Source organism: Burkholderia plantarii (assembly GCF_001411805.1).
Taxonomy (GTDB): domain Bacteria; phylum Pseudomonadota; class Gammaproteobacteria; order Burkholderiales; family Burkholderiaceae; genus Burkholderia; species Burkholderia plantarii.
Genome location: NZ_CP007213.1, coordinates 3,150,499 through 3,205,559 on the forward strand (window position 1 = coordinate 3,150,499; position 55,061 = coordinate 3,205,559).

A 55,061-nucleotide genomic window follows, 5' to 3' on the forward strand; every position below is an offset into this window, starting at 1 on the left:
AGCCCCGACGAGATGTTGACGATGCGGCCGCCGTCGTTGATGAGCGGCAGCAACTTCTGCGTAAGGAAGAACACGCCCTTGAAATGCACGCGATAGAGCGCGTCGAGATCGCTTTCGGTCACGCTGTCGAACGGCGCGTGGTGCGAGGTGCCGGCGTTGTTGACGAGGTAGTCGAATCGCGCGGCGCCGAGCGTGGCGAGCGCGGTGCCGGTCTCGGCCACGAACGCGTCGAACGCGGCGGTGTCGCCGGTATCGAGCTGCAGCGCGACCGCGCGGCGGCCGGCGGCGGCGACCTGCGCGACCACCTCGTCGGCGGCGGCCCGGTTCGCGTGGTAGGTGAAGATCGAATCGACGCCGCGCCGGGCCAGGCTCAGCACGGTGTCGCGGCCCAGGCCGCGGCTGCCGCCGGTGACGATCGCAAGCTTGCCGGTCTGGCCGGCGGGGGAAATCGGGGTGGACATGCTGCAATACCTCATGGGGGAATGACGGTACCGATCGTAGGGCCGCGCCCCGCCCGCGGTGAATGTCCGAATTCGACAATTTCTTGCCCGATCCTGCCCGGCGCGGCGCATCGGCCGCGCTTGCCGTTATGCTGACGAACCGATGCCCACCCGCGGACCGGGCCGCCCCGCTCCGCTCATGCCATGACCCCGAATCCCCTGCTCGACGCGGTGCAGCGCTACACCGACCGCCGGCCCGGCGAAGACCTCCACCTGACCGGAATCGACGGCATCGCGATCGTGCGCGCGACGCGCGAGCGCCCGCAAAGCCACCTGATCCTGAGGCCGGCGCTCTGCCTGGTACTGCAGGGCGCCAAGCAGACGCGCTTCGGCGCGCGCGACTTCCTCTACCGCGCGGGCGAGATGCTGGTGGTGGGCGTGGAGATGCCGGCCATCGGCCGGATCGTGGAAGGCAGCAAGGCGGCGCCCTATTTCGGCCTGTCGATCGAACTCGACATGACGGTGATGGCGGCGGTGCTGGAGGCGTTCGACGCGCCGCCGCCGGCCGCCGGCCATACCGGGCCGGGCGTGTTCGTCGAGACGCTGCGCGCCGAGATCGCCGACTGCGCGCTACGCGCGATCCGGCTGCTCGACACGCCGCACGCGATCCCGGTGCTCTATCCCGGCATCATGCGCGAGCTTTGCTACTGGCTGCTGGCCGGCCCGCGCGGCGGCGAGATCGTCGGCATGATGCTCGCGAACGGCCAGGCCGAGCGCGTGGTGCGCGCGATCCACGCGCTGCGCGAGGGCTTCGCGGCGTCGATCCGCATCGACGACCTCGCGCGGCTCGCGCGCATGAGCCCGTCGGCGTTCCATCGCCAGTTCAAGGCGCTGACCTCGATGACGCCGCTGCAATACCAGAAGCAGCTGCGCCTGCTGGAAGCGCGCCGGCTGATCGCCAACGACGTGCTGAAGGTGGAGGAAGCCGCGTTCCGCGTCGGCTACGAAAGCCCCTCGCAGTTCAGCCGCGAATACTCGCGGATGTTCGGCATCTCGCCGAAACGCGACGCGAGCGGCCTGCTGGCCGCGATGCGCGACGGGCGCCGGCTTACGGCCAGCGGGGCGTAGGCACGCTCCGGTGGACGGCGCGGGCGGCCGGCGCGCGCCGGCCCCGCCAGCGCTCACAGATCCCGCACGTCGGTGATCGGCGGGTTGCCGAACGCGTCGTCGAGCAGGTGGTCGATCAGCTTGCGCGCCGCGTCGTCGGGCGTCGTCAGCGCGCCGCTCGCCTTCAGCCGCTCGAACCGATCGAGCTGCGGGAAGCGGCTCGCGTCGGTGGCGCGGATGACGGCCTGCATGTCGGTGTCGACCACGCCCGGCGCGACGCTGGCGATCCGCAGCGGGCCGTTGTGATCGAGCGCGACCGCGCGCGCGTGATGATCGAGCGCGGCCTTGGTCGCGCAATAGACGCTCCAGCCCGCATAGGCGTTGCGCGCGGCGCCGCTCGATACGTGCGCGATGCGCCGTTCGACCGCCCCGCCGCCGAGCTTCGCGACCGCGCTCGCGAACAGCAGCGGCGCCGTCACGTTCAGCGCCACCGCGCGCGCGATCGCGTCGGGTGCCTGCACCTCGAGCGGGCCGATCGGCTCGACCGTGCCCGCGTTGTTGATCAGCAGCACCGTGCGCGCGCCGGCCGCGAACCGTTCGAGTTCCCCGCCGGCCAGCCACGCGGCCACCCGCGCGGGATCGGAAAGATCGAGCGCGGCTTCGGTGAAGCGTTCGCCGTATGTCGCGGCGAGCGACGGATGCGCGCCGCGCGACACGCCAAGCACGGCGATGTCACGGCGCAGCAGCTGCGTGGCGAGCGCGGCGCCGAGGCCGCGCGTGTGGCCCGTGACGATCGCGCGGATCGCGGGGGGCGTGGAATGGGTCTGGGTCATGTCGGGTGAAATGGCGGTAAGAACATCATGAAAGGCAGCGCGCCGGCCCGCGGACGGGATACCCGGCGAAGCAGGTCGGGCTCGGGCCCGAATCGACCGCCATCGTAACGACGCCGGCGCGGGCCGGCAACGCGGCGCCGCGCGGCAGGCGCCCTCGGCGCGCCGTGCCGCATCCACCGTCAAGTGCCTGCCTCGTTTGATAGGTATGATGTCGGACATCGCCGGCCGCGGGCCGTTCGGCTCGCGCCGGCACCGGCCGTGCCACGCGGGCATCCGCCCGTTCGCGGCACGGCCGCCGCCCCATGCGCGCGTCACGCGTGCGAAAGCAATGCGTGACGCGCGATCCGCGCCGGCAGGCGCCAGTCGATTCGCCGATTCGCAGGAGACACATCGCATGAACCACGAAATCACAGGAAACATGTTGCTGGGCGCGGCCTCGGTCCGCGGCACGCAGGGCGTGCTGCGCGCGTTCGCGCCGGCCACCGGCGCCGAACTCGAACCGGAATTCGGCGCCGGCAGCCCGGCCGACGTCGATCGCGCCTGCCGCCTCGCGGGCGAGGCGTTCGACGCGTTCCGCGCCGCGCCGCTGGAAACGCGCGCGGCGCTGCTCGAAGCCATCGCCACCGGGATCGAGCAGCTCGGCTCGGCGCTGATCGAGCGCCTGCATCTGGAAACGGCGCTGCCGGTCGGCCGCCTCGAAGGCGAACGCGCCCGCACCTGCGGCCAGTTGCGCCTGTTCGCGCAACTGGTGCGCGACGGCCGCTGGAACGACGCCACGCTCGATTCGGCGCTGCCCGAACGCAAGCCGCTGCCGCGCGCCGACCTGCGCGCGCGCAAGATCCCGATCGGCCCGGTGGCCGTGTTCGGCGCCAGCAACTTCCCGCTCGCGTTCTCGGTGGCGGGCGGCGATACGGCCTCCGCGCTGGCGGCCGGCTGCCCGGTGGTGGTGAAGGCGCACGAGGCGCATCTGGGCGGCTCGGAACTGGTGGGCCGCGCGATCCAGCAGGCGGTGGCCGAGGTCGGCCTGCCCGAGGGCACGTTCTCGCTCGTGATCGGCAAGGGCAACGCGGTGGGCGAGGCGCTGGTCGCGCATCCGGCGATCAAGGCGGTCGGCTTCACCGGCTCGCGTCGCGGCGGCCTCGCGCTGTCGGCGATCGCCGCCGCGCGCGCCGAGCCGATCCCGGTCCACGCCGAAATGAGCAGCATCAACCCGGTGCTGTTGATGCCGGCCGCGCTGAAGGCGCGCGGCGCGCAGCTCGCGCAGGGCTTCGTGGAATCGCTGGTGCTGGGCGCCGGCCAGTTCTGCACGAACCCGGGCCTGCTGCTCGCGATCGACGGCCCGGAGCTCGACGCGTTCGTCGCCGCCGCCTCGGCCGCGCTCGCCGAGAAGCAGTCGCAGATCATGTTGACGGCCGGCATCGCCGCCACCTACCGCCGCCAGATCGACGAGCGCGCGCAGCAGCCGGACGTGGCGCGCGTGGCCGACGGCGTCGCCTCCGGGAACGCCTGCGGCGCACTGCCGGTGCTGTTCCGCGCCACGGCCGCCACCTTCACCGCGAACCACGGCCTCGCCGACGAGATCTTCGGCCCGGCGTCGATCGTGGTGGCCTGCCGCGACGAGCAGGAACTGCTGGGCGTGCTCGACGGCATCGAAGGCCAGCTCACGGCCACGCTGCTGCTGGACCCGGCCGATTACCCGGTCGCCAGGCGCGTGCTGCCGGTGCTCGAACGCAAGGTGGGCCGGATTCTCGCGAACGGCTATCCGACCGGCGTCGAAGTCTGTCACGCGATGGTCCACGGCGGCCCGTTCCCGGCCACCTCCGACTCGCGCACGACCTCGGTGGGCACCATGGCGATCGACCGCTTCCTGCGTCCGGTCTGCTATCAGGACCTGCCGGCCGAGTTGCTGCCCGAGGCGCTGCGGGACGAGAACCCCCTCGGCATCTGGCGCCTGCGCGACGGCGAACTCGTCAAGCGCTGAGCGACGCCGCCCGGTGGCGGCCAAAGCCGCGACCGGGATTGGCGGGCACCATGAAAAAGGCCGGCGCCATTTCGCGCCGGCCTTTCTCGTTTGGCGGCGGCAGTTCGTTGAAACGGCGGCCGCGCTTCGCGATCCCGGCTGACCGCTCTGCTTCGGTGCCTCGTTTCCACGCCCGCCCGGCGCTCAGTTCGCCAGATCGGACGGCAGCTTGCCGCCGTTGGCGGCCAGCGCCTGCATCACGGCCTTGTGCAGCCACACGTTCATGCTGGCCGAGTCGTTCGTGTCGCCGTCGTAATGCAGCTCCGCGGCGAGTTGCTTGCGATGCTCGAGGCTGCTGTCCACGCCGAGCGCCTTCATGGTGTCGACGATCGACACGCGCCAGTTCAGCGTCTGGCCGCTCTCGGCCACCAGCCGGTCCATCACCGCCGCGACGTCGACGTCGGACAGCGGGGCCTGCGCGGGCGCGGCCTCGGGCGCCACGTCCTGCACGGCGCCCGGGTCCGGGACGGGCGCGGCCGCGGGCGGCGGCTGGTCCGGTTTGGCCTTGCCGAACAGCTTGTTCACGATATCGCCAAAGATGCTCATGTCTGGGCTCCCAACGGTGGGTGAGATGAGTGAGGACGGCACCCGCGCGAGCGGGGCCGCCATGCGTGTCGCGCCTCATGTTACGCGGGTTGGCACCGTGAAAATGTCAAAAGTCGTAAGCGGCGCGACCGGTGGCCGTCAGAAATGAAGCCGGCACGAATCGGCGGGAATCGTGAGCCAGCCGATCGCCGGCGCGGCCACGTAGATCGCGACCAGCGCCACGCCATACTGCCGGCCGCTGATGCGAAGCGGCACGGCGCGCCGCACGACCGCGACGAGCCCGATCCAGGCGGCCAGCGCGGGGATCGCCACGATCAGGTTGTCGCCGGCCGCGCCAGGCCGACCACGGCGAACAGCAGCGTCCAGCCGGCCGCCAGGCCCGGATCGCGGCACTCGGCCGCCAGCGCGCCGAAGCCGCCCGCCGCCACCAGCGCGAGCACGGCGGCCAGCATCAGCAGGCCCTGGACCACGAGCGAGGCGCGCCGGCGGCGCGGCGCCGGGCCGGCGTCGACGGAAGCGAGAGGTCCGGAATGCGGGTCGGTCGGTGTGGTCATCGCGGCGGCGGGATCGATCGTGACGGAAGCGGAAACGACGTGTCGCGCCGGCGGGTCTCGCGCCGGCGCGCTTCGCTTCAGGATGCGACAACCATCGGGGCGCACGGCGCGGCGCCGTTTTCGCGCTTCATTGCGTCCGGGTGCAGGGCGCCGGCGCCGCCGCGTCGATCGGCGCGGCACTGGCCTGCTGCACGGCCTGCGTCGCGATCTGCTGCAGACGCACGGCAAGCGCCGCCGGCACGCCGAGCTGCTGCGCGGCCAGTTCGTTCGCGCCGAAGCGCTGCACGTCCACGCCGGTGATCCGCTCGAACAGCACGAGGCCGCTCAGGTACGCACCGGCCACGCCGGGATGCGCGTAATCGGGCGTGCCGATCTGCGGATCGTTGCTGGCCTCGATCCCGTACCAGAGCAGCGGCAGGCTCGACGCCGCGAACGGATCGGGATTCGCCACGCCTTGGCTCCAGGCCAGCCGCCACGCCTCGCCCACCGGCGCCACGGCGGCGATCGCGCCGTCGACGCCGGCCGCCGCGTAATAGGCATCGTGGTTCGCGTCGCTCAACGCCGTCAGCGCGGCCTGGTACTGCGCCGCGAAACCGGTGGCCGACGGATCGCCCGCCAGCGTCTGCGCGAGATCGGCGCGCGCCCACGGCTCGTACAGGTAGACGCCCGCGCGCGGCGCCACCGCATGCACGGCGGTCTCGATGGTCTTCACGCTCGAACAGAACGCCTGCGGATCGCTGAGGCTGCTGCCCGTCAGCGCCAGCGGCAGCGGCTTCGTGCTCAACTCCTGCAACACCACGGCGTTCCAGAGCGGCTGGGCGATCACGGCCGGCGCGGCCGCGAAGTTCTTCGCGAGGCTGGTCTGCGAGATCGCCTCGATGTGGACGTCGTACTGCAGGCCGGCCTCGGCGGCCAGCGCCGCGAAGATGCCGGGGATGCCGCCCCACGGGCCGGCCTCGAGTTCCTGGCGCGCGCCGGTCTGGCCGAAGTTCTCGTCGACCACCAGCGCGGACGCCGCCGTCGAGCCCGCCGCGCCGCCCGCGCGATAGCCGCGCACCGGCTGGTATCGCCCGTGCGTGAAGCTGTCGCCGACGAACAGGATGTGCTGCACGGCCGCCGCCGTGGTGCCCGATGTAGCAGTCTGGCCCGACGCCGCGCCCGGGTTGCCGGTGCCGCCTGCGCCGGTGTGGCTGCCCGCGCCGCCGCCGTCTCCGCCGCCGCCGCAGGCCGCGAGCGCGAACAACGTGCCGCATGCGCCGGCCAGCATGGTCGCGCGCGTTGAAAACCTTCTGTCGATCACATCTCCTCCGGGTGTCTGCGTTGGCGCACGCATGCGATGTGCCGTCCGCCGGCAACGGCAACGATGCATGAATCGTTGCATCCACAACGACATACGCATGCGCACCGACCGCAGCGTTTCAATCTCGCGCCGAGGCTACGGGATGCGCGTGAAGGCGTCCAATATGATTTGGCGCACCTGTCCATATCGGCCCGATATGCGAACCGCCGGCCCCGGCGCGGCCGCGACGCGGCAGGCGCGAAGCTTTCGAGCCGATTCGCGGGGCCGGGCCGCGCGCGCGGCGGGCAGGGATAACCCCGGCACGACCGGCCATGGCGGCCCGTCGTTGACAGTTAATAGATGACCGGTTATCTTGCTACGCATTCTCCACCGCCCGCCGAACCCGCGATGCCCCGTCCGCCCAACCCCGAAGTCCGCACCCGCCTCGTCAGCGCCGGGCGGCGCGTCGTCCACGAGCAGGGCTTCAACGGCTGCGCGGTGCAGGACATCGCCGAAGCGGCGAAGGTGCCGAAGGGCTCGTTCTATCACTACTTCGACAGCAAGGAGGCGTTCGCGGGCGAGATCCTCGACGACTACTGGCGCGCGATCGAGGCACGCCACGCGACGGTGCTGCGCGAGGGGCGCGGCAAGCCGCTCGCGCGCATCCGCAAGTTCTTCCGGCTGATCACCGACGATCACCGCGAACACGGCTTCGCGCTCGGCTGCCTGATCGGCAACCTCTCGCTCGAACTGTCGGCCGCCAACGACAGCGCGCGGCACACGGCGCGGCGCCTGCTGGACCGCTGGCAGACGCTGTTGGCCGATTGCCTGCGCGAGGCGCAGGCCGCCGGCGAACTCGATGCCGCTCACGACGCCGACGAACTCGCGGCAATCCTGGTCGAGGCCTACGAAGGCGCCGTGATGCGCAGCAAGATCGAGCGCAACGGCAACGCCTGCGCGCGATTCGAAAAGGTCGTGCTCGCCCGTTGGCTCGGGTGAATTTTTTTTGACCCAATAACAAGATGACTGGTCATTTATTTAAAGCCTCGCATGGCCGGCCGTGGTCCGCTTCATCCGCTTCGTTCCGTCGTCCCCTCCCCTGACCCATCGCAAGGAGTTTCGCATGAGCCACCCCGCATCCGGCACGGCCGCCTCGCACCCCTACGCCGATCCGGCCGAACCGGCACTGCCGGCCACCGGCTTTCGCCTCGATCGCGGCAAGGCCGCGCTGGTCGTGATCGATCCGCAGAACGATTTCCTGAGCCCGTCGGGCGCGACCTGGCCGCTGGTGGGCCAGAGCGTCACCGAGAACGGCACGGTCGGCCACCTCGCCACGCTGTTCCGCACGGCGAAGGAAGCCGGCATCGCGGTGGCCGTCTCGCCCCATTACTACTACCCGTGCGATCACGGCTGGCACTTCGGCGGCCCGCTCGAAAAGGTCATGCACGACATCGACATGTTCGCGCGCAAGGGGCCGAACACGCTGGAAGGCTTCGAGGGCTCGGGCGCCGACTTCCTCGACGAGTACAAGCCCTACATCCTCGACGGCAAGACCATCATCGCGTCGCCGCACAAGGTGTACGGCCCGCAGACCAACGATCTCGCGCTGCAGCTGCGCAAGCACGGCGTCTCGCAGGTGATCCTGGCCGGCATGGCCGCGAACCTCTGCATCGAGTCGCATCTGCGCGAGCTGATCGAACAGGGCTTCGAGGTGGTGGTGGTGCGCGACGCCACGGCCGGCCCGCGCGTGCCGGAAGGCGACGGCTATCTGGCCGCGCTGATCAACTTCCGCTTCCTCGCGCACGCGCTGTGGACCACGGAGCAGACCGTCGCCGCGCTCGCCGCGCAGGCGGCCGGCGCGACGGCGTGAGCGCCGCTGGCCATGCGCGAATCAGCATGAATCAGCGCACCGGCAGCGCGAGCCGCGCGAGTTCGGCGAAGTAGCGCGCGCCGAGCGGCAGGATCGCGTCGTTGAAGTCATACGAGGCGTTGTGCAGCGGGGTGCCGCCCGCCTCGGGCGTGTCGCCGTTGCCGATGAACACGAAGTTGCCAGGCACCACCTGCAGGAACGCGCCGAAATCCTCGGAGATCATCATCGGCTGCACGTTCGCGTCGACGGCGTTCGCGCCGGCGACGCGCGTGGCCGCCTCCACGGCGATCCCGACGCAGGCCTCGGTGTTCACGGTGGGCGCGAACTCGTGCGTGTACTCGAAGTGGCATTCGGCGCCGGCGGCACGGCAGATGCCCTCGCTGATCTCGCGCATGCGCGTGGCGAGCAGCGTCTGCACCTCGCGCGAATGGCTGCGCGTGTCGCCCTTGATCGTCACGTTCGACGGGATCACGTTGCGCAGCCCGTCGGTGATGAACTCGGTACACGACACCACCGCCTGCTGGCCGGGATCGAGGTTGCGCGAGACGATGGTCTGCAGCGCCAGCACGATCTGCGCGCCGATCACGATCGGATCGATGCCCATCTGCGGCCGCGCCGCGTGCGTGCCGCGTCCGCGCACGTGGATCACGAAGTTGTCCTCGCTCGCCATGATGCCGCCCGCGCGCGTGGCGAACGTGCCGGCGCGCATGCCCGGCATGTTGTGCGCGCCGAAGATCGCGTCCACCGGAAAGCGCTCGAACAGCCCGTCGGCCATCATCGCCCTGGCGCCGCGCCCGTGCTCCTCGGCGGGCTGGAAGATGAAGCGCACGGTGCCGTCGAAGTCGCGCCGCTCCGCCAGCAGCTGCGCCGCGCCGAGCACCATCGACATGTGGCCGTCGTGGCCGCAGGCGTGCATCCTGCCCGGCACGCACGACGCGTAGGCGCGGCCCGGCGCCTGCTCGACGATGGCCAGCGCGTCCATCTCGGCGCGAATCCCGATCACGCGCGGGCTGTCACCCACGCGCAGGTTCGCGACCAGCCCGGTGCCGCCGATGCCGCGCTGCACCTCGAGGCCGAGCGTGCCCAGGATGCGGGCCACGGTGTCCGAGGTCTCGACTTCCTCGAAGCCGGTCTCGGGATATTGGTGGAAGCGGCGGCGCCAGCCGGCCAGTTGCTCCTGAAGCGTGCTTTCCATGCGGATCTCCCTCTGTCCGGATACGTCGATCGTGGCGTGCGGCGGCGGCGTGGTCATGCCGCGCGCGCGAGCCAGGCGCGCTGCCGCGCCGCCACCGACTCGGCCGGCTCGCCGACGAAGCGCGCGTAGTCGGCCGGCGCCGTGGCGCCCTCGGTGTTGACGACCAGCACGCGCGCATCGGGGCCGAGCCCCGCGCGCGCGGCCAGCGCCGCGTCGCGCATCAGTACCGCGAGCCCGGCAAAACCGGCCGCGCCCGATTCGCCGGCCACGACCGGCACGTCGCCATGATCCGCGCCGTCGCCGGCCTGGCCCGCGAGCGCGCGCATCGCGGCCAGCGCGTCCTCGTCCTCGATCGTCATGAAGGTATCGACGGCGGGCTGCAGGAAGCGCCACGCGAGCGGCGAGGCTTCCCCGCAGGCGAGGCCCGCCATCACCGAATCGACGCTGCCGGACGCCTTCGCCGCCTGTCCGGCCAGCGCGCTCTGGTACAGGCAATCGGCCTGGCCCGGCTCGACCACGATGAAGCGCGGCCGGGCCGCGCCGTAGCGCTCCCAAAGATAGCTGACGATGCCGGCCGCGAGCCCGCCCACGCCGCCTTGCAGCAGCACGTGCGTGAACGCGGGGCGCCCGGCCTCGCCGCCCGCCTGGGCGACGACCTCGCCCGCGATCACGCCGTAGCCCTGCATCACGTCGCGCGGAATGCCTTCGTAGCCGTCATACGAGGTGTCGGACACCACGTGCCAGCCGTGCTCACCCGCGAGCCGCGCCGCGTGGAGGACCGATTCGTCGTAGTTGCCGGCGATCCGCACGATGCGTGCGCCCTGCGCGGCGATCGCCTGCTCGCGCTCGGCGCCGACGTTGGCGTGCAGCACGATCACGCAGGCGCACCCCACCGCGCGCGCGGCGGCCGCGAGCGCCTTGCCGTGATTGCCGTCGGTGGCGCTGATCACGGTCAGCGCGGCCAGCCGCTCGGCGTGGCGGCCGGTGATCAACGCGGCCGGATCGAAGCCGGCCGCCGGCATCAGGCGCTGGATCAGCCGCAGCAGCGCGACCGGCGCGCCGAGCGCCTTGAAGCTGCCGAGCGGCGAGCGCGCCGCCTCGTCCTTCACGGCGAGCCGCGCGAGGCCGAGCCGCGCGGCCGCGCCCGGCAGCTCGAACAGCGGCGTGGCGCTGCGGCGCATCAGCGGCCAGTGCGCGAGCCACGCGCCGCTTTCGTCGGCCGCGGCGATGTTGAGGATGCCGCGCAGCGCGTCGGGATACGGCGCGAGCGTGGCGTGCGGGTTCGCGGACAGCATGGAACGGACTCCGGAAAAGATCGTGCGCGCGCCGGGACGGTCGCGCCGGCGCGGCGCGGGGTGGCGTGGGATGACGCCGGTGAGGGCGTCGCGTGTTTGAAAAATAATATTTCCCACCGCGCTCAATTCGGTCTCATAGTTGCGTGGCGTGACGCAATTTTTTTCCGTTTTCTCCCGCCTTTCCGCACCGCCTCCACCGCTCCATCATGACGAGTCCCCTCGACACCTACGACCGCAAGCTGCTGGCCGAGATCCAGCGCGACGCGCAGATCCCCCAGAGCGAACTCGGCGCGCGCGTGAACCTGTCCACCGCCGCCGTCAACCGGCGCCTGCGCCGCCTCGCCGACGACGGCGTGATCGAACGCTACACGGCCGTGGTGGCCCCCGAGAAGGCCGATCATCCGCTCACGATCGTCGTCAACGTCGAGGTGGAGAGCGAGCAGATCGACCTGCTCGACGCGATGAAACGCACCTTCTCGCAGCACCCGTGGGTGCAGCAGTGCTACTACGTGGCGGGCGAATGGGATTTCGTGCTGATCGTCACGGTCCGGCACATGGAGCAGTACAACGAGCTGACGCGCCGGCTGTTCTTCTCGAACAACAACGTGAAGCGCTTCAAGACGCTGGTCTGCATGAACCGCGTGAAGGTGGGGCTGGAGGTGCCGATGGATGCCGAGGGCTGACGCGCGCGTGACGGAGGGATGACAGGCGCGGGCGTTGCTAGCCCGGACCGCCGAAGCGGCCGCGCCGGGGCGGCACGCGCGGCGCCCGGCATGGCTTGCCGGGCCGGATCGCGGCAGACGCGCGCCGGCGGCCGGCCGCATGCCGCGATGGACGGGACCGGCGCCGTCCGCTTACCATGGGCGCGCTTGCCAACTCGAACAGGAGCCATTCATGTCAGTTGATGCGAAGTACAAGACCACCGCCACCGCGACCGGCGGCGGCCGCGACGGCAAGACCGAACTGGCCGACGGCACGCTGTCGTTCCAGCTCACCGTGCCGAAGGAACTCGGCGGCCCGGGCGGCGACGGCGCGAACCCCGAGAAGCTGTTCGCGCTCGGCTACTCGGCCTGCTTCCTCGGCGCGCTGCGCGTGGCCGCGCAGCAGACCAGGATCAAGGTGCCGGAAGGCACCACCGTCACGGCGACGATCGGCATGGGGCCGCGCTCGGAAGGCGGCTACGGCATCACCGCCGCGCTCGACGTCTACCTGCCCGGCGTGCCCGAGGCGGACGCGTCCAAACTGGTCGAGACCACCCACGGCATCTGCCCGTACTCGAACGCGATCAAGGCCAGCGTCGACATCGAGACGACCACGCGCGGCTGACGCGCAACACGACAAGCGGGCCGCGCCGATCCACGCGACACACGCGATACGCGCGCGGCCCGGCACCGGGGCGGCAACGGCGAGGTTGCCGCCGCGCTCGTTTGCGCATGCCGGCGAACCACGCCGGCGCGGTCCTCCCCGCCTACAGCGACCGCTCGATCGCCTGCCCGAGCAGCGCGATGCCGAGATCGACCTCCTCGTCGCTGACGGTCAGCGGCGGCGCGATCCGGAACACCCCGCCCATCCCCGGCAGTTGCACGATGTTCATGCTGAGCCCGAGGTTCATGCACTCGCGCGTGATCTTCGCGCCGAGCCCGTCGGCGGGCGCCTTGGTGCGGCGGTCCTTGACGATCTCCATGCCGAGCAGCAGCCCGCGCCCGCGCACGTCGCCGATGCAGTCGAAGCGCTCCATCAGCCCCAGCAGCCCGTTGCGCAGCCGTTCGCCCATCCGGTTCGCGCGCGCCACCAGCCCGTCGCGCGCCACCACGTCGAGCACGCGCAGGCCGACCGCGGCCGGCAGCGGATCGGATACGTGGGTCGTGTAGAACAGGTAGCCGCGCTCGTGCGCGCGTTCCTCGATCCCGGCCGAGGTGACCACCGCCGCGAGCGGCAGCCCCGCGCCGAGCGTCTTCGACAGCGTCAGGATGTCGGGCGTGACGCCGTCGCGCTCGAACGCGAACATCGTGCCGGTACGGCCCACGCCGGTCTGCGCCTCGTCGAGGATCAGCAGCATGCCGCGCTCCTCGCACTTGCGCTTGAGCGCGGCCAGGTAACCGGGCGGCAGGTCGATGATGCCGCCCGAACTGAGGATCGGCTCGGCGATGAAGGCGGCCAGGTTGCCGCTCGACTGGCGGTCGATCAGGTCGAACGCGTAATCGAGTTCGGCCAGGCAGTCGTAGCCGCCGTTGCGCTCGAAGCGCGGCCGGTACGTGGACGGCGCCGGGATCGCGAACGAGCCCACCGCCGCCGGCCCGACGCCCTTGCGGCCGGCGCTGTAGGTGGCCGACGCGGCGTGGCCGGTCATGCCGTGCCACGACTGCGCGAAGCCCACCACCTCGTACTTGCCGGTCACGAGCTTGGCCATGCGGATCGCCGCCTCGTTCGATTCGGCGCCGGTGCTGAGCAGCAGCGCGCGGTCGAGCCCGGGCGGCGTGATCCCGGCGAGCCGCGCGGCCAGCTCGACCACCGGGCGCGACAGCATTCCGCTGAACAGATGGTCGAGCTTGCCCGCGTACTCGTTGATCACCGAGACGATGTCCGGGTGACTGTGGCCGAGCACGGCGCTCATCTGCCCCGAGGTGAAATCGAGGATCGCGCGGCCGTCGGCGTCGTAGACGAAACTGCCCTGCGCGCGCTCGATGATCATCGGCTCGAAGCTGCCGCCGTAGCGGATCAGGTGCTGGCGCGCCTGCCGCCAGAATTGCTCGTCTTGGTTGCGGGACACCACGGTTCTCCTGACTGGAAGGAAGGTTCACGTTCGAACCCATGCCGCCAGTCTAGAAGCGCGGCTTTTTTTATAGAATCTAATAGTTTTAATTCGAGATAGAAACGTGGCTAATACCAGGGAAGCGGCGCCATGAGCCTCACGCTCGACATCGATCTGTTGCGCACCTTCGTCGTGATCGCCGAGGTCCACACGCTGAGCCGCGCGGCCGAGCGCGTCGGGCGCACCCAGTCGGCGCTGAGCCAGCAGCTGAAGCGGCTGGAGGAGATCGTCGACGCGCCGCTGTTCCAGCGCACCGGGCGCGGGGTGGTGCTGACCAACCCCGGCGAGCGGCTGCTCGCGCATGCGCAGCGCCTGCTGCGGCTGCACGACGAGGCGATGGCCGATCTGTCCGGCAAGGGGCTGACCGGCACGATCCGCTTCGGCTGCCCCGACGACTACGCCACGGTGTTCCTGCCCGCGCTGCTGCGGCAGTTCTCGATCCGCCATCCGCATGCGCAGGTGGAGGTGGTGTGCGCGCCCACTCCGCGCCTGCGCGAGCGGCTGGGCACGCACGCGCTCGATCTCGCGCTGGTATCGGTGCCGGACGCGCCGGAAGCCGACGAATCGATCATCCGCCGCGAGGCGCTGGTCTGGGTCGGGTATCCCGGGCTCGATCCGGCCGATTTCGAGCCGCTGCCGCTCGCGCTGTCCGACGCCGACGCGCTCGACCATCTCGCCGCCTGCGAGGCGCTGCGGCGGGCCGGGCGCGCGTTCCGGATCACCTGCGCGAGCAGCAGCCTGGCCGGGCTCACCGCGCTGGTGCGCTCGGGACAGGCGTTCGCGGTGATCACGCAGACGGCCGTGCCGCCGGACCTGCAGATCCTCGGCGCCGACACGACGCTGCCGCCGCTGCCGGCCGTGGGCATCACGCTGAAGCTCGAACGCGAACAGCCCTCGCCGCTGATCGCGGCGTTCGCCGAGCATATTCGGGGGTCGTTGCCGCTGTTGTAGGAGGCCGACGGGCTCGGGATGCCGTCGCTGTCCGGTTCTGTCGCGGCAGGCGACCGATGCGGCAAGCAACGCTCTGATCCGGTTGCGCCGCACGGCAACGTCCCTGGTCTTGCCGCGGCGCGGTCCCCCGGTTCGCGTCCGGTCGGAGGGCGGTGCCGTCGAGGCAGGCAATCGACAGGGCGACGAGCGGCCTGGCCCGATTGCGCCGCGTCGCCGCGTTCCCGGCCTTGCCGCCGCGTCGTCGCCCGATTCGCGTCCGCGCGGCCTCGCTCAGTCTCGCCCGGCCGGCGCCACCGACGCGCCGGCGATGCCGTGCCGCGCGAGCGCCCCGGCGACGAAGCCCGACGCCTTGCGCGCCTCGACGAACGCGTTCAGGAATTCGGCCGCCGCCTCGCCACGGCTTTTCGGCAGACCCATCGCCTGACGGATCACCATGAAGCGTCCGTCGAGCAGCCGCAGCCCCGGCGTGCGCGCCGCGTCCGCCTCGAGCTGCTGCCGCACGCCGGCCGCCACGTCGTGACCGTCGGCCAGGAACGTCGCGACGACGGCCGGCGACGACGGCGCGCGCACGATCTGCGCGGCCTTCAGCTCGCGCGTCAGGAACAGGTCGTAGGCGCTGCCCTTGCCGACCGTCACGCGCGTGCCGGGCCGATCGACCTCGTCGTTGGCGCGGATCGGCGAGGCGTCGCGCACCAGATACGCGCCTTCGATCAGCACATAAGGCGCGGTGAACGCGATCGAGGCGCCGCGCAGCGGATCGATCGCGAAGAAGCCGACGTCGGCGCGTTCGTCGCCGACCGCGGCCACCGATTCGCCGGCGGTCGGGAACACCACGAGTTCGACCGGCACGCCGAGCGCCGCGCCCAGCGCGCGCGCCAGATCGATCGACACGCCGGCCGGCTGGCCGGTGGCCGGATCGTGGCCGGCGAGGATCGGGTTGCCGACGTTGATCGAGGCGCGCAGCACGCCGTGCGGCGCGAAGGCCGCGACGATCGCGGGATCGAGGGAGGAAGCGGGGGATGCGGTCATCGCGTGCCTTCGTCGTGGGGCCGCGGCTGGCGCAGCGTGTCGTGGGAGTGCGGTTTCCGCGCCGTGTCGCCGGAGCGCGGCGCGTCGCCGGACGGCGTCTCGCGCGGCGCGGATTCGAGGAAATCGCTGATGCGCGCGAGCGCGTCGAGCGTGTGCAGCAGGTGCTCGCGCAACGCGGCCGAGGCCTCGTCGTTGCGCTCGCGTTCGAGCAGGTCGAGCACGTGCAGATGCTGCCTGCAGTGCTCGACGTAGCGTTCGCGGCGGCGCGTCGAGCGGTACGACAGCAGGCGCCGCACGCGGTTCACGCGGCGGATCGTGTCGATGAAGAAGCGGTTGCCGGACGCCTCGACGAGCGACTCGTGGTATCGCACGCCGCGCTCGTGCAGCTGATCGGCGCTGGCGGTCTCGATGCCGCCCGCGAGCAGCTGCCGCTCGACCTCTCGGCAGCGCTCGAGCGTGCGCGGATCGAGCCGGTAACCCGGTTCGAGCAGCGCGGCCGGCTCCAGCGCGAGCCGCAGCCGGTACGATTGCATCAGGCTGTCGGGCGTGGTCAGCATCGGCGAGAAGTGCCAGCCGTAGCCGGGCTTGCGCTCGGCCCAGCCCTCGCCGGCGATGCGCGCCAGCACGCCGTTCAGCTGCGCGGCCGTGAGGCCGTAGCGCTGGCGGATCAGTTGCCCGGAAAACGCGTCGGGCAGCTCGCCGCGCAGACGGTCGTCGGCGATCCGGAAATAGACGCTCGAAATCACGTCGGCCGCGTCGAGCCCGAGCGCACCGACCACCTCGTCGAGCGGCTCGACCACCGGCTTCGCGACGAAAAAGCCGCGATGCCGTTCGCGCGTGACGACGCCCTTCTCGTGCAGCAGCGCGAGCGCCTCGTTGACGGGCGAGCGCGACACGCGCAGCTGGTCCGCGAGCCGCTGCGCGGGCAGATGCGCGCCCGCCTCGAGCTGCTCGGCCTGGATCAGCTCGACGATGCGGGCCGCTATCGATCGATCGGTCATCGTGGTTCGCCTGCTTCGGTCATGGGTGGCTGGCTTGCCTGGGGGCGTGCCGTGGTCGGGTGATGCGGGCCGCGTTGCTTCGTACCGCGTCGTGCGCGGGTTCGTGCCCCGGATGCGAATGCCGGATGCGCGACACGGGCGGCGGCCTCACTGCGTGCCGCCGTTGCGCACGACCGGCGGCGGCTCGCGCGTTCGTCCCGCCATGCCGTTCATCCCGGCGCTCGTCCGTTCATTCGCTCATCCTCTCGGCGCCGAACACGCGACCCCTGCCGGCGCGCTCCGGGCCGCCAGATGCCGGCCAAGAATGAACGGCATCACGCCGCCCGCGCGCAGCAGCTCGCATTCGAGCCGCGTCTCGACGGCGGCCGTCGCCGCGATCGGCTCCACGCGGCCGTCCGCGCGCTCGATCGTCACGCGCACCGCGCAGCGCGGCGTCAGCGCGTGCGCGGGCGCGTCGATCGCGAGCCGGTCGCCGGGCCGCAGCGCGAGCCGCGCCGGATGCGCGCCCGCCGCGAAACGCAGCGGCAGGATGCCCATGCCGATCAGGTTCGAGCGATGGATGCGCTCGAAGCTCGCCGCGAGCACCGCGCGAATTCCGAGCAGCCGTTGGCCCTTCGCGGCCCAGTCGCGCGACGAGCCGGTGCCGTAGCGCTCGCCGGCCACCAGCACCACCGGCTCGCCGTCGTCGTGATAGCGCGCGGCCGCCTCGAACATCGGCAGCACCTGGCCGGACGGCGCGTGGACCGTGTGCGCGACCGGCAGGCCGTCGCGCAGCAGGTTCACGAGCGTGCGATTGTAGAACGCCGCGCGCAGCATCACCTCCCAGTTGCCGCGCCGCGACGCGAACACGTTCAGGTCGTCGCGGCGCTCGCCGCGCGCGACGAGGAAATCGGCCACCGGGCTGTCGGCGGGAATCGCGCTGGCCGGCGAGATATGGTCGGTCGTCACGTCGTCGCCGAACACCGCGAGCGGATGCGCGAGATAGCGGCCGAGCCGGCTGCCCGCCTCGATCGAGGCGAACGGCGGGCGGCGCAGCGCGTTCGACGCCGGCGCCCACGGGAAGCGCGCCGAGGCCGGCGCGTCGAGCGCATGCCAGGCCGGATTCGCACTCGCGATCATGAAGGCGCGCCGGTAGTCGCCGGCCTCGGTCGCGCGCGCGGCGAGCGCGGCGATCTCGTCGCGCGTCGGCCACAACTCGTGCAGCAACACCGGCGTGCCGTCCGGCGCGTGGCCGAGCGGCTCGCGGCCGAGATCGCGCGCGGCGTCGCCGGCCAGCGCGAACGCGATCACGAGCGGCGGCGACATGATGAAGCCGAGATCGAGATCGGGATGGATGCGGCCCGGGAAATTGCGGTTGCCGGACAGGATCGCGACCGGGTGCATGGCGCCGGCGGCGAGCGCGGCGCGAACCGGTTCGGTCAGCGCGCCCGAATTGCCGATGCAGGTGGTGCAGCCGTAGCCGACGATCCCGAAGCCGAGCGCGGCCAGATCGTCGATCAGGCCCGCGCGCTCGAGGTAGGCGGCCGCGGCCGGCGAGCCGGGCGCGAGCGAGGTCTTGACCCAAGCCGGCACGCTCAGGCCGCGCTCGCGCGCGCGGCGCGCGACGAGGCCGGCCGCGATCAGCAGGCCCGGATCGGAGGTGTTCGTGCAGCTCGTGATCGCGGCCAGCGCAACGGCGTGGCGCGGCAGCGCGGGGGGCACGGCCGGCTCGGGCGATGTGGGCGACGCCCCCGCCAGCGCCACCGCCGTATCCGTATAAGGCAGCCGGTCCTGCGGCCGCCGCGGCCCGGCCACCTGCATCGCCACCGCGTCGAGCGCGATCTCGACCACGCGCGTGTAGCGCGGCACGGCATCCGGCTCGTAGCCGATTCCGGCCCGCCGCGCATAGGCCTCGACCAGCGCGATCGCCGCCTCGTCGCGCCCGGTCTCGCGCAGATAGTCGAGCGTGCGCGCGTCGATCGGGAAATAGCCGGTGGTCGCGCCGTACTCGGGCGCCATGTTCGCGATCACGGCGCGCTCGCCGGCCGCGAGCGCCGCCACGCCCGGCCCGAAGAATTCCACGAACTCGCCCGACACGCCGATCCCGCGCAGCCGCTGCGTGACGGTCAGCGCGATGTCGGTGGCCAGCACGCCGGGCCGCGGCGCGCCCGTCAGGCACACGCCGATCACGTCGGGAATCCGCTGCATCACCGGCATGCCGAACATCACCGTCTGCGCCTCCAGCCCGCCCACGCCCCAGCCCAGCACGCCGATGCCGTTGATCATCGGCGTATGGCTGTCGGTGCCGATCAGCGTGTCGGGCACGGCCCAGCGCTCGCCGTCGCGCTCGACGACGGTCACCAAGGTGGCCAGCTGCTCCAGGTTGATCGTATGCATGATGCCGGTGCCGGGCGGGTGGATCCGCACGCCCGCGAGCGCGTTCGAGGCCCAGCGCAGGAAGCGGTAGCGCTCGGCGTTGCGGGCCAGCTCGGTGCGCAGGTTGCGCGGCGCGGCGTCCGGCTCGCCGTACACCTCGACGGCCAGCGAATGATCGACCGAGACGTCCACGGGCAGCACCGGATTGAGCGCCGCGGGGTCCGCGCCGGCCTCGGCGAGCGCGTCGCGCATGGCGGCGATGTCCACCAGCGCGGGCGTGCTGGTGGTGTCGTGCATCAGCACGCGGTTCGGCTGGAACGCGATCTCCACCTCGCTGGTGGCCGGCACCGTCCAGGCGAGGATGCCGTCCACGGCCGCGCGCCGCTCGTCGCCGTCGGTGTTGCGGATCACGTTCTCGAGCAGCAGCCGCAGCACCACCGGCAGCTCGCGCAGCTTCGCGCCGAAACGGGCCGGCAGATCGATGAAACGGTAGGTCGTGCCGGCAACGGTCAGGCGCGAATCGGCGGGAGTGTGGGGCGTCGTCATGCCGCGCATTTTGCATATTTAAGATAAAAAATGCAATTTGAAGCGAATGCGGTTACGCTACGCACTCGTCGCGGCGGCGCGGCCGGCGCGCCCTTCCCGAACCCGCCGGCCCATCCGCGGCCGCCAGACGACCACTCGAAGGACCACCCCATATGTTTGCCTATGTCGGCTCGCGCACCACGCGCGAACGCAACGCGCGCGGCGAAGGGATCCGCGTGTTCCGCGTCGATCCCGCCAGCGGCGCGCTCGATCCGGTGCAGACCGTCGGCGATCTCGTGAATCCGTCGTACCTCGCGCTCGACGCGCGCGGCGAGCGGCTCTACAGCGTGCATGGCGATCTCAGCGACCTCAGCGCGTTCGCGATCGACCGCGCGAGCGGCCGCCTGAGCGCGCTGAACCGCGCGGGGACCGAGGGCCGCAATCCGGTCCACGTCGCGCTCGCGCCGGACGGCCGCCATGCGATCGTCTCGAACCACCTGGGCGCGAGCCTCGCGGTGCTGCCGGTCGCGGCCGACGGCGCGCTCGGCCCGCTCGCGCAGCGCGTCGTGCTGGACGGCCCGCCCGGCCCGCATCGCGTCGAGCAGCAGCAGGCGAAGCCGCACTTCAACCCGTTCTCGCCCGACGGCCGCTTCGTGCTGGTGCCGGACAAGGGCCTCGACCGGATCTTCGTGTTCCGCTTCGAGCGCGGGCGCCTGACGCCCGCCGGCGTGCCGTTCGTCGCCACGCGCGAGGCGGCCGGCCCGCGCCATCTGGCGTTCCACCCCACGGCGCCCTACGCGTGGTGCGTCAACGAACTCGATTCGACGGTGACCACCTACGCGTGGCAGGCGGCCAGCGGCGAGCTGGCGGCGCGGCAGATCGTGTCGACGCTGCCCGACACCTTCACCGGCAACAGCCGCGCGGCCGGCATCGAGGTGGACCGGCACGGCCGCTGCGTCTACGCCTCGAACCGCGGCGCCGACAGCATCGCGCTGTTCCACGTCGATCCCGCCAGCGGCCGCCTCGCGTTCGTCGAGGCGGTGCCGAGCGGCGGCCGCACGCCGCGCTTCTTCACGCTCTCGCCGGACGGGCGCTTCCTCTACGCGCTGAACGAGGACAGCGACAGCATCGTGGTGTTCTCGGTCGATGCCGCGAGCGGCCGCCTCGCGCCCACCGGCCTGACGGTCGCGACGGGCAGCCCGGTCTGCCTGGTGTTTTCGCGCGACGCCGGCTGAACCGGCGCGCGGCCGGCGCCGCTCGCGCCATGTGGCATTGCGCCGCATATCTGATGGCATCGTGCGCGCCACCCTCCCGCGCGCGCCGGCAGCCGCGCGGCGCGACTGCGGCACGACCCGCGCGCCGCCGCGGGGCGCCCCACGGTACGGCGCCCCGCGGCGGCCGCCCGCGGCCCGTCTTTTCGATAGACTGTGCGAATGTCGCGGCGCCGGAGCGGCTTTTCAGCCCGGCGCCGCGTTTTCGAGCCACAGGATTTCCCGATGAAGCAAGCCGTGTTGTCCCTCGCCGTCGCGTGCTGCACCGCGCTGCCGGCCCTTCCGTCCCATGCGCAGGCGTTCGACGATCGTTGTTTCGCGGTCGGCGACGTCGCCGCGCAGGTTTCCGGCTGGCGCAAGCGCGGCAAGACCCGGGCGCAGGCGCTCGCGCAGTCGCACAAGTATTACGGCGACGGCCCGGACAGCCAGGCGGTGGACAAGGCGATCGCGACCATCTACGCGGCGCCGACGCTGCCGAATCCCGATCAGGCCACCATGCTGGTCACGCAGGACTGCCTGCGGGACCAGCACGCGCGGCAGGCCCAACGCGGCCGCGCGGCCGCCTCGCCCGCGGCGCCGGCTTCGGCAGCGCGGCCGTGACGCGGCGCCGGCCGGCCTGAACACGCGCCTGAACTCACGCCTGACCCCGCACGCCGCCGCGCACGCGGCGCCCGTCACCGCAGCCCCCACCGGAGCGCCCGCATGGAAGCCCGCCTGATCGAGCAGCACGGCATCCGCATCGTCCACGTCAGCGCCGTGGCTACGCCCGTGCGCAGCCGCCAGGATGCGCTCGACCTGATGCTCGGCCACGGCCACCGCGATCTCGACGGTCTGGCGGTGGACGCCGCCTGCCTGCACCCCGATTTCCTCGTGCTGCGCACCGGGGTGGCCGGCGAACTGCTGCAGATGTTCGTCAACTACCACCTGCGGCTCGCGATCATCGGCGATTTCCGGGCAGTGGCGAGCGGCCCGCTGCACGATTTCATCGTCGAGAGCAACCGCGGCAACCAGGTCGCCTTCGTCGCCGATCTCGACGCCGCGCTCGCGCGGCTGATGCCGCTCGACTAGGCGCGCACGCGCCGCACGACGCGAAGCGGGACACGCATGCGATGCAAGCATGTCAGCCCGCCGTCGGATCGCTCGCGTATCATTCGATGCTGCCGTCGGCGCGATTCTCGCGCCGGCCGGCGAACGCACCACGCAGGTGCGCGAGTTCGCCGGCTTGCCATTCGACCCAGTCATCCAACACGCGACCCATGACGCTTTTGCCGCCGGAATCCATGGTGCCGGGCCCGCTCCTCGTCGTCGACGACGAGCCGACGATGCAGCGCCGGCTCACCACCATCCTGACCTCGCTCGGCTATGCCGACGACGCGCTGCTGTTCGCCGGCAGCCTCTCGGAAGCGCGCGCGATCCATGCCACGCAGCCGTACGCGATCGCGCTGGTCGACATCGGCCTGCCCGATGGCTCGGGCATCGAGCTGATCCGCGAATGGCACGAAGCCGACCCGGCGCTGCCGATCGTGGTGATCTCGGCCTGGAGCACCGGGCCGACCATCGTCGGCGCGCTGCAGGCCGGCGCGACCGGCTACCTGCTCAAGGAACGCGACGACATCGAGATCGCGCTGTCGATCCGCAGCGTGCTGCGCGGCGGCGCGCCGATCGATCCGTTCGTGGCGCGCTACATCCTCGACACCACCGTCAACGCGCCGCCGCCCGCGGCGCCCGTGACCCCGACCGGCGCCGTGACGCTGCCGTCGCGCGACGGCGCCCCGCCGGTGCGGCTCAGCCGCCGCGAGGTCGAGATTCTCGGTATCGTCAGCAAGGGACTGACCAATCGTGAAATCTCCGAGCTGCTGTCGCTGTCGCGGCTGACCGTCGAGTGCCACATCAAGAACATCTACAAGAAACTCGCGGTACGCTCGCGCACGCAGGCCGTCTTCGAGGCCCGCGCCCACGGGCTGCTGCCCTGACATCCGGCATGCAGGCGGCGTCAAACTGCGATCACAGTTCGGCCTCGGCGGCCTACGTCGACGTTGGCGCCGAAGCCGGCTTTGACGCCCGCACCGACGCGGCCGACCGCGTGCGCAGGCAGGCGGCGCGGCGCGAGATCGCGCAGGCATCGGCGGCGGCCTGGTGGCTTGTCACCGTCTCGCGGGCCGTGCTGCCGATGCCGGTGGTGACCGTCCTGCTGATCGGGCTCACCGCGTTCCTCGTCGCGCTGCTCGCGACGCCGGCCGACGCGTCCGCTCACGCGGCGGCGGACGGCGCCAACCCCACCGCCGAGGCCCGCAGCGATGCCGCCGAGGCCACGCCGCCGGCCGGCGCGTTGCCGCCCGTCTCGCCGTCCCCCCGCTCGCAGGCCGCCTCATTGCCGGCCTCATCCCCCGCCCTGTCGGCCGCCTCATCTCCAGGCATGTCCGTCGCCGCGTCGCCGCGCGCCACGCTGGCCGCTGCGCTCACGGCGACACCCGCGCCGGGGGCGCTCGTCCCCGCCGCGCTGCCGGGCAGCGACGCGCAACCCGGCACCACGGCGGGCGGCACGCCGGACGCGCCCGGCTGCCCGCTCGCCGTCGAAGCGGCGCGCGGCGCCTGGGACGCCGCCACGCCGCCCGCCGCGGGCTGGCGGCGCGTCACGCTGCCCGACGTCTGGACCTCGCGCTGGCCCGGCTTCGACGGCGTGGTCTGGTATCGCCTGGACTGGTCCGGCGCCTGCGGCGCCGGCGCGCCGCTCGCCGCCTTCATCGACTATCTGAACATGGCCGGCGCGGTCTATTTGAACGGCACGATGCTGGGACGCGACGCGCAACTCACCGAGCCGCTCAGCCGCGCCTGGAACATGCCGCGCTACTGGCTGCTGCCGGCACCGCTGCTGCACGCCGGCGCGCATGCCGGCAACACGCTGCTGATCCGCGTGTCGGGCCTCGCGGCCTACGCGCCCGGGCTGGGCCCGGTGCTGGTCGGGCCGCCCGAGGTGGTGGCGCGGCACTACGGCCATTCGCACCAGATCCGCCGCGACCTGCAGCTCTACAGCCTGGCCGTCACCTCCACGCTCGGCTGCTTCTTCGTGGTGCTGTGGCTGATGCGGCGGCGCGAGAGCGTGTACGGCTGGTTCGGCCTGCAGTCGCTCGCCTGGTGGTGCTTCCAGGTGAACCAGGCGGCCACCACGCCGTGGCCATTCACGAGCACCGACGGCTGGGAGGCCGCGATGTCGGTGGCCGTGGTGCTGTTCGCCAGCAGCTTCGCGATGTTCACGCTGCGCTTCGCGAGCCGCCGCTACGCGCGCCTCGAGGCCGTGCTGTGGGCGCTCGCGGCGGCGCAGGCGGCGGCCATGCTGGCCACGCCGCATGCCGCGATCGAAACCGTGCGCGCCGTGATCGCGCTGATCCCGGCGGCCACCTTCATCGGCTGCTGCGGCGCGTTCATCGTGTTCTCGCTGCGCCGCCCGCGCGCGGACCGGCTCGCGCTGTCGGCCTGCATGCTGATCTTCATCGCGGCCTGCCTGCACGACATCCTGACCTTCCTCGGCGTGCTGACCGACAACGTCTACTACACCTCGATCGCCGCCCAGTTCGAGATGATCGGCATGGCGCTCGTGCTGGCCTGGCGGTTCGTCACGAACCTGCGGCGCATCGAGCAGTTCAACGACGAGCTGACGGGCGCCGTGGCCGACGCGAAACGCGACCTGCGCGACACGCTCGATCGCGAACACGCGCTGCAGGTCGCCAACGCGCGCCTGAACGAGCGCCTGAGCCTCGCGCAGGACCTGCACGACGGGCTCGGCGGCACGCTGGTGTCGAGCATCATCACGCTCGAGCACGCGCCGCACGACATGCCGCCCGCGCGCTTCCTCGGCATCCTCAAGGAACTGCGCGACGACCTGCGCATCATCATCGATTCGGCCGCGCTCGACCATGCCGGCACGCGCTCGCTCGAAGGCTTCATCGCGCCGCTGCGCCACCGGCTCGCGCGCGCGTTCGAGGCGCAGGACATCGACTGCCGCTGGCGGCTCGACGGCATCGACACGCTGCACCTGCCGAACGCCGTCTGCCTCGACCTGATGCGCATCCTGCAGGAAGCGGCCACCAACGCGCTGCGCCACAGCGGCGCGACGCGCATCGAGATCGGCCTCGCGCACGACGACGCGAGCGGACTGCGCCTCACGGTGGCCGACAACGGACACGGCTTCAATCCCGACGCGCCCACGCTGCACGGCGGGATCGGCATGCGCAGCCTGCGCGCGCGGGTCGGCCGGCTGGGCGGGCAATTGCGGATCGATTCGGGCGCGGGCGGCACGACGATCGCGATCGAGATCGCCGGCCTCAGCTCGGACTGACGCGGCGCGCGAGCCCCGCCACGGCGCCGCCGCCGGCACGGTTCGGCGCCATACCCATTTCGGGGTATGGGCACCTGTTTTGCGGATTGCTAATCTGGCCGCTCATTCGGTTGCGAATGCAATGCATCGCGGATCGGGCGAACCCGCCGCACGGGCCGACACCGGCGACGGGCTGGCGCTGCCTGGCAACGCACCGAATGAGATGGGCGAACGCGTCCTGAAGACACGCGCCGCCCGTCATTCTCTGGCTCGGGGCGATGGCCGGCCGGCGCAGCGGCGTCGGCCGGGATCGCTCGCCAACTCCCGCTCGCCCCGCGCCGCCTTCGTCCTTTCCCTAACCCCGCCTTGCTTTGTGTCGAACTCGCTCGGCACGCCCGCGCGCGAAATCGTGCGAAGACACCGATGCAATGCGGCGGCATTCCGCTTCGGCTCCCTGAGCGACGCCTCCGCCTTCATTCCCGCCTTCATTCCCGCCTTCGTTCCGGCCTTCGTTCCGGCCCGCGCGGCCGGGATACAATCCGTCTCGTGCCGGCCCCGCACCGGCGGCAGGCCGCGCCCCGTGCAGGCGAGCAGCCGGCGGCACGCACCGCACACGACACAAGTCACACGACGCCCGGCCCCGCGAACCCGCGCCGCGGCATTCGCCGAAAGTTTTTTCGATCTCCTGTAACCCGGACGACGCATGGAGCGAACTCAAGATGGCGGCGCTCGACAACAGGCCGAGCAGGCGCTGCGGCAATGGCTGCTGGCGGGCCTCGACGGCGACGAGGCCGCCTACCGGCGCTTCCTGAGCGCCCTGTCGGCGCACCTGCGCGGCTTCGTGCGGCGCCGGCTCGCGAGCCGGCCCGCCGACGTCGAGGATCTGGTGCAGGAAATCCTGCTCGCGGTCCACGACAAGCGGCACACGTATCGCGCCGGCGAGCCGCTGACGGCCTGGATCCACGCGATCGCGCGCTACAAGCTGATCGACTATTTCCGCGCCTGGTCGAGGCAGGACGCGCTGAACGAAAGCTTCGACGACGAGTCGGAGTGGATCGCGGCGTCGGAGCTGGAGCCGTCCGAGGCCCGGCGCGATCTCGGCAAGCTGCTCGACACGCTGCCGGACCGGCAGCGCCTGCCGATCGTGCATGTGAAGCTCGAAGGGTTGTCCGTGGCCGAAACGGCACGGATGACGGGCCTGTCCGAATCGGCCGTGAAGATCGGAGTACACCGCGGCCTGAAGGCGCTGGCCGCGAAGATTCGGGGAACACGATGAAAACCGACGATCTGATATCGATGCTGGCCACGGGCGTGACGCCCGTGGACCCGCGCTTGCCGGCCAGGCGCTTCGCGACGGCGCTCGCGATCGGCGCGGCCGGCGCGCTGCTGCTGATGGCGGCGCTGCTCGGCGTGCGCCGCGATCTCGCCGAGGTCGCGCTCACGCCGCTGTTCTGGGCCAAGGTCGCGCTGCCGCTCGTGATCGCGATCGGCGCGCTCGCCACGCTGGCGCGGCTCGCCCGACCCGGTGCGCGCGCCGGCCGCCCGAGCCTGCTGATCGCCGCGCCGGTGGCGGTGGTCTGGATCGCCGCGCTGGCCGTGCTGGCCGCCGCGCCGGCCGGCGAGCGGCTCGCGCTCGTGCTCGGCTCGACCTGGAAGGTCTGTCCGTCGCTGATCGCGCTGCTGTCGGTGCCGGGCTTCGTGGCGACCTTTTCCGCGCTGCGCAGCCTCGCGCCCACCCGCCTGCGGCTGGCGGGCGCCGTGGGCGGCCTGCTGGCGGGCGCCGTCGCGACGCTCGTCTACTGCCTGCATTGCCCGGAGATGGGCGTGCCGTTCTGGGGCGTCTGGTATCTGCTCGGCATGCTGGCGCCGACCGCCGTGGGCGCCGTTATCGGGCCGCGCGTGCTGCGCTGGTGATGGCGCGCGGCCGCGTTGCGGCGTCGCCCCGCCCGCGCATCGGTTGATTCCGCCGCGGCGGCACGACTGCCGCGGCGGGCGCCGCGATTCACACCACACCGCGCTCCCCGCCTCGCTCAAGCCCGCGCCGCCACGCCAGGCGCGGGCTCCACCCAGCGGCGCGCATAAGCCAGCATCGCCGCGAAGCTGGCGAGAAAGGCCAACCCGCCCACCATCAGCAGCCCCGTCTCGCCGACGAGCGGCAGCAGGTTCGTCAGCAGGCCCGTCACGACCCACGCCACCGCCATCACCGAGCCGGCCACGCCGAGCGCCCAGCCCTGCCGCCCGGCCTCGACCGCGTCGGAATACGCGGTGTAGATGGTCGTATAGGCAACCATGTCGAAACAGCCCACCACCATGCCGAGCGCCCACAGCGCGTGCTCGGCCGGCAGCAGCGCCGAGAGGATCTGCGCCGCGCCCGCGGCCAGCAGGCCGGCCGCCGCGATCGTCACCACCCGCCAGCGCCGCAGCATCAAGCGCACCACCACGCCGAGCCCGAACACGAACGCCACGCCGATCAGGCCGCTGAACAGGCCGAGCCGCGCGCTCGTGTAGTGAAAGCGCGTCTGCATCACGAGCATGATGGTCTGCAGGTAGAGCCCGTAGCCGACCTGCATCAGGAAGAACACCGCGCTCAGCATCGCCACGCGCCGGTGCCGGGCCGCCTCGCGCAGCGTGCGCAGCGGCAGCAGCCAGTCGAGGCGGGCCTGGCCGCGCGGCGCCGCCGTGTCGGGCCACGCGCGCCTCAGCCATGCGCCGCAGGCGGCCGCGAGCACGGCCACCAGCAGGAACGGCGTGCCATAGCCGAGGCCCGGCGCGAGCGCGCGATCCGACGCGATGCCGCCCAGCACCGGCCCCACGATCACGCCCGCACTGAACGCCATCGACATCACGCTCATGTCGCGCGCCTTGGTGCGCGGCGTGGCGAGGTCGCCGATCGCCGCCTGCGCGATGCCCTGGCAGCCGGCCATCAGGCCGCTCAGGCCGCGCCCGGCCAGCAGCAGCGCGAGGCTCGGCAGCCAGGCGCCGAGCGCCATCAGCAGATAGGCGAGCGCGAGGCCGCGCACGCAGGCCAGCATGACCTTGCGGCGGCCGTGGCGGTCCGACAGCTCGCCCAGCAGCGACGAGCCGAACAGCATGCAGAACGGATAGATGCCGTAGCCGAGCCCGAGCACGAAGTTGCGCAGCGCCGGGCTGGTCGCGGCCGCCACGAGGCCCGAGCGCGGATCGGAGAAGATCGCGGCCATGATCGGATAGACGAGGCCGAAGCCCATCGCGTCGATCGCGATCGCGAGCAGGCAGGGGCCGAGGTGCTTCAGGTTCAGGGTGGACATGGATGGGGCGCGCGAAGTGGAAACGAGCGCCCACGTTAGCGGCCGGCCCGCGCGCCCGGTAGGCGCGGTCCGCCGATGTCAGTCATCGCGCGATTCGATGAATCGGGATGCGCGCGAGCCGGCTCGCGTCAACCGGCCTCGCGCACCATCGCGGGCAGCGCCGCCTCGAGCAGTTCGAGGACGATCCGCGTCTTGGCCGGCAGCGGTCGCGCGACCGGCAGCAGCGCGTGCAGGTCGAAGCCGGGCACCGTGAAGCCGGGCAGCAGGCGCACCAGCCGGCCCGCCGCCAGCGCCTCCGCGCAGACGATTTCCTGCAGCACGCCGATCCCGGCGCCGCGCAGCAGCAGTTCGCGCACCGGCCCCCAGTGGCTCGCCGTCGCGACGACGTTGATCGGCGCCGCGCACGCGCCCGCCGCCGCGCGCAGCGGCAGCTGGCCGTCGGCGAACAGCCCGGCCACCGCCAGGAACGGATGGCGGACCAGACCGGCCGGCTCGTCCGGGCAGCCGCGCGCCGCCAGATAGGCGGGCGCGGCCACCAGCAGGCGCCGCACGTGGCCGAGCCGCCGCGCCACGAAATTCCCGTTGCCGACGGCGCCCAGGCGCAGCGAGAGATCGACGCCCTCGGTCACCGGATCGGTCGGCTCGTCGTTGAGGATCAGCTCGACGTGCCAGTCGGGGTGCCGCTCGCGCAGCACGGCCAGCACGCCCGGCAGCACCGCGTCGCCGAGCCCGTGCGGCGCGGCGATGCGGATGCGCCCGCGCGCGGCGGCGCGCTCCGGCATCACGGCCGCCTGCGCCTCCTCGGCGGCGTCGAGCACGAGCTTGCTCTTCTGGTAAAAGGCGACGCCCTCGTCGGTACACGACACGGCGCGCGTGCTGCGCAGCAGCAGACGCACGCCGAGATGGCGTTCGAGCCGCTCGATGCGGTCGCTGACCGCCGGCTGCCCGAGCCCGAGATCCTTAGCGGCGCGCGACAGGTTCCCCCGCTCGACGACCCGCACGAACACCCGCATTGCCGCCAGCAAATCCATCGCGTCCTCATGTCGTTCAAGTCGTGAACCCCGCGCACGGCGCGGCGGGCCATCAGCATAGCCGACGCGGCGGCCGGGCCGGGCCGGCCGAAAGCGGTCCGTTCTTTCCGTTATCCGCGCACATTGCCGTTCCCACTGAATCGCCCGGACAACTTCATAAATGCGCGAATAGCGGCGGACTAGACTGTCCGTGCCGGAGCATCGGCACCACGGCCAGCCCGAGAACGCGTTCCGATCGACGAACCGCCGGGCGGCGGCCCTCGCGCCGCCAACGATTCCTATCAGAAAGACTGGAGACAACGATGATCATCTATGGAACCGCCCTGCTCGCGTTCTGCCATCTCGCGGGCCTCTTTCTCGGCGACCTGCTGGGCGCCGCGATCGGCGTGAAGACCAACGTCGGCGGCGTCGGCATCGCGATGCTGCTGCTGATCGTGCTGCGCATCTGGCTGCACCGGCGCGGCTGGCTGCCGAAGGAGACCGAATCCGGCGTGACGTTCTGGGGCGCGATGTACATCCCGGTGGTGGTGGCGATGGCGGCCAACCAGAACGTGCTGGCCGCGCTCAAGGGCGGCCCGGTCGCACTGATCGCCGCGGTGGGCGCGGTGGCGATCTGCGCCTGCTGCATCGCGGTGCTCTCGCGCATCGGCAACGACGACTCGGCACTCGTGCCGGCCGAGCAATAAGCGGAGGCCGCCATGCTTGCCATGCTCGAAAAAATCGTTGCGCACAACGGCCTCATCGCCGCGTTCGCGCTCGTCGGCATCGTGATGTGGGTGTCGGCCACGCTGTCGCGCAACCTCACGCGCGGCCGCGTCCACGGCTCCGCGATCGCGATCCTGATCGGTCTCGTGCTCGCCTATGTCGGCGGCGTCGCCACGCACGGCGAGAAAGGCATCGCCGACATCCCGCTGTTCGCCGGCATCGGCGTGATGGGCGGGGCGATGCTGCGCGATTTCGCGATCGTCGCGACCGCGTTCGAGGTGCAGGCCACCGAGGCGCGCCGCGCCGGCCTGATCGGCGTGCTGTCGCTGCTGCTCGGCACGGTGCTGCCGTTCATCGTCGGCGCGCTGGTGGCGCGCGCGTTCGGCTACACCGACGCCGTCAGCATGACGACGATCGGCGCCGGCGCGGTGACCTACATCGTCGGCCCGGTGACGGGCGCCGCGATCGGCGCGAGTTCCGACGTGATCGCGCTGAGCATCGCCACCGGACTCGTGAAGGCCATCATCGTGATGGTCGGCACGCCGCTCGCGGCCGGCTTCCTCGGCCTGCGCACGCCGCGCTCGGCGATGATCTTCGGCGGGCTGGCCGGCACCGTCAGCGGCGTGACGGCGGGCCTCGCCGCCACCGACCGGCGCCTGGTGCCCTACGGCGCGCTGATCTCGACGTTCCATACCGGCGTGGGCTGCCTGCTCGGGCCGTCGGTGCTGTACTTCGCGACGCGGGCGATCGTGGGCGGGTGAGCACGGCGGCGTGGACCGCACGGCGGGGCCGTCGACGGCGCCGCCATCGTCGCCGCGCTGCCTTGCCGGCGCCCGGCTCGCGTGCCGCCCGCGTGCTCGGGCGTGATCGGCCGGCATTCCGCCGGTCGCGTCGCCCGCACCGCCAGGCTCGATCGTAACGCTCCCGCTTTCCCTTATCGCCCCTGTCGCCGATGTCCGCTCCGCCCGTCCCCCGTCATTCCGCTTCGCGCCCGTCGCCGCCGCTGCCCGAGCACGAGCGCCGCGACCTGCAGTTGAAACACCATCTGGCGTTCGCGCGGCTGCGCGCCGACTGCCGCGATCCGGCGCCGCTCGCCGTACTCGCCAACGTGATCCGGCTCGCATGGCAGCTGCGGGACGTGGCGTCGACGCCCTCGCTCGCGCTGCTGTGCCGGCGCGCGGAGCAGGCTCTCGAAGGGGCGTTTCTGCGCGGCGCGCCTTATCGCCTCGACGCCATGCAGCGCGATGCGATCGGCCTGCTCCTCGCGCTGCACGACGCGCAACTGGCGACACTGACGATCGATCGCTACCTCGATGCCTGGCGTGCGATCCGGGCGGCGCCGCCGGCGCCCCCCGAGGGCGACCGCCGGAAACGGCGGGCAAGGGAAGGCGGGCTGCCCGGCGTGAGGCCGACGCGCGTCACGGGAGAGCCGATATCCCGTGGCACGCCGGCTGTCAGACGGGCGTGCGGCGATGCCTCGAGCGGCGCGGCTCACCCGCCGAGCGGCGGGTCGGCGTGATCAATTGTGCCAATTGGTCAGCGTTCCGTTTTTAAACCAGAAAAACAGCCCGTTCCCATAACCTTTCTTGTCGTGAACGTCCGCCACGTTCTTGGCCTGATTGACCGTGGACATGCCGGGAATCATGCCGGAAGCCATCGACAGCAGATTGTTTCCCGATTGATTCTTTTCATAGACCCAGGTGTCGGAGTTGTTGGCATCGGTACTCTTGCTATCGGGCTCGCCATACATCGAATAAATATCGTGCTGCGTGGTTTTGCCAATCACGACGTGCTGCTTGATCCAGGCCGGATCGAATTTCTCGTTTCCGCCGATCCCGAGCCCGTCCATGTTCTGGCATGCCGACAGGAGAGCGAATACTGCGATCGCAAGAATCTTTCTCATCGTTCTTTTCCTTTAAGTTTATTGAAACGCGTTCGCGGTGAGGCTTTCAAATCACCCGTTTGACTGGCGACAGCATTGTATACGAATGTAATGAGGTGTAAATATCCGTTATTCGGACGTCACCCGCGAGTAATTTTTTCAGGTATTTATTTCCCGAATTCCGGTAAATCAGTCCGATGACTTCGACGGAATTACCGATTTGGCCGGAACCCGATACGATGCGCGCGTCCGGTGAACCGGCCAGACGATGCGGCGCGGCGGCACCGGCACGGCGCTGCCGCGCCGCGCCGCGCGCATCGCGGGTGGACCGTTGCGATTACAACCATTCCGGCGGTCCTGGCCGCCGCCGCTTTCGCCCCCCATCGCGCGATCGCGGCCGCGGCCCGCCGGACGGCCCGCATCGAAGCGGCGCGAGACGGCTGCCGGCGCATGCCGTGACCGGCGCGCCGGCCGTTCGATCGCCTCCGCACGCCGCGCCGGCTCATGCGCGCATCGACGGCAGCCCACCGAACATGTTCCAATTCGAAACCGGGCATGCCGACCGCGAACGGACGAGGTTGCCGCCACCCGCATCGCCGGATCGGCGCAGGCCCGTATGCAACGCGCGCCATGTTCCCGACGCCATTACGAAGGTCTTTCGATTCCAACCATGACGCGGTCTTCCTCCCAATCGGCGCTGCTCTGGATCGTGGCCGCCGGCTTCTTCATGCAGGCGCTCGACACGACCATCGTCAACACGGCGCTGCCGTCGATCGCGCGCGCGTTCGGCGAGGACACGCTGTCGATGCGCTCGATCGTGGTGGCCTACGTGCTGACCATGGCGATCCTCACGCCCGCCTCCGGCTGGCTCGCCGACCGCTACGGCACGCGCTCGGTCTACTTCGCCGCGATCCTCGTGTTCGCGATCGGCTCGCTCGCCTGCGCGGGTTCGCAGACGTCGCAGCAACTGGTGATCGCGCGCATCGTGCAGGGCGTGGGCGGCTCGATGCTGCTGCCGGTCGGGCGCCTCGCCGTGCTGCGCAGCGTGCCCGGCGAGGGCTACGTGACGGCGCTCGCGTTCATCTCGGTGGCGGGCCAGGTCGGGCCGATCATCGGGCCGACGCTCGGCGGCTGGTTCGCGCAATCGCTGTCGTGGCGGTGGATCTTCTTCGTCAACGTGCCGATCGGCGCGCTCGGCCTGCTGGCGGTGCGGCGCTACCTGCCATCGGACCGGCTCGACGAGCGGCGGCCGTTCGACCTGGTCGGCTGCACGCTGCTCTCGCTCGCGATGCTGGCCAGCTCGCTCGCGCTCGACATGCCGGCGCGCACGGCGCGCGCCGCCTGGATCGTCGCGGCCACGCTCGCCGCGGTGTGCGCGGTGTCCGGCTACCTCGCGCATGCCCGGCGCCGCGCGCAGCCGCTGTTCCGGCTCGGCCTGTTCGCCGAGCGCAACTTCGGCACCGGCCTGGTGGGCAACCTGACGTGCCGGATCGGCACCAGCGCCGTGCCGTTCCTGCTGCCGCTGCAGATGCAGCTCGGCTTCGGCTATTCGCCGCTGCACGCGGGGCTGGTGATGCTGCCCGCCGCGGTGGCCGGCGCGGTCTCCAAGCGCTGGATCGCGCCGCTCGTGCGCCGCTTCGGCTACGTGTCGTTCCTGCGCGTCAACACGCTGATCGTCGGCGCGTCGATCCTCGGCTTCGCCACGCTCTCGCCGCACACGCCGCTCGCGCTCGACGTGCTGCTGCTGGGCGCGTTCGGCGCGGCCACCTCGATGCAGTTCGCGGCGATGAACAGCGTCACGCTGAAGGATCTCTCGCATCGCGACGCGAGCAGCGGCAACGGCCTGTTCTCGATGGTGCAGATGCTCGCGACCAGCCTGGGCGTGTCGGTGGGCGGCGGCTTCGCGAGCCTGCTGGCCGGCCATCGCGCGAACGGCGAGTTGTTCGGGATCCAGATGAGCTTCCTGCTGATGGGCGCGATCACGCTCGCGTCCACGTTCGTGTTCGGCAGGCTCGACCTGAAGCCGGCCGTGGCCGGCACGCGCGGCACCTGAGGCGGCACCCGAGGCGGCACGGAAGCCGGATCAAGGTCGACCTCGCGGCGCAGCGGCGCGCGCGGCAAGGAACCATCGAGGCGACGGCCGAAGCGCGCGCCGCCGTCCGCCTCAGCGCGGCTGCCGGCAGTATCCGGCGAGCCGCTCGAGAAAGCGCAGGCATTCGCCGAGTTCGTCGGCCGTCACGTATTCGTCGGCGCGATGCGCGCGCGAGATCGCGCCCGGCCCGCACACCACGGCCGGAATTCCGGTCGCCTGGAACAGTCCGCCCTCGGTGCCGAACGACAGCGTGACCTCCTCGCGATCGTCGCCGAGCAGGTCGGCGCAGAGCGACTTCAGCGCGAGCGACGTGGCGTCGTCGCGCAGTCCCGGATAGGCCGACAGCGCCTCCAGCTCGATCGCCGCGTCGGCCGACACGCGGCGCATCTCGGGCAGCAGCGTGCCGTTCGCGAAGCCGGTGAACGCCTCGACGATGCGCTCGCCGTCCGCGCCCGCCAACTCGCGGATCTCGAAGTCGAACGTGCAGCGGTCGGGCACCACGTTCACGGCCACGCCGCCCTCGATGGTGCCGGTCTGCACCGTGGTCCACGGCGGATCGAAGCGCGCGTCGCGGGTGCCGTCGGCCTGCATGGCACGCGCGCTGCCGCGCAGCGCGGTAACCAGTTCCGCCGCGTATTCGATCGCGTTGACGCCGAGCTGCGGCTGCGCCGAGTGGCCCGCGAGCCCGCGCACGCAGCAGCGATAGGCGCGCTTGCCCTTGTGCGCCGACGCGAGCCGCATCTGCGTCGGCTCGCCGACGATGCAGCCGATCGGCCGCGCCGCGTCCACCGCCAGCTCGTCGAGCAGGTCGCGCACGCCCACGCAGCCGATCTCCTCGTCGTAGCTGATGGCGATGTGGACCGGCAGCGCCAGCGGCTCGGCCACGAACGCCGGCACCGCCGCCAGCACGCAGGCGAGGAAGCCCTTCATGTCCGAGGTGCCGCGCCCGTACAGGCGCCCGTTGCGCCCGGTCAGCACGAACGGATCGGTGCTCCACGGCTGGCCCGCCACCGGCACCACGTCGGCGTGGCCGGACAGGCAGATGCCGCCGCGCCCGCGCGGCCCGATGGTGGCGTAGAGGTTGGCGCGCGTGCCGTCGGCGTGCGGCACGCGCCGCGACGCGACGCCGAACCCGCGCAGGTACGATTCGACGAACCCGATCAGGTCGAGATTCGGCTGGCGGCTCAGGGTGCAAAACCCGACCAGCGTCGCGAGCAGGCTGACGGCGTCGTTCATGGTGTCGGGCTCCGGTTCAGGGCTTGACCGCGATCACGTCCACCTCGACCAGCCACTCCGGGCGCGCCAGCGCCGTCACGGTCAACCCCGTGGACACCGCGTGGACGCCCTTCAGCCAGCGCCCGATCACGCGATAGACGGCCTCCCGGTAGCGCACGTCGGTCAGGTAGATGGTGACCTTGCAGATGTCCTCGAGCTTGCTGCCGGCTTCCTCCAGCAGCATCTTGACGTTGGCCATCGCGCGCTCGGCCTGGGCCGCCGCGTCGCCGACGCCGACCGACTCCGAGGTGTCGAGGTCCTGGCCGATCTGGCCGCGCAGGAACACCATCCTGCCGGCCACCACGGCCTGCGCGAGATCGTTGTCGAGCGCCTGCTCGGGATAGGTGTCGCGCGTGTTGAACGGGCGGATGCGGGTATGTTCCATGGTTGGCTTGCCTTGCGGGTCTGGGCGGGTCCGGCACGGACCCGGGTTGCGAAAGGGCGGACCGGGGCGCACGCGTCAATGCGTGAGTATCCGCGAAAGAAACTGCCGCGCGCGCGCCGACTGCGGCCCGTCGAAGAAGCGCGCGGCGTCGGCGTCCTCGACGATCGCGCCGCGCTCCATGAAGATCACGCGGTCGGCCACGCGCCGCGCGAAGCCCATCTCGTGCGTGACAACCATCATCGTCATGCCGTCGCGGGCCAGGTCGACCATCACGTCGAGCACCTCGTTGACCATTTCGGGGTCGAGCGCCGAGGTGGGCTCGTCGAACAGCATCGCGCGCGGGTCCATCGCCAGCGCGCGCACGATCGCCACGCGCTGCTGCTGGCCGCCCGACAGGCCGGCCGGATACTTGCCGGCGTGCGCCTTCAGCCCGACCCGGTCGAGCAGCGCGAGGGCTCGCTCGCGCGCCGCGTCGCGCGGCCGGCCCAGCACCTTGACCTGCGGCATCGCGAGGTTGTCGAGCACGCTCAGGTGCGCAAACAGCTCGAAATGCTGGAACACCATGCCGACCTTCGCGCGCAGCGCGGCGAGCCGCGTCGAGGCGGCGCCCACCGACACGCCGTCCACCATGATCCGGCCGGACTGGAACGGCTCCAGCCCGTTCACGCACTTGATCAGCGTGCTCTTGCCGGAGCCGGACGGCCCGCACACCACCACCACCTGTCCGGCCTCGACGCGGGTGGAGCAGTCGTCGAGCACCTGGAACGCGCCGTAGCGCTTGCTGACCTGCCGGATCTCGATCATCGCGAGCCTCGCCTTCAGTCGCGCGAGTCGAAATAGCCGGCGCGGATCGCGCTGCCGATCAGGTTCAGGATCAGCCGGCCCGCCGTGATGCACGAGATCTGGTTGACGTCCTTCTCGGGCTGGATCTCGACGATGTCCATGCCCACCACGCGGCCCTTCCTGACGAGCCCGTGGATCAGCTTGCGCGCCTGCACGAAGGTCACGCCGCCCGGCGCGGGGCCGGCCACGCCCGGCATCACCGACGGGTCGAGCCCGTCCGCGTCGATCGTCAGGTAGTAGTTGCCGCCGTCGGGAATCCGCTCGAGCACGGCGTCCATGCCGACGTCGTGCAGCTCGTAGGCGGTGACGAGTTCCGAGCCGTAGGCGCGCGCCGCGCGCAGCTCCTCGGGCCGCGCGCTGCCCTGCGCGCGCAAGCCGATCTGCACGATCCTCGCCACGTGCTTCATCTCGGAGGCGCGGCGGATCGGGCTCGACAGCCCCTCGCGCACGCCGTTCACCTCGTCGCGCCAGTCAAGGTGCGCATCGACATGGACCAGCGTGATCGGCGCGAGCGAATCGAACGCGCGCAGCACCGGGGTGGTGATGCCGTGGTCGCCGCCCATCACGATCGGCAGCGCGCCGGCCGCGAGGATCTTGCGCACGGCCGCTTCGACGCGCTCGTAGTGGCTGCCCGGCGCCGCCAGATCGGCGATCACGTCGCCGCAATCGACGAAGCGGATGTCGTCGCGCTCCTGCAGCAGCGGGCCGTCGATGTCGAAATCGTAATGGCCGGGCGAGCGCACCACGCGGTCGGTGGCCTGGCGGATCGCGGTGGGCGCGTTGGTCTGGTCGTTGGTGAAGTCGGCCGCCGAATAGGCGGCGCCATACGGCATGCCGAGCACGGCGATGTCGGCCTCCAGGCGGTCCAGGTCCAGCGCGAGTTGCGCGTACAGCAGCGTCTTGTGGCCGGTGCGCGGTGCGACGGTCAGGGGCGGGTTCATGATCAGGAATCCTCTTTATGCAATGGATGTCGGTTGGCGCTCGGGCGCTTCGGTGAATGCCGGATCAGGCGCGGCGGTAGCGCGTGGCCACGCGCTCGGCCCACTGTCCGGCGACGTCGAGCAGCACGCTGCACGACCAGTAGATGAAGGCGGTGGTGCCGAGCACCTCGACGTAGGCGAAGGTGTCGGCGGTCAGCAGGTTGCTCTGGTAGGTCAGCTCGGCCAGGCTCATCACCGAGAAGATCGACGAGTCCTTGAACATCATGATCGTGAGGCTGGTGGTGGCCGGCGCGAGAAAGCCGACGATCTGCGGCAGCACCACGTGGCGCTGCACCTGCAGCGCGCTCAGCCCGAGCGAGCGCGCCGCCTGCAGCTGGCCGTGCGCGAGGCTCGCGAGCGCGGCGCGCAGGATCTCGCAGAAGTAGCCGCCGGTGTAGAACGCGGTGGCCGCCACGCCGATCGCGAAGGCCGGCACCATCAGGCCGAGCTTCGGCAGGCCGAAGAAGCTGAGGTAGACGAGGATCAGGAACGGCACGTTGCGCACCACCTCGACGTAGGCGAGCGAGCCGGCGCGCAGCAGCCGGAACAGCCACGCGCCGCCGGGCAGCGTGCGGCAGTAGGCGGCCACCGTGCCCGCCACGATGCCGAGCGGAATGCCGAGCACGCAGACCTGCGCGGTCACCTTCAGCCCCTCGAGCAGCGGCGGCACGGCGGCGGTGACGATCGAGAAATCAATGGACATGGGGCAACATCCGGGCAAGGCGGCGCTCGACGCCGCGCGAGGCCGACGAGACGAGCAGCAGGATCACGAAATAGACGGCGGCCGTGGCCGTGAACACCTCGAGCGGCTGGTTGGTCTGCAGCGTCGCGTCGCGCGCCACGGTGGCGAGATCGTGGACGGCGATGATCGACATCAGCGACGAGGCCTTCAGCAGCATCGTGAATTCGCTCGTCAGCGGCGGCACCGAGCGCATGAACAGCTGCGGGAACACGACGTGGCGCCAGACCTGCACCGGCGACATGCCGAGCGCATGCGCCGCCGGGATCTGCCCGCGGCCCAGCGAATGCAGCGCGCCGCGCAGGATCTCCGAGATGTAGGCGGCGGTGTTCAGCGTCAGCGCGAGGATGCCCGCCTGCAGCGGCGAGAGCGTGATGTCGAGCAGCGCGGGCAGCACGTAGTACGCCACCAGCATCTGGATCAGCGCCGGCACGCCGCGAATCACGCTCACGTAGCCGATCACGGCGGCCGCCGCCACGCGCCCGCCGTGCCGGCGCAGCAGCAACAGCAGCGCGCCGAGCACGAGGCCGAGCGCGAACGCGGCCACGCTCGCCGCGAGCGTGGTGGCCGCGCCGGCCGCCACGTCGTGCAGGAACGGCGCGAGCGCGGCGGTATCGATCAGCGCAGCGGACGGCATGATCGGCGCGGCCTCAGACGGCGCCTTCCGGCAGGTAGCCGGAGGTGGGCAGGTTCATGGTGTAGCCGAACCACTTCTTCTGCATCTGCGCGAGCTGGCCGCTTTTTTCCAGCTCGGTCAGCGAGGCGTTGATGAAGTCGCGGATCTCCTTGTCCTGCGGATTGGCCACCCACGCGAGCACCTTCGGCTCGCCGATCTTGCCGATCACGCGGAACTGGCCCGGCTCCTTCTTCATCAGCACCGCGACGATGTTCGACGGCATGATGCCGATGTCGAGCGTCTTGTTCGACAGCGCCACCATCACGTCCGGGTAGGCCTGGAACAGCTTGATGTCGGCGTAGCCGGCGCCCTTCGCCTTCAGCTGCGTGTCGAACGCCTGCGCGATCGGCTGCGAGGACGACCCCATCTGCGTGCCCACCACCTTGCCGCCCGCGTCGCCGGGCTGGTGGATCGCCGTGTCGCCGGCACGCACCACCAGCACCGTGTCGACCACGCCCACCGGCTGCGAGAACGCGAAGCGCTTGGCGCGCTCGGCGTTGATGCCCACGCTGGTGGCCACGAAGTCGAACTTGTGCGTCATCAGGCCCGGCAGCAGCCCCTGGAACGGCAGGTTCATCTGGTTCAGCTTCACGCCGAGCTTGCCCGCCATGTACAGGAGAATGTCGCGGCCGTAGCCGGTGACCTGGCCGTTCTCGACGAATTCGAACGGCTCGTAGGCGGCTTCGGTGCCGACGGTCAGCACGCCACGCCTGCGGATGTCGGCCAGCGTGCCGCCCTCGGCGAACGAGAGCGTGGGCATGGCCAGCGCGGCGGCGGCACCGCCCGCGAGGGCGAGGAAATGGCGGCGGTCGAGGGTGTTCATCGGGGGCGGTCCTGGTATCGAGGGGGGTCGGTAAGGACCAATGTAGGCAGGTCAAATTGTTTTGGAAAACTATTTTTTTATTGCTATGGTCTCGGAAACCGGAACCTTTTGGCGGCTCGCGACGATGAAGAAAATGGACCTGGACGAGCGCGACCTGCGCTCGCTGCGCGTGTTCTGCGCGGCGGCGCAGGCGAGCGGATTCGCCGCCGCCGAGCGCGCGCTGGCCATGTCCAAGGCATCGATCAGCCGCCACATCAACGAGGTGGAGGCGCGCCTCGGCCTCAAGCTCTGCGAGCGCGGGCCGGGCGGCTTTCAATTGACCGAGGGCGGCGAGGTGGCGCTGCGCGTCGCCTCCGAGGCGCTGGAGGCGCTCGAGCGCATCAAGCCCGAGGTGGACGCGGTGCGCGGCGTGCTGTCGGGGCCGCTGCAGCTCGGCATGTCCGAGCACGTGATGACGCATGACGGCTGCCGCGTGCCGCAGGCGCTCGCCGAATTGCACCGGATCGCGCCGCTGGTGCGGCCGTCGCTGTCGGTGATGACCTATCGCGACCTCAGCGCCGCGCTGGTCGAGCGGCGCGTGCAGGTGGCGATTCGCGGCGCCTACAAGCGGGTGGGCGGGTTCCGCCACTTCCCGCTGTTCACCGAGACCCATCGCGTGTTCTATCACCCGGCCGCCGCGGGCGAGATCCACCTGCACGACGATGCACGCGCGCTGCCGCTCGTCTATCGCGCGCATCCGTTCGTGGAGGACGCGCTGTCGTTGCAGGGTTTCGAGCAGGGGCCGGAGGTGGTCGGGCTGGAAGCCGTGGCGATGATGGTGGCCACCGGCCATTACGTCGGACTGCTGCCCGAGCATCTGGTGGCGCGGCTCGGGCCGCGTTACGGCTTCGAGGTACTGCCCGATTCACCGGCCTATTCGGTGTCGTTCTGCGCGATCATCGAGGAAGCGCGGCCCGTCACGCGCAGCGTCGAGGCGTTCCTGAACCTGCTGCGCGAGGCGCATCCGGGTTGAGGCCTCCGCGCGCGACCGGCGGGCCGCCGCGACGGACGGCCCGCCGGTCGTTCGCGGTACCCCGGGATGCCTGCTACGGGGCGGGCCGCGTGTCGCGAATCGCTCAGGCGACCCGGATTTCGATGCGCCGCGGCTGCGCCTCTTCACGACGAGGAATGCTCAGCGTCAGGACGCCGTCGCGCAGTTGCGCGTCGATGCGCGAGGTGTCGAGATCCTGGCTCAACGTGAACACGCGCGAGAAACGCGGATGACGTATTTCACCGTGTCGCAGACGCAGCCCGGAAGGCACCGGAATCACCGCCTCCGCCTCGATGCTGAGGCTGCCGTCGGCCACGCGGATATCGAGCTTGTCCCGCGGCACCCCCGGCAGGTCGGCATACAGCGTGACGCCGTGACTGTCCTCGACCACGTCGACCGCCGGCAAGGTGCGCTCGACATGCTCCGCGCCTTCCGCGCCTTCGTGGTCAACCTGGGAGGAAGGCGTCCGGCGCGCGATCATTTCACTGTTTGCGCTCATGATGGGCTCCTGTTCGAAGAAAGGTCGTGGAAACGTCATTGCACCGTGACGGCCCGCGGCTTCGACGCCTCGGAACGTCCGATGCTGATCATCAGGCATCCGTTCTCGTAACGCGCGTTGACGCGGTCGGGATCGGCATGCTGCGGCAGCTCGACGACGCGCCGGAAGGCGCCCATGAAGCGCTCGCGCGCATACACGCGCGCGCCGGCCTCGCGTTCGGGCGCCTTGCGCTCGCCGCTGATGATGAGTAGCCGCTTGTCTACCGTGACGTCGATCGAAGACGGTTCGAGGCCGGGTACGAACGCGACGATCTCGACGCTGTCGTCGGTGTCGCCGATGTTGAGAGGGGGGAAGCTCTCGCTGCGCGTGGCACGCAGGCTGGCGGGAAAGCCCGCCAGCCGGGACATCTGCCGGTGCAGGCGATCGAACTCGCCCAACAGGTCGGTACTGAAGAAGAAGTCGCTCATGATTGGCTCCTTGAAAATCGGGGCGCTTCACGAACGGCGAATGGAACCACGCGCTCCAGTTCGTCCGTTCGTGGGGAAACCCCATCAACAAACAAATCGAAACACGCAGCGCGAATCGCGACTGCCTGAGCGATGCTAAAAATAGCGCAACGAATGAAAATTTCAAGGGCCGGCGTGCTGCCCGCGAAGCGTTTTTTTTCGCCTCCCTCGACCCTCGCGTCCGGCCGGGGGGAGCACGCCTGCGGCATCGGACACCGCGCCCGACCGCGGGGGTGCGTCGTGTCAGCCGCATGGGGCAACGCGATACATTCCGTTACATTCCGGCCGGCCGCCGACCTCTTGAACCACGAACGGGCCGCCTTCATCTCGAGTGCCGCCAGATCCATGCACGGCCACACACACGCGGCTGCCCACCCGCGGCTGCCCATCGACGCAGCTGGCCGTCCCGCTCCCGCAACCGTTCGCGGGCGCGGCGCATCGCCGGGCCCGCGACGACACCGTGCGTCCGGCAGCGTCGCCGCCGGCTGCCGGTCGTGCCGGATATCGGCGCTCTTCACCACAAACAACAGGAATCCCAACGAATAGCAGGAGCCCGTCATGAGCCGTCTCGTCGTGGTATCGAATCGCACTTATGATCCGGACAGCCCCGTGCCGGGCGGCCTGGCCGTCGCGCTGAACGAGAGTCTGCAGCAGCGCGGCGGCATCTGGTTCGGCTGGAGCGGCAAGCTCACCGAAGCCGACCCGGCAACCCAGGAAGTGCAGACGCGCGAAGTGGGCAACATGCAGCTCGCGACCATCGACATGTCGCAGCGCGACTACGACGCGTTCTACCTCGGCTACTCGAACAACGTACTGTGGCCGGTGTTCCACTACCGGCTCGACCTCGCGAACTTCGACGTGCAGTTCAGCGACGGCTACCGCCGCGTGAACCGCCTGTTCGCGCAGAAGCTGATCCCGCTGCTGCAGCCCGACGACGTGCTGTGGGTCCACGACTATCACCTGATCCCGCTCGCCACCGAGCTGCGCGCGCAAGGCTGCCGCAACCGGATCGGCTTCTTCCTGCACATCCCCGTGCCGCCGCCGCAGATCATGGCCGCGATCCCCGAACACGAATGGCTGATGCGCTCGCTGTTCGCCTACGACCTGGTCGGCTTCCAGGCGCATACCGACGTCACGCACTTCGTACGCTACGCCGAGGCCGAGGCCGATGCGCAGCTGATCGACGGCGAGCGACTGCGCGCGTTCGACCGCACGATCCGCGTCGGCGCGTTCCCGATCGGCATCGACGTGGACGGCTTCTCGCAGATGGCCACCGACGATGACGGCCTGAACGTCTACGAGCAGATGCGCGACGAGTATTCGCGCCGCAAGCTGCTGCTCGGCGTGGACCGGCTCGACTATTCGAAGGGGCTGCCGCAGCGCGTTCGCGCCTTCCGGACGATGCTCGAGACGTTTCCGGACCTGCGCAAACACGCGACGCTGATCCAGATCGCCGCGCCGAGTCGCGAGGACGTGGACGCCTACGGCCGCTTGCGTCAGGAAATGGATTCGCTGTGCGGCTCCGTGAACGGCGACTACGGCGAGCTGGACTGGATGCCGGTGCGCTACATCCACCGCAGCCTCGATCGCACCTCGCTGCCGGGCCTCTACCGCGCGAGCCGCGTCGCGCTCGTCACGCCGCTGCGCGACGGCATGAACCTGGTGGCCAAGGAGTTCATCGCCGCGCAGGACGCGAAGGACCCGGGCGTGCTGGTGCTGTCGCGCTTCGCCGGCGCCGCCGAGCAGCTGACCGACGCGCTGCTCGTGAACCCCTACGACATCCAGGGCACCGCGCGCGCCATCCACGCCGCGCTGACGATGCCGCTCGACGAGCGCGTGCGGCGCCACACGGCGCTGCTCGGGCAGATCCGCAAGCACGACGTGCATTGGTGGAGCCGCGGCTTCCTCGACGCGCTCGACGAACCGGCAATCCCGCGAGCGCGCTGCGGGCTGGAACTGGCGGATTCGACCGCCTGATTCCGCGGTGCCGACGGCGGCACGCGGGCCTCCGCCCGCGGAGCACCGCGCCGCGTTTCCCGGCGTTTCCTAGTCGGCCGCCCGACTCTGCGCGGCCATCTCTCCTTCCGTCCAGCGTCCCTCGGAAGCCCGAAGATGCGTGCGCATCGCCGTTTGCGCGGCGATCGGATCGCCCGCCTGCAGCGCCCGCAGGATCTCCTCGTGCTCGCGCGCGGCGGCGGTCCAGGTCAGCGGGTTTTCAACATGCCCCCGCAGCGCGGCCGCGATCGGATCGTGGCGGCTGTCGAACAGTTCGGCGACGAAGCGGCTCAGCACGGCGTTGCCGGCGGCCTCCGCGATCAGCATATGGAACTGCCGGTCCGCCTCGAGCGGTGACTTGCCGGCGGCGGCCAGCCGATGCATCCGCTCGATCGAGCGACGCAGGCGGTCCGCCGTCGCCGCCGTCATGCGCGCGGCGGCCAGCACCGCGACGCTGCCCTCGATGGCCGCGCGCGCCTGCATCAGTTCCGACGGGCTGTCGCCCAGCGACGCGACGGCGGCTTCGTCGCCGACGCCCGCCTCGCGCACATACACCCCCGACCCGACCCGGATCTCCACGTTGCCGCCGATCTCGAGCGCGATCAGCGCCTCGCGCAGGGACGGACGCGAGACGCCGAGCTTCACCGCCAGTTCGCGCTCCGGCGGCAGGCGCTCGCCGGGCGGGAAATCGCCCTGGCGAATCAGCGTCAGGATCTGGGCGGCGATGGATTGGTAAAGCCGCTTGGGCTCGGTTGCTTTCATGTTGAGGGGTCGGCGAGCGGAGGACACCACGCGGGACGCGCGGCCGGGCAAGTCTAGCATGCCGCGCAAGTCGCTACTGACGGGCCTTTCCGCCCGGCATAAGGGTTTCTCCCATTGGTCAGGCCCATCATAAATATTAGCACTGGCTTGACCAAACTACCCCGATACGGTCTAATCTGCCGCAATTGGACTGACCAGCGCGAAGCCAGGCCGGCCACCTTGAAGGAGACACGATGAGCATTCCCAGCAGCCTGCCCGGCTCGGCGGCGGCCCCCGCCAGGCCCCCGACGGGGGAGATTCTTGGCCTGGAAGGCATCGGCAAGCGCTTCCCCGGCGTGGTGGCGCTCGACGGCATCACGTTCGGCGTGCGCTGCGGCGAGGTGCATGCCGTCTGCGGCGAGAACGGGGCGGGCAAGTCGACGCTGATGAAAATCATCAGCGGCCAGTACCGCCCGGACAGCGGCGTGATCCGCTACCGCGGCGAGCCGGTGCAGTTCGGCTCGAGTTCGGCGGCGCAGGCGGCCGGCATCGCGATCATTCACCAGGAACTGAATCTGGTGCCGCACCTGAGCGTGGCGGAGAACCTGTACCTGGGCCGCGAGCCCAAGCGCGGCCCGTTCGTCGACACGCGCCGGCTCAAGGCCGACGCCGCCCGCTGCCTCGCGCGGATCGGCCTGAAGGTGCCGCCGTCGACGCTGGTCGGGACGCTGTCGATCGCGCAGCAGCAGATGGTCGAGATCGCGAAGGCGCTCTCGCTCGATGCCCGGCTGCTCATCATGGACGAGCCGACGTCGTCGCTGACCGAATCGGAAACCGCCCAGCTGTTCCGCATCATCAGGGAACTGCGCGCCGAGGGCGTGGCGATGCTCTACATCTCGCACCGGCTCGATGAAATGGCGCACATCGTCGATCGCGTGACGGTGCTGCGCGACGGCCGCCACATCTCGACCGACGACTTCGCGGCCCTCGGCGTCAACGACATCGTGGCGCGCATGGTCGGCCGCTCGCTCGACGAGGCCTATCCGGCGCGCGAGTCGGTGCCCACCGGCGAGGTGCTGCTGAGCGTGCGGGACCTGCATCGCGACGGCGTGTTCGGCCCGGTGTCGTTCGACCTGCGCCGCGGCGAGATTCTCGGCTTCGCCGGGCTGATGGGCGCGGGCCGCACCGAGGTGGCGCGCGCGATCTTCGGCGCCGACCGGCTCGACGGCGGCACGATCGCGCTGCACGGCGAGCCGGTGAGGATCCGCTCGCCCCGCGAAGCGATCCGGCATGGCCTCGCCTACCTGTCGGAGGACCGCAAGAAGGAGGGCCTCGCGCTGACGATGCCGGTGGCCGCCAATCTCACGCTCACCAACGTGCGGGCGATCTCGACGCGCGCCGGCTTCCTGCGGTTCCGCGAGGAGCAGCGCGTCGCGCAGCGCTACGTGAAGGACCTGGCGATCCGCACGCCTTCGGTCGACCAGATCGTGCGCAACCTGTCGGGCGGCAACCAGCAGAAGGTCGTGATCGGCAAGTGGCTCTATCGCGGCTCGCGGATCCTGTTTTTCGACGAGCCCACGCGCGGGATCGACGTCGGCGCGAAGTTCGCCATCTACGGCCTGATGGACCGGCTCGCCGCGCAAGGCGTGGGCGTCGTGCTGATCAGCTCGGAGTTGCCCGAGCTGCTCGGGATGACCGACCGCATCGCCGTCTTTCACGAGGGCCGCGTGACGGCGGTGCTCGACACGCCGCACACCAGCCAGGAGGAAATCATGCACTACGCTTCGGGGCGCACCCATGCTTGACATCACATCCGATCCGACCCACGTCGCCAGGCAGGCCGCCCATCAGCGGCGCCGCGACCTCATCCAGAAGTTCGCGGCGCTGGGCAGCCTGGTCGCGCTCGTGATCGCGTTTTCGCTCGCCAGTCCGGCGTTCTTCTCGGTCGACAACCTGATGACCGTCTGCCTGCAGGTGACCTCGATCGCCTATCTCGGGGTCGCGGCCACCTGCGTGATCATCGCCGGCGGCATCGACCTGTCGGTCGGGTCGGTGCTGGCGCTGGCCGGCGTCTCGGCCGCGCTGCTCGCCAAGTCCGGCGTGCCGGTGCCGGCCGCGATGCTGTGCGGGATCCTGGTGGGCGCGCTGTGCGGCATCGTCAACGGCATCTGCGTGACGCGCATGGGCCTGCCGCCCTTCATCGCCACGCTCGGCATGATGCTGGTGGCGCGCGGCCTCGCGCTGCAGATCACCGGCGCGCGCCCCGTCTCGGATCTCGGCGACGCGTTCGGCACGCTTGGCAACGGCGCCCTGTTTCGCATCTCGCGAATCGGCCCCGACGGGTTTCCCGACGTCACCTTCCCCGGCATTCCCTATCCGGTGGTCGTGATGATCGTGCTATTCGTGGGCGTGTCCGTGCTGCTGTCGAAGACCTCGCTCGGGCGCCACATCTACGCGGTCGGCTCGAACGCGGAGGCGGCGCGGCTGTCCGGCGTCGACGTGCGCGGCGTGACGCTGTTCACCTACGTGCTCTCCGGCGCGATGGCCGGCGTGACGGGCTGCATCCTGATGTCGCGTCTCGTGACCGGGCAGCCCAACGAAGGCGTCATGTACGAACTCGACGCGATCGCCAGCTCGGTGATCGGCGGCACCTCGCTGATGGGCGGCGTCGGCACGATCTCGGGCACCGCGATCGGATCGTTCGTGATCGGCGTGCTGCGCAACGGCCTGAACATGAACGGCGTGTCGAGCTTCATCCAGCAGATCATCATCGGCGTCGTGATCCTGGGCACGGTCTGGATCGACCAGTTGCGCAACCGGAAGCGGTAATCCCGCGAGGCGCATTTCCCGAAGTGCATTTCCCACAGGCAGTCCAATAACACGAGACAGGAGCGAGACATGCGGAAACTTTCCCTGCTGGCGGTAGCGGCGATGGCGTGCGCGGCATTCAGTACCGGCGCGGTGGCGGCGGGCGGCGAGATCGCCGTGATCGTCAAGACGGTCAATTCGAACTACTGGCAAAACGTGCAGAAGGGCGCGAAGGCGGCGCTCGACGGCGCGCCGGGCTACACGATGACGTTCCAGGGGCCGGCGGCCGAATCGAACATCGCCGACGAGGTGAACATGGTGGAAAACGCCGTCAACCGGCATGTGGCCGGCATCGTGCTGGCCGCGTCCGATCCCGACGCGCTGGTGCCCGCCATCAAGAAGGCATGGGAAGCGCATATCCCGGTGGTGCTGATCGATTCGCCGGTCTCGGCGTCGGGCAAGCCGTACTACCAGTCGTTCCTGTCGACCGACAACGAGAAGGCCGGCGAACTGTGCGCCAAGGCGCTGATCGACCGCGTGGGCCAGACCGGCAAGATCGCCGTCATGTCCTACGTGCCCGGCGCCGGCTCGGAAGTGGGCCGCGTGGGCGGCTTCCGCAAATACATCGCGGCGCACTCGAAGCTGCAGATCGTCGGCCCGTACTACTCGCAGTCGCAAATGGCGACGGCACTGAACCAGACGACCGACGTGCTGTCGGCGAACGCCGACCTGAAGGGCATATTCGGCGCGAACGAGCCGACCGCGGTGGGCATGGGCCGCGCGCTCAAGCAGGCCGGCAAGGCGGGCAAGATCATCGCCATCGGCTTCGACGGCAACGAGGACCTGCAGGGCTTCGTGCGCGACGGCACGCTCCAGGCGATCGCCGTGCAGGGCTCGTGGCAGATGGGCAACCGGGGCATCCAGACCGTCGTCGGCGTCATCGAACGCAAGCCGGTGGCGAAGTTCGTCGATACCGGAGTCGTCATGATCGACAAGCAGAACCTCGATTCGAAGGAAGCGAAAGACGTCCTCTATTGAGGCCGCGCCCGCCGCCCCGCTCAACGCCGGTTCGTCATTTTCCCGCCCGCATCATGAACGCTCACGATATCCGCGCCCTGCCCCGCAACGGACTGCCGCTGACGGTCCTCGGCCTCGGCTGCTCGCAGCTGGGCGGCCTCTACGAGGCCATGCCGGACACCGAGGCCGAGGCGCTGATGGATGCGGCCTGGGCCGCCGGCCTGCGCTACTTCGATTCCGCGCCGTTCTACGGCTACACGCTGTCGGAGCACCGCGCGGGGCGCGCGCTCGCGGCACGCCCGCGCGACGCGTTCATCTTGAGCACCAAGGTGGGCCGCCTGATGCGGCCGGACCCGGGCGTGCGGCCCGGCGACGACGGCTGGGCCGCGCCGCTGCCGTTCCGCCCCGTCTTCGACTACAGCTACGACGGCATCCTGCGCTCCCACGACGACAGCCGGCAGCGGCTCGGCCTGGCGAGGATCGACGTGCTGTACGTCCACGACATCGGCCGCATGACGCACGGCGAGCGCCACGCGCACCACTGGCACAGCCTGACCAAGGGCGGCGGATTCCGTGCGCTCGAGGCGCTGCGCGCGGCCGGCGAGATCGGCGCCGTCGGCCTCGGCGTCAACGAGTGGGAAGTGGCCGCCGACGCCCTGGACGAGACGGCGCTCGACGTGATCCTGCTGGCCGGCCGCTACACGCTGCTCGAACAGACGGCGCTCGCGCCGCTGCTCGACCGCTGCGTTCGGACGCGCACGGGCCTCGTCGTCGGCGGCGTGTTCAACTCCGGCGTGCTCGCCGGCAACGGCAAATTCAACTATGCCGACGCGCCCGCCGACGTCGTCGACAAAGTGGCGCGGCTCGCGGCCGCCTGCGAGCGCTTCGCGGTCCCGCTGCCGGCCGCGGCGCTGCAGTTCCCGTTCGCGCATCCGGCGGTGGTGTCGTGCGTGACCGGCGCGCGCAGCGTGGCGCAGTTGCAGCAGAACATCGCCTGGCTCGAACGCGACATTCCCGACGCACTGTGGGACGCGCTCCGGCGCGAGGCGCTGATCGACGATGCCGCGCCGGTGCCGCGGAGCGCGACATGATGCCGGGCGTCGACGCTCACCGCCACGATCGGCGGAAGCTGGCCGACCGCCGCAACGGCTGCGCCGACGGGCCGGCCGCCTGCGAGAAACACGGCGGGCGTGCCTTCGGCCACGATGCCGCTCTCGACCGGACCGGCGCGGCGGCCGGGCGTGTCGTTTCCACGGGACCGGTCCGTCGGGCCGGTCCATTCGATTTCAATGAAAGGAGCTTCCATGCTTAGCGTGATCTGCGAAGCGCCCGGCGTGCTGCGGGCACTGCAACGCGACCTGCCCGTGCGCGGCAGCGGCGAAATTCTGTTGCGCGTGAGCCGGGTCGGCATTTGCGGCACCGACCTGCACATCTTCACCGGCAATCAGCCGTACCTCGAATATCCGCGCGTGATGGGACACGAGCTGTCGGCGGTCGTCGTCGAGGCCGAGCCCGGTTCCGGTTTCGACGCGGGCGACGGCGTCTACGTCATGCCCTATCTGTCGTGCGGACACTGCGTGGCCTGCCGCCAGGGCAAAACCAACTGCTGCGTCGACATCAAGGTGCTGGGCGTGCATCGGGACGGCGCCCTGACCGAGTATCTGAGCGTTCCCGCGCAGTTCGTGCACAAGGCCGAGGGCATATCGCTCGACCAGGCCGCGATGCTCGAATTCCTGGCCATCGGCGCGCACGCCGTGCGGCGCGCGGACGTGCAGCCGGGCCAACGCGTGCTGGTCGTCGGCGCGGGGCCGATCGGCATGGCGGCGATGATCTTCGCCAGGTTGCGCGGCGGCACGGTGACCTGCCTCGATACGCGCGCCGACCGCCTGGCGTTCTGCCGGTCGCAGCTCGGCATCGAGGCGACGGTGCCGGTGGGCGACGGCGACGCGGCCCAGCTGGCCGCGCTGACGAACGGCGAATTTTTCGACGTCGTGTTCGATGCGACCGGCAACATCGACGCCATGAACCGCGGCTTCGCGTTCGTCGCGCACGGCGGCCGGTACGTGTTGATCTCGATCGTGCCGGGCCAGGTGACGTTCTCCGATCCGGAATTCCACAAGCGCGAGATGACGCTGCTGGCGAGCCGCAACGCCACCGCCGCCGATTTCGACACCGTGCTGGCGGCGATGCGCGACGGGCACGTTCCCGACCAGGCGCTGAACACGCACCGCATGCGGCTGGCCGAGGTGCCCGAGGCGCTGCCGCGGCTGCTCGATCCGGGGCAGACCGTGGTCAAGGCGCTCGTCGAGTGCTGACCGGCATGACCAAGCCATCAGGACCCGCCGCATGAGCGTCCCCATCCTTCAGTTCGGCACCAGCCGCTTCCTGCTCGCGCACGTCGCCTTCTTCGTGTCCGAGGCGCTCGCGCGCGGCGAGGCGATCGGCGGCATCGGCGTGGTGCAGACCACCTCGAACCCGTCGAGCCGCGCCCGCATCGACGCGCTGGCCGCGACGGGCCGTTATCCGGTGCGCATCCGCGGCCGGGCCGACGGCGTCGCGATCGAGCGCGTGGTCGAGTGCCATGCCGTCCGCCGGGCCTGGACGGCCTCGACCGATTGGGCCGCGATCCGCCGGGCCGTCGTCGACGACGTGCGCGTGATCGTGTCGAACACGGCCGACGCCGGCTACCGGCTCGACGAACGCGACTCGGCCGACGTGCTCGCCGACGCGACACGGGTGCCGCACAGCTTTCCGGCGAAGCTGCTGACGCTGCTGCATGCGCGCTGGCGGGAGCGCCCCGCCGACGGCGTCACGCTGCTGCCCTGCGAACTGATCGCGCGCAACGGCGACACGCTGCGCGACATCGTGCTGGGGCTGGCCCGGCAGTGGCATCTGCCGGACGGCTTGATCGCCTACCTGCTGCACACCTGCGTCTGGGTGAATTCGCTCGTGGACCGGATCGTGTCCGGGGCGATCGATCCGGTCGGCGCGATCGCCGAACCGTATGCGCTGTGGGCCGTCGAGCGTCACGCCGGCATGACGCTGCCCTGCACGCATGAGCAGATCGTCGTGACGGACGACCTGGCCGGCCACGAACGCCTGAAGCTGTTCTTCCTCAACCTGGGCCATACCTGGCTGGCCGAGCAGTGGTTGCGCCAGGGCCGCCCGCCGGATGAAACGGTGCGCGAGGCGATGGGCGATCCGCGGCTGGGCGACGGGATCGAGCACGTCTGGCGAGACGAGGTGCTGCCGGTGTTCGTCGCGCTGGGCCAGCGCGATGCCGCCGAGCGCTACATCGACACGGTGCGCGACCGTCTGCTCAATCCCTACCTCGACCATCGCATCGCGGACATCGCGAACCACCACGACGAGAAGATCCGGCGCCGGATCCGCCCGTTGATCGCGCTGGCGGACGCGCACGCGCCGGGCCACGCCCAGCCGCGTCTACGCGGCCTGCTGGCCGCGCATGACCTGGCGCAACCGAGTTGAGAGGAACACCATCATGAATCCAGGCACGGTCCTGAAGCTGCATGGCGACGACAACGTCGCGCTGGCCCTGCGCGCGCTCGAGGCCGGCAGCGTCGTCGAGCTCGACGGGCATTCGCTGCCGGTACTGACGCCGGTGCCGGCCGGCCACAAGATCGCGGTCCGCGCGCTCGCCCGTGGTGAGCGCGTGACCAAATACCGGCAGACGATCGGCGTGGCGCGCCACGGCATCGAAGCGGGCGAGCACGTGCATGTGCATAACGTCGACATGCCGGCGCACCCCGCCGGCGGCGCTGCGCCCGACGCGGCGCCGCCGCATGCGGCCGGCGCCGCGCTGTCCGGCACGTTCATGGGCTTCGTCCGCCCCGACGGCCAGGTCGGCACGCGCAACTACATCGGCGTGATCGCGAGCGTCAACTGCTCGGCAACGGTGTGCCACGCCATCGCGGACGCGTTCCGCGGGCCGGCCCTCGATGCGTTTCCCGGCATCGACGGCGTCGTCGCGATCACGCACCAGAGCGGATGCGGGCTGGCGGCCACGGGCGACGGCATCGCCCTGCTGCGCCGCACGCTGGCGGGCTACGCCCGCAATCCGAACTTCGGCGGCATCCTGCTGGTGGGCCTCGGCTGCGAGGTGAACCAGCTCGACGGCCTGCTCGACCTGCTCGACGCGCCGGGCGCCGATCCGGTCCGCACGCTCGTGATCCAGGACGAAGGCGGCGTGCGCCAGACGGTGACGCGCGGGGTGGCCATCGTGCGCGAGCTGATCGAGCAGGCCGGCCGCGCGCGCCGCACCGCCGTCTGCGCCTCGCAGCTCAAGGTCGGCCTGCAATGCGGCGGCTCGGACGGCTACTCCGGCATCACCGGCAATCCCGCGCTCGGGGCGGCCGTCGATCTGCTCGTGCGCCACGGCGGCACCGCGATCCTGTCGGAGACGCCGGAGATCTACGGCGCCGAACACCTGCTGACGGCGCGGGCCGCCTCCGGCGACGTCGCCGGGCGCCTGCTCGACAGGCTGCAATGGTGGGAGCGTTACGCCGCCGACCACGGCGGCGAGCTGAACAACAATCCGTCGCCGGGCAACAAGGCCGGCGGCATCACCACCATTCTCGAGAAGTCGCTGGGCGCGGTGGCCAAGGGCGGCAGCTCGCCGCTGAACGCGGTCTACGACTATGCCGAGCCGGTCGCCGCGCGCGGCCTCGTGTTCATGGATACGCCCGGCTACGACCCGGTCTCGGCGACCGGGCAGGTCGCCGGCGGCGCGAACCTGATTTGCTTCACGACCGGCCGCGGCTCGGTGTTCGGCTCGAAGCCGGTGCCGACCATCAAGATCGCGACCACGACCGGCCTGTTCGAGCGGATGCGCGCGGACATGGATTTCAACAGCGGCCCGATCGTCGACGGCGGGCTCGGTGTCGAGGCGGCGGGCACGCAACTGTTTCACCTGATGCTCGAGATCGCCTCGGGACGGCGAACCCGCAGCGAGGACAACGGCATCGGCGACCGCGAGTTCGTACCCTGGCTGCGCGGAGCGGTGATGTGATGAACCACGGTCCGGCGGTTACGGCCGGTAGCTTCGTTCGGCAGATACGGCCGGCGATGACGTTCGATGGTCGCGTCGGGCAGTCAGGTAGTCGGGAGAACGAATGAACGACGTGTACCCCACCACCATCGGGCGTCGCGCGCGAAAGCATCGGGCCGGGCCGGCGGCGCGAGCCGCTTCGCTGTCCTCGCTGGAGCGCTCGCTGATGCGCGAGGCGTTGCTGCTGCTGATCGATTCGCGCCGGCGAGCACTGGAGCTGAGCGCGCAGATGTGTCGGCAACGGCAGCTCGCGGCGCCCTGCGTTCAGGACTTTCACATCCCCGCGGTGCTTCGGCTCCTGCGCGAATTCAGCGACGGCGATCCGCCAGGCAACGGAGGGGGCGGCGCTCGCGAGCGGCACGACCGCATGCGGGACGCCCCGTAGGCGCGCGGCCCCCAAGCCGCGGGACGCCCCGGCAGGGGCGCGGCCCGGCGGCGCCGGGCCGCCGGCCTTTACCGGTTCGCGAACTGGTCGCGCAGATCGCGAATGCGATCGTGATTCTGCAACACGCCCTGGTACTGCCGCTCGACCAGCGCGCGCACCTCGACGGGCAATTCGTCCTTTTCGAGCGCGTCGTGATAGCGCTTCTTCGCAGCGTCCTCGCCGCGCTCGCACTCGGAAAGGATGTCGTGGTCGCTGCGGTCGGTGACGGCGGACTTGAGGTTGACCCAACCACGGTGAAGCGCGCCCGTGGCCGAGCCGCCCGTTTTCGGATCGCCCCCGAGTTGCTGCACCAGGGCCTGCAGTTCTCCGACACTGCGCGCGCAATCGGCGGCACGCGTCTGAAACAGCGTCTTCAACTGCGGATCGTGGGCATCCTGTGCCGCTTTTTCAAAACCCAGCTGCCCGTCCTTTGACGTTTCGACCAAGTCGTTCAGAACCGACACAACGTGCGTGCTCATGGCGTATCTCCTCATGGATGGAAGGAAGGGTGCCGACATGCGGCAAGCCTTTCGAGCAAATGCCGTACCCATCGCCCGGCCGGTCGCGCCGCGGGCGTCGGCACGGGTCGCGCGACGAGGCGTCGAGGAGAAGCCATGCGGGCGAGGCAGGCCCGGGCGGGGCGCGGCGGCCACGCCGGATCGGGCGCCGGCGGCCGCGCCGCCGGCGCCACCCCCGCGCCGCTCACGCCGGGCAGCGGGGCCTGCCGCGATGCAGGCATCGGCGGGCCGCGACCGGCGCCGGCAATGGCAGCAAATACAAACGTCGAACCGATTTTTTCATGCTCTGGCGGCCGGCCGGCGCGCGAGGGCGACAGGCGCACCCGGATCGGTGCCGCC

General features: G+C 70.9%; 55 protein-coding genes (1 of these 55 running past the window's edge). 28 read left to right on the forward strand and 27 right to left on the reverse strand.

Features of this window, described 5'->3' with window-relative positions:
* Positions 1–461, reverse strand: the 5' portion of a protein-coding gene (locus bpln_RS30070; RefSeq protein WP_042628761.1) for an SDR family NAD(P)-dependent oxidoreductase. 322 nt of this gene lie to the left of the window's left edge; 461 of the gene's 783 nt are visible here — the first part of the coding sequence; its start codon is at positions 459–461; its stop codon lies beyond the left edge, outside the window.
* Between the two features lie 183 nt (positions 462–644).
* Here bpln_RS30070 and bpln_RS30075 point away from each other — a divergent pair, with 183 nt between their 5' ends.
* Positions 645–1,568, forward strand: coding sequence for an AraC family transcriptional regulator (locus tag bpln_RS30075; RefSeq protein ID WP_055140861.1), 924 nt, complete (start codon positions 645–647; stop codon positions 1,566–1,568).
* A 53-nt stretch (positions 1,569–1,621) separates the two neighbouring features.
* Here the strand turns inward: bpln_RS30075 and bpln_RS30080 are convergent, their stop codons facing one another.
* A complete protein-coding gene (locus bpln_RS30080) occupies positions 1,622–2,380 on the reverse strand; it encodes an SDR family oxidoreductase (RefSeq protein WP_042628763.1) in 759 nt (252 codons plus the stop codon).
* Positions 2,381–2,774: 394 nt separating this feature from the next.
* Here bpln_RS30080 and bpln_RS30085 point away from each other — a divergent pair, with 394 nt between their 5' ends.
* The gene (locus bpln_RS30085) at positions 2,775–4,361 is read left to right on the forward strand and encodes an aldehyde dehydrogenase (NADP(+)) (protein ID WP_055141275.1); all 1,587 of its coding nucleotides are present in this window, start codon (positions 2,775–2,777) and stop codon (positions 4,359–4,361) included.
* A 183-nt stretch (positions 4,362–4,544) separates the two neighbouring features.
* Here the strand turns inward: bpln_RS30085 and bpln_RS30090 are convergent, their stop codons facing one another.
* The 4 genes from bpln_RS30090 to bpln_RS30100 form a co-directional block, all read right to left on the reverse strand.
* Positions 4,545–4,946: a DUF3597 domain-containing protein gene (locus bpln_RS30090; RefSeq protein ID WP_042628764.1), complete on the reverse strand. Its 402-nt coding sequence runs from the start codon at positions 4,944–4,946 to the stop codon at positions 4,545–4,547.
* 138 nt (positions 4,947–5,084) lie between these two features.
* Positions 5,085–5,258 (reverse strand): hypothetical protein, encoded by a 174-nt coding sequence (locus bpln_RS36900; protein WP_158512088.1) that lies wholly within the window; start codon positions 5,256–5,258, stop codon positions 5,085–5,087.
* Positions 5,259–5,260: 2 nt separating this feature from the next.
* Positions 5,261–5,500: a hypothetical protein gene (locus bpln_RS36905; RefSeq protein ID WP_055140862.1), complete on the reverse strand. Its 240-nt coding sequence runs from the start codon at positions 5,498–5,500 to the stop codon at positions 5,261–5,263.
* Between the two features lie 127 nt (positions 5,501–5,627).
* On the reverse strand, positions 5,628–6,767 hold the full coding sequence (locus tag bpln_RS30100; protein ID WP_055140863.1) for a hypothetical protein: 1,140 nt from the start codon (positions 6,765–6,767) through the stop codon (positions 5,628–5,630).
* Positions 6,768–7,187: 420 nt separating this feature from the next.
* On the opposite strand from bpln_RS30100, the gene bpln_RS30105 reads away from it, so the two are divergent.
* Both bpln_RS30105 and bpln_RS30110 read left to right on the forward strand, forming a co-directional pair.
* Entirely contained in the window at positions 7,188–7,778 is a 591-nt protein-coding gene (locus tag bpln_RS30105; protein WP_055140864.1) for a TetR/AcrR family transcriptional regulator, read from the forward strand.
* Between the two features lie 124 nt (positions 7,779–7,902).
* Positions 7,903–8,649: a cysteine hydrolase family protein gene (locus tag bpln_RS30110; protein WP_055140865.1), complete on the forward strand. Its 747-nt coding sequence runs from the start codon at positions 7,903–7,905 to the stop codon at positions 8,647–8,649.
* Positions 8,650–8,680: 31 nt separating this feature from the next.
* Here bpln_RS30110 and bpln_RS30115 read toward each other — a convergent pair whose 3' ends face one another.
* Together bpln_RS30115 and bpln_RS30120 are read right to left on the reverse strand one after the other, a co-directional pair.
* Positions 8,681–9,844, reverse strand: coding sequence for a M20 aminoacylase family protein (locus tag bpln_RS30115; RefSeq protein ID WP_055140866.1), 1,164 nt, complete (start codon positions 9,842–9,844; stop codon positions 8,681–8,683).
* 53 nt (positions 9,845–9,897) lie between these two features.
* Positions 9,898–11,139, reverse strand: coding sequence for a diaminopropionate ammonia-lyase (locus bpln_RS30120; RefSeq protein ID WP_055140867.1), 1,242 nt, complete (start codon positions 11,137–11,139; stop codon positions 9,898–9,900).
* 206 nt (positions 11,140–11,345) lie between these two features.
* Between bpln_RS30120 and bpln_RS30125 the strand changes: the two genes are divergently transcribed.
* Together bpln_RS30125 and bpln_RS30130 are read left to right on the forward strand one after the other, a co-directional pair.
* Positions 11,346–11,822 carry an Lrp/AsnC family transcriptional regulator gene (locus bpln_RS30125; protein ID WP_055140868.1) on the forward strand — a complete coding sequence of 159 codons (477 nt, stop codon included), beginning with the start codon at positions 11,346–11,348 and terminating at the stop codon, positions 11,820–11,822.
* Between the two features lie 211 nt (positions 11,823–12,033).
* Entirely contained in the window at positions 12,034–12,465 is a 432-nt protein-coding gene (locus tag bpln_RS30130; protein WP_042628770.1) for an organic hydroperoxide resistance protein, read from the forward strand.
* A 142-nt stretch (positions 12,466–12,607) separates the two neighbouring features.
* Here bpln_RS30130 and bpln_RS30135 read toward each other — a convergent pair whose 3' ends face one another.
* Positions 12,608–13,909 carry an aspartate aminotransferase family protein gene (locus bpln_RS30135; protein ID WP_042629606.1) on the reverse strand — a complete coding sequence of 434 codons (1,302 nt, stop codon included), beginning with the start codon at positions 13,907–13,909 and terminating at the stop codon, positions 12,608–12,610.
* A 132-nt stretch (positions 13,910–14,041) separates the two neighbouring features.
* On the opposite strand from bpln_RS30135, the gene bpln_RS30140 reads away from it, so the two are divergent.
* Entirely contained in the window at positions 14,042–14,902 is an 861-nt protein-coding gene (locus tag bpln_RS30140; RefSeq protein ID WP_055140869.1) for a LysR family transcriptional regulator, read from the forward strand.
* Between the two features lie 270 nt (positions 14,903–15,172).
* Here bpln_RS30140 and bpln_RS30145 read toward each other — a convergent pair whose 3' ends face one another.
* The 3 genes from bpln_RS30145 to bpln_RS30155 form a co-directional block, all read right to left on the reverse strand.
* Positions 15,173–15,931 (reverse strand): ABC transporter substrate-binding protein, encoded by a 759-nt coding sequence (locus bpln_RS30145; RefSeq protein WP_055140870.1) that lies wholly within the window; start codon positions 15,929–15,931, stop codon positions 15,173–15,175.
* Positions 15,928–16,932: a GntR family transcriptional regulator gene (locus bpln_RS30150; protein WP_082465487.1), complete on the reverse strand. Its 1,005-nt coding sequence runs from the start codon at positions 16,930–16,932 to the stop codon at positions 15,928–15,930. The genes bpln_RS30145 and bpln_RS30150 overlap by 4 nt, the downstream gene beginning before the upstream one ends.
* Positions 16,933–17,169: 237 nt before the next feature.
* A complete protein-coding gene (locus bpln_RS30155) occupies positions 17,170–19,833 on the reverse strand; it encodes an aconitate hydratase AcnA (RefSeq protein WP_055141276.1) in 2,664 nt (887 codons plus the stop codon).
* 152 nt (positions 19,834–19,985) lie between these two features.
* Here bpln_RS30155 and bpln_RS30160 point away from each other — a divergent pair, with 152 nt between their 5' ends.
* The 3 genes from bpln_RS30160 to bpln_RS30170 all read left to right on the forward strand — a co-directional run bounded on the left by bpln_RS30160 (position 19,986) and on the right by bpln_RS30170 (position 22,151).
* Entirely contained in the window at positions 19,986–21,047 is a 1,062-nt protein-coding gene (locus bpln_RS30160; RefSeq protein WP_055140871.1) for a lactonase family protein, read from the forward strand.
* A gap of 261 nt (positions 21,048–21,308) precedes the next feature.
* The gene (locus tag bpln_RS30165) at positions 21,309–21,683 is read left to right on the forward strand and encodes a hypothetical protein (protein ID WP_055140872.1); all 375 of its coding nucleotides are present in this window, start codon (positions 21,309–21,311) and stop codon (positions 21,681–21,683) included.
* A gap of 102 nt (positions 21,684–21,785) precedes the next feature.
* The gene (locus bpln_RS30170) at positions 21,786–22,151 is read left to right on the forward strand and encodes a DUF4180 domain-containing protein (protein ID WP_055140873.1); all 366 of its coding nucleotides are present in this window, start codon (positions 21,786–21,788) and stop codon (positions 22,149–22,151) included.
* 79 nt (positions 22,152–22,230) lie between these two features.
* Here the strand turns inward: bpln_RS30170 and bpln_RS38225 are convergent, their stop codons facing one another.
* Complete coding sequence (locus bpln_RS38225; RefSeq protein WP_275472444.1) at positions 22,231–22,365, reverse strand: hypothetical protein; 135 nt, start codon at positions 22,363–22,365, stop codon at positions 22,231–22,233.
* Here bpln_RS38225 and bpln_RS30175 point away from each other — a divergent pair.
* The 4 genes from bpln_RS30175 to bpln_RS30190 all read left to right on the forward strand — a co-directional run bounded on the left by bpln_RS30175 (position 22,340) and on the right by bpln_RS30190 (position 27,312).
* Positions 22,340–23,056, forward strand: coding sequence for a response regulator transcription factor (locus bpln_RS30175; RefSeq protein ID WP_055140874.1), 717 nt, complete (start codon positions 22,340–22,342; stop codon positions 23,054–23,056). The genes bpln_RS38225 and bpln_RS30175 overlap by 26 nt on opposite strands.
* Before the next feature lie 8 nt (positions 23,057–23,064).
* On the forward strand, positions 23,065–25,419 hold the full coding sequence (locus bpln_RS30180) for a sensor histidine kinase (RefSeq protein WP_082465488.1): 2,355 nt from the start codon (positions 23,065–23,067) through the stop codon (positions 25,417–25,419).
* 682 nt (positions 25,420–26,101) lie between these two features.
* Complete coding sequence (locus bpln_RS30185) at positions 26,102–26,674, forward strand: sigma-70 family RNA polymerase sigma factor (protein ID WP_042628777.1); 573 nt, start codon at positions 26,102–26,104, stop codon at positions 26,672–26,674.
* Entirely contained in the window at positions 26,671–27,312 is a 642-nt protein-coding gene (locus tag bpln_RS30190) for a DUF1109 domain-containing protein (protein ID WP_042628778.1), read from the forward strand. Before bpln_RS30185 ends, bpln_RS30190 begins: the two co-directional genes overlap by 4 nt.
* Positions 27,313–27,428: 116 nt before the next feature.
* On the opposite strand, the gene bpln_RS30195 is transcribed toward bpln_RS30190, so the two are convergent.
* Positions 27,429–28,685 carry an MFS transporter gene (locus bpln_RS30195; protein WP_055140875.1) on the reverse strand — a complete coding sequence of 419 codons (1,257 nt, stop codon included), beginning with the start codon at positions 28,683–28,685 and terminating at the stop codon, positions 27,429–27,431.
* Between the two features lie 128 nt (positions 28,686–28,813).
* Positions 28,814–29,716, reverse strand: a complete 903-nt coding sequence (locus bpln_RS30200; RefSeq protein ID WP_055140876.1) for a LysR family transcriptional regulator — start codon at positions 29,714–29,716, stop codon at positions 28,814–28,816.
* A gap of 302 nt (positions 29,717–30,018) precedes the next feature.
* Between bpln_RS30200 and madL the strand changes: the two genes are divergently transcribed.
* The 3 genes from madL (at position 30,019) to bpln_RS30215 (ending at position 31,940) form a co-directional block, all read left to right on the forward strand.
* Positions 30,019–30,402 (forward strand): malonate transporter subunit MadL, encoded by a 384-nt coding sequence (gene madL, locus bpln_RS30205; RefSeq protein WP_042628781.1) that lies wholly within the window; start codon positions 30,019–30,021, stop codon positions 30,400–30,402.
* Between the two features lie 12 nt (positions 30,403–30,414).
* Entirely contained in the window at positions 30,415–31,182 is a 768-nt protein-coding gene (gene madM, locus bpln_RS30210; RefSeq protein ID WP_042628782.1) for a malonate transporter subunit MadM, read from the forward strand.
* Between the two features lie 191 nt (positions 31,183–31,373).
* Positions 31,374–31,940, forward strand: a complete 567-nt coding sequence (locus bpln_RS30215; protein WP_055140877.1) for a hypothetical protein — start codon at positions 31,374–31,376, stop codon at positions 31,938–31,940.
* Here the strand turns inward: bpln_RS30215 and bpln_RS30220 are convergent, their stop codons facing one another.
* Entirely contained in the window at positions 31,941–32,324 is a 384-nt protein-coding gene (locus bpln_RS30220) for a hypothetical protein (RefSeq protein ID WP_123863832.1), read from the reverse strand.
* Positions 32,325–32,973: 649 nt separating this feature from the next.
* Between bpln_RS30220 and bpln_RS30225 the strand changes: the two genes are divergently transcribed.
* Positions 32,974–34,356 (forward strand): DHA2 family efflux MFS transporter permease subunit, encoded by a 1,383-nt coding sequence (locus bpln_RS30225; protein WP_042628784.1) that lies wholly within the window; start codon positions 32,974–32,976, stop codon positions 34,354–34,356.
* A 111-nt stretch (positions 34,357–34,467) separates the two neighbouring features.
* On the opposite strand, the gene argE is transcribed toward bpln_RS30225, so the two are convergent.
* From argE to bpln_RS30260, 7 genes are all read right to left on the reverse strand, one after another.
* Positions 34,468–35,631, reverse strand: a complete 1,164-nt coding sequence (gene argE / locus bpln_RS30230) for an acetylornithine deacetylase (protein WP_055140878.1) — start codon at positions 35,629–35,631, stop codon at positions 34,468–34,470.
* A 16-nt stretch (positions 35,632–35,647) separates the two neighbouring features.
* Positions 35,648–36,055 carry a RidA family protein gene (locus bpln_RS30235; RefSeq protein ID WP_042628786.1) on the reverse strand — a complete coding sequence of 136 codons (408 nt, stop codon included), beginning with the start codon at positions 36,053–36,055 and terminating at the stop codon, positions 35,648–35,650.
* A gap of 75 nt (positions 36,056–36,130) precedes the next feature.
* Positions 36,131–36,859 carry an amino acid ABC transporter ATP-binding protein gene (locus bpln_RS30240; protein ID WP_042628787.1) on the reverse strand — a complete coding sequence of 243 codons (729 nt, stop codon included), beginning with the start codon at positions 36,857–36,859 and terminating at the stop codon, positions 36,131–36,133.
* A gap of 14 nt (positions 36,860–36,873) precedes the next feature.
* A complete protein-coding gene (locus tag bpln_RS30245) occupies positions 36,874–37,839 on the reverse strand; it encodes an agmatinase (RefSeq protein WP_042628788.1) in 966 nt (321 codons plus the stop codon).
* Positions 37,840–37,903: 64 nt separating this feature from the next.
* The gene (locus tag bpln_RS30250; RefSeq protein ID WP_042628789.1) at positions 37,904–38,581 is read right to left on the reverse strand and encodes an amino acid ABC transporter permease; all 678 of its coding nucleotides are present in this window, start codon (positions 38,579–38,581) and stop codon (positions 37,904–37,906) included.
* Positions 38,571–39,254: an amino acid ABC transporter permease gene (locus tag bpln_RS30255; protein ID WP_042628790.1), complete on the reverse strand. Its 684-nt coding sequence runs from the start codon at positions 39,252–39,254 to the stop codon at positions 38,571–38,573. Before bpln_RS30255 ends, bpln_RS30250 begins: the two co-directional genes overlap by 11 nt.
* Before the next feature lie 13 nt (positions 39,255–39,267).
* Positions 39,268–40,116 carry a transporter substrate-binding domain-containing protein gene (locus bpln_RS30260; RefSeq protein WP_055140879.1) on the reverse strand — a complete coding sequence of 283 codons (849 nt, stop codon included), beginning with the start codon at positions 40,114–40,116 and terminating at the stop codon, positions 39,268–39,270.
* A 124-nt stretch (positions 40,117–40,240) separates the two neighbouring features.
* Between bpln_RS30260 and bpln_RS30265 the strand changes: the two genes are divergently transcribed.
* Positions 40,241–41,128 (forward strand): LysR family transcriptional regulator, encoded by an 888-nt coding sequence (locus bpln_RS30265; protein ID WP_042629611.1) that lies wholly within the window; start codon positions 40,241–40,243, stop codon positions 41,126–41,128.
* Positions 41,129–41,231: 103 nt separating this feature from the next.
* On the opposite strand, the gene bpln_RS30270 is transcribed toward bpln_RS30265, so the two are convergent.
* Positions 41,232–41,645: an Hsp20/alpha crystallin family protein gene (locus bpln_RS30270; protein WP_042628792.1), complete on the reverse strand. Its 414-nt coding sequence runs from the start codon at positions 41,643–41,645 to the stop codon at positions 41,232–41,234.
* Between the two features lie 35 nt (positions 41,646–41,680).
* Positions 41,681–42,112 (reverse strand): Hsp20/alpha crystallin family protein, encoded by a 432-nt coding sequence (locus tag bpln_RS30275; RefSeq protein WP_042628793.1) that lies wholly within the window; start codon positions 42,110–42,112, stop codon positions 41,681–41,683.
* 597 nt (positions 42,113–42,709) lie between these two features.
* On the opposite strand from bpln_RS30275, the gene otsA reads away from it, so the two are divergent.
* Positions 42,710–44,128, forward strand: coding sequence for an alpha,alpha-trehalose-phosphate synthase (UDP-forming) (gene otsA, locus bpln_RS30280; protein WP_042628794.1), 1,419 nt, complete (start codon positions 42,710–42,712; stop codon positions 44,126–44,128).
* A gap of 69 nt (positions 44,129–44,197) precedes the next feature.
* On the opposite strand, the gene bpln_RS30285 is transcribed toward otsA, so the two are convergent.
* Entirely contained in the window at positions 44,198–44,908 is a 711-nt protein-coding gene (locus bpln_RS30285) for a FadR/GntR family transcriptional regulator (RefSeq protein ID WP_055140880.1), read from the reverse strand.
* A 233-nt stretch (positions 44,909–45,141) separates the two neighbouring features.
* On the opposite strand from bpln_RS30285, the gene bpln_RS30290 reads away from it, so the two are divergent.
* The 8 genes from bpln_RS30290 (at position 45,142) to bpln_RS30325 (ending at position 54,165) form a co-directional block, all read left to right on the forward strand.
* On the forward strand, positions 45,142–46,692 hold the full coding sequence (locus bpln_RS30290; RefSeq protein ID WP_042628796.1) for a sugar ABC transporter ATP-binding protein: 1,551 nt from the start codon (positions 45,142–45,144) through the stop codon (positions 46,690–46,692).
* On the forward strand, positions 46,685–47,716 hold the full coding sequence (locus bpln_RS30295) for an ABC transporter permease (RefSeq protein WP_042628797.1): 1,032 nt from the start codon (positions 46,685–46,687) through the stop codon (positions 47,714–47,716). Before bpln_RS30290 ends, bpln_RS30295 begins: the two co-directional genes overlap by 8 nt.
* A 69-nt stretch (positions 47,717–47,785) precedes the next feature.
* Complete coding sequence (locus bpln_RS30300; protein ID WP_042628798.1) at positions 47,786–48,733, forward strand: ABC transporter substrate-binding protein; 948 nt, start codon at positions 47,786–47,788, stop codon at positions 48,731–48,733.
* A gap of 53 nt (positions 48,734–48,786) precedes the next feature.
* Positions 48,787–49,803 (forward strand): aldo/keto reductase, encoded by a 1,017-nt coding sequence (locus tag bpln_RS30305; protein WP_055140881.1) that lies wholly within the window; start codon positions 48,787–48,789, stop codon positions 49,801–49,803.
* Positions 49,804–50,016: 213 nt separating this feature from the next.
* Positions 50,017–51,027 carry a zinc-binding alcohol dehydrogenase family protein gene (locus bpln_RS30310; protein ID WP_055140882.1) on the forward strand — a complete coding sequence of 337 codons (1,011 nt, stop codon included), beginning with the start codon at positions 50,017–50,019 and terminating at the stop codon, positions 51,025–51,027.
* Positions 51,028–51,058: 31 nt separating this feature from the next.
* Positions 51,059–52,201, forward strand: coding sequence for a mannitol dehydrogenase family protein (locus bpln_RS30315; protein WP_055140883.1), 1,143 nt, complete (start codon positions 51,059–51,061; stop codon positions 52,199–52,201).
* A 13-nt stretch (positions 52,202–52,214) separates the two neighbouring features.
* A complete protein-coding gene (locus bpln_RS30320) occupies positions 52,215–53,741 on the forward strand; it encodes a UxaA family hydrolase (protein WP_042628802.1) in 1,527 nt (508 codons plus the stop codon).
* A gap of 103 nt (positions 53,742–53,844) precedes the next feature.
* Positions 53,845–54,165 (forward strand): hypothetical protein, encoded by a 321-nt coding sequence (locus tag bpln_RS30325; RefSeq protein ID WP_042628803.1) that lies wholly within the window; start codon positions 53,845–53,847, stop codon positions 54,163–54,165.
* Positions 54,166–54,233: 68 nt separating this feature from the next.
* Here bpln_RS30325 and bpln_RS30330 read toward each other — a convergent pair whose 3' ends face one another.
* A complete protein-coding gene (locus tag bpln_RS30330) occupies positions 54,234–54,683 on the reverse strand; it encodes a PA2169 family four-helix-bundle protein (protein WP_042628804.1) in 450 nt (149 codons plus the stop codon).
* Positions 54,684–55,061 lie beyond the last annotated feature (378 nt).

Coding starts and splice junctions, on each gene's coding strand:
- bpln_RS30200 (WP_055140876.1), bottom strand. CDS start 29,716: ATGGATTTGCTGGCGGCAATGCGGGTGTTCGTGCGGGTCGTCGAGCGG.
- bpln_RS30160 (WP_055140871.1), top strand. CDS start 19,986: ATGTTTGCCTATGTCGGCTCGCGCACCACGCGCGAACGCAACGCGCGC.
- bpln_RS30250 (WP_042628789.1), bottom strand. CDS start 38,581: ATGTCCATTGATTTCTCGATCGTCACCGCCGCCGTGCCGCCGCTGCTC.
- bpln_RS30275 (WP_042628793.1), bottom strand. CDS start 42,112: ATGAGCGACTTCTTCTTCAGTACCGACCTGTTGGGCGAGTTCGATCGC.
- bpln_RS30080 (WP_042628763.1), bottom strand. CDS start 2,380: ATGACCCAGACCCATTCCACGCCCCCCGCGATCCGCGCGATCGTCACG.
- bpln_RS30100 (WP_055140863.1), bottom strand. CDS start 6,767: ATGCTGGCCGGCGCATGCGGCACGTTGTTCGCGCTCGCGGCCTGCGGC.
- bpln_RS30195 (WP_055140875.1), bottom strand. CDS start 28,685: ATGTCCACCCTGAACCTGAAGCACCTCGGCCCCTGCCTGCTCGCGATC.
- bpln_RS30120 (WP_055140867.1), bottom strand. CDS start 11,139: ATGCTGTCCGCGAACCCGCACGCCACGCTCGCGCCGTATCCCGACGCG.
- bpln_RS30140 (WP_055140869.1), top strand. CDS start 14,042: ATGAGCCTCACGCTCGACATCGATCTGTTGCGCACCTTCGTCGTGATC.
- bpln_RS30290 (WP_042628796.1), top strand. CDS start 45,142: ATGAGCATTCCCAGCAGCCTGCCCGGCTCGGCGGCGGCCCCCGCCAGG.
- bpln_RS30220 (WP_123863832.1), bottom strand. CDS start 32,324: ATGAGAAAGATTCTTGCGATCGCAGTATTCGCTCTCCTGTCGGCATGC.
- argE (WP_055140878.1), bottom strand. CDS start 35,631: ATGAACGACGCCGTCAGCCTGCTCGCGACGCTGGTCGGGTTTTGCACC.
- bpln_RS30325 (WP_042628803.1), top strand. CDS start 53,845: ATGAACGACGTGTACCCCACCACCATCGGGCGTCGCGCGCGAAAGCAT.
- bpln_RS36905 (WP_055140862.1), bottom strand. CDS start 5,500: ATGACCACACCGACCGACCCGCATTCCGGACCTCTCGCTTCCGTCGAC.
- bpln_RS30260 (WP_055140879.1), bottom strand. CDS start 40,116: ATGAACACCCTCGACCGCCGCCATTTCCTCGCCCTCGCGGGCGGTGCC.
- bpln_RS30150 (WP_082465487.1), bottom strand. CDS start 16,932: ATGACCGATCGATCGATAGCGGCCCGCATCGTCGAGCTGATCCAGGCC.
- bpln_RS30235 (WP_042628786.1), bottom strand. CDS start 36,055: ATGGAACATACCCGCATCCGCCCGTTCAACACGCGCGACACCTATCCC.
- bpln_RS30105 (WP_055140864.1), top strand. CDS start 7,188: ATGCCCCGTCCGCCCAACCCCGAAGTCCGCACCCGCCTCGTCAGCGCC.
- bpln_RS30285 (WP_055140880.1), bottom strand. CDS start 44,908: ATGAAAGCAACCGAGCCCAAGCGGCTTTACCAATCCATCGCCGCCCAG.
- bpln_RS30255 (WP_042628790.1), bottom strand. CDS start 39,254: ATGCCGTCCGCTGCGCTGATCGATACCGCCGCGCTCGCGCCGTTCCTG.
- bpln_RS30180 (WP_082465488.1), top strand. CDS start 23,065: ATGCAGGCGGCGTCAAACTGCGATCACAGTTCGGCCTCGGCGGCCTAC.
- madL (WP_042628781.1), top strand. CDS start 30,019: ATGATCATCTATGGAACCGCCCTGCTCGCGTTCTGCCATCTCGCGGGC.
- otsA (WP_042628794.1), top strand. CDS start 42,710: ATGAGCCGTCTCGTCGTGGTATCGAATCGCACTTATGATCCGGACAGC.
- bpln_RS30330 (WP_042628804.1), bottom strand. CDS start 54,683: ATGAGCACGCACGTTGTGTCGGTTCTGAACGACTTGGTCGAAACGTCA.
- bpln_RS30240 (WP_042628787.1), bottom strand. CDS start 36,859: ATGATCGAGATCCGGCAGGTCAGCAAGCGCTACGGCGCGTTCCAGGTG.
- bpln_RS30315 (WP_055140883.1), top strand. CDS start 51,059: ATGAGCGTCCCCATCCTTCAGTTCGGCACCAGCCGCTTCCTGCTCGCG.
- madM (WP_042628782.1), top strand. CDS start 30,415: ATGCTTGCCATGCTCGAAAAAATCGTTGCGCACAACGGCCTCATCGCC.
- bpln_RS30110 (WP_055140865.1), top strand. CDS start 7,903: ATGAGCCACCCCGCATCCGGCACGGCCGCCTCGCACCCCTACGCCGAT.
- bpln_RS30245 (WP_042628788.1), bottom strand. CDS start 37,839: ATGAACCCGCCCCTGACCGTCGCACCGCGCACCGGCCACAAGACGCTG.
- bpln_RS30155 (WP_055141276.1), bottom strand. CDS start 19,833: ATGACGACGCCCCACACTCCCGCCGATTCGCGCCTGACCGTTGCCGGC.
- bpln_RS30085 (WP_055141275.1), top strand. CDS start 2,775: ATGAACCACGAAATCACAGGAAACATGTTGCTGGGCGCGGCCTCGGTC.
- bpln_RS30300 (WP_042628798.1), top strand. CDS start 47,786: ATGCGGAAACTTTCCCTGCTGGCGGTAGCGGCGATGGCGTGCGCGGCA.
- bpln_RS30170 (WP_055140873.1), top strand. CDS start 21,786: ATGGAAGCCCGCCTGATCGAGCAGCACGGCATCCGCATCGTCCACGTC.
- bpln_RS30185 (WP_042628777.1), top strand. CDS start 26,102: ATGGAGCGAACTCAAGATGGCGGCGCTCGACAACAGGCCGAGCAGGCG.
- bpln_RS30175 (WP_055140874.1), top strand. CDS start 22,340: ATGACGCTTTTGCCGCCGGAATCCATGGTGCCGGGCCCGCTCCTCGTC.
- bpln_RS30310 (WP_055140882.1), top strand. CDS start 50,017: ATGCTTAGCGTGATCTGCGAAGCGCCCGGCGTGCTGCGGGCACTGCAA.
- bpln_RS30270 (WP_042628792.1), bottom strand. CDS start 41,645: ATGAGCGCAAACAGTGAAATGATCGCGCGCCGGACGCCTTCCTCCCAG.
- bpln_RS30215 (WP_055140877.1), top strand. CDS start 31,374: ATGTCCGCTCCGCCCGTCCCCCGTCATTCCGCTTCGCGCCCGTCGCCG.
- bpln_RS38225 (WP_275472444.1), bottom strand. CDS start 22,365: ATGGATTCCGGCGGCAAAAGCGTCATGGGTCGCGTGTTGGATGACTGG.
- bpln_RS30265 (WP_042629611.1), top strand. CDS start 40,241: ATGAAGAAAATGGACCTGGACGAGCGCGACCTGCGCTCGCTGCGCGTG.
- bpln_RS30225 (WP_042628784.1), top strand. CDS start 32,974: ATGACGCGGTCTTCCTCCCAATCGGCGCTGCTCTGGATCGTGGCCGCC.
- bpln_RS30190 (WP_042628778.1), top strand. CDS start 26,671: ATGAAAACCGACGATCTGATATCGATGCTGGCCACGGGCGTGACGCCC.
- bpln_RS30075 (WP_055140861.1), top strand. CDS start 645: ATGACCCCGAATCCCCTGCTCGACGCGGTGCAGCGCTACACCGACCGC.
- bpln_RS30115 (WP_055140866.1), bottom strand. CDS start 9,844: ATGGAAAGCACGCTTCAGGAGCAACTGGCCGGCTGGCGCCGCCGCTTC.
- bpln_RS30090 (WP_042628764.1), bottom strand. CDS start 4,946: ATGAGCATCTTTGGCGATATCGTGAACAAGCTGTTCGGCAAGGCCAAA.
- bpln_RS30130 (WP_042628770.1), top strand. CDS start 12,034: ATGTCAGTTGATGCGAAGTACAAGACCACCGCCACCGCGACCGGCGGC.
- bpln_RS30305 (WP_055140881.1), top strand. CDS start 48,787: ATGAACGCTCACGATATCCGCGCCCTGCCCCGCAACGGACTGCCGCTG.
- bpln_RS30125 (WP_055140868.1), top strand. CDS start 11,346: ATGACGAGTCCCCTCGACACCTACGACCGCAAGCTGCTGGCCGAGATC.
- bpln_RS30165 (WP_055140872.1), top strand. CDS start 21,309: ATGAAGCAAGCCGTGTTGTCCCTCGCCGTCGCGTGCTGCACCGCGCTG.
- bpln_RS30320 (WP_042628802.1), top strand. CDS start 52,215: ATGAATCCAGGCACGGTCCTGAAGCTGCATGGCGACGACAACGTCGCG.
- bpln_RS30145 (WP_055140870.1), bottom strand. CDS start 15,931: ATGACCGCATCCCCCGCTTCCTCCCTCGATCCCGCGATCGTCGCGGCC.
- bpln_RS30295 (WP_042628797.1), top strand. CDS start 46,685: ATGCTTGACATCACATCCGATCCGACCCACGTCGCCAGGCAGGCCGCC.